Below are 50771 nucleotides of genomic sequence, written 5' to 3' on the forward strand. Positions count from 1 at the left end.
CACGCAAGTCGGCGACACCTTGATTGTCACTGACGGCAACGGTAATGAATTGTTTAACGGCCCAGTGACCTCGGACATGCTCACCAACGGCTTGGATGTCGAAGTCCCTGTGACCGCAGGCGCAACCGATGTTGATGTCACCGCCCAAGTGATTGATATCGCCGGTAACCCATCTGCAACGGCCACCGACAACCAGCCTGTTGACCGAATAGCACCTTCTGCACTATCAATTATTATTGTTGATGACGGTACACCTGGTGATGGTTGGTTAAACAATGGTGAAATTGCAGCCAACGGTAGCGGAATACAAATTAAAGCAGATGTTGAAAATACAGATTTAGTTGCAGGTGGTTTTGTTTCAATATCAATCACTGTAGATGGAAATGAAGTTTCATTTGATTTAAAACTCGAAAATGATCAATTGGTTAATCTTGACGGCTCAACGCCTAGCATTGCTTTTGATTATAACAATGGTGAGATCACATGGACTGAAGATGTTCCAGGAGCAGGTGATCAAATCACAGTTGAAATAACACAAACTGATGCAGCAGGTAACGAATCAACTACCGCTACAGATACAGCAACGATAAATAATGTTGATGCTAATGATGATATCCCTGGTTCGTCATATACTGTAACTACAGGTTCTAGCAGTAATTGGGCCATTCCACAGTCAAACGGTGAAGCTCTAATGACCATTTCCGCTCGTAACGGTGATGGATCTATTGGAGTAATCAGCTATGACTCAAGTAACAACCTTGGTGTAGCAGGTTCTCCACGCACATCAGGTCAAATTGCTGGGCAGATTGAGTATGATTCAGCTACTGGCACATCGGAGTCCGTTGTTATCGACTTTAATGGCTTAGTGAATCAAGCAACATTTAGTGTTTCTCACTTGTTTACCAATGAAAACAATGGTGAGCAAGGTGTATGGATGGCTTATTACAATGGTCATTTAGTCGCCAGTGAAATATTTACTACAAGTTCTGGAGATGAGGGAACTTTCACTATAAATACTGGTGACATTGTATTTGATCAGTTGGTTTTTCAAGCAACAGAAACAGTTAGTGAAGCAAATGGTGGACCGGCATTAGTTGACTCCTCTGATTACTTCCTAACAAGTGTGGCAGCATCTGGACCTGCAATTGTGGGGAGCTATGTTGTGTCTGAAGATAGTACTTTATCAATAACAGACACCAGTTCTGGTTTACTGAACAACGACAATGATTCACAAGGTCATACCTACTCTCTAACAGGAGTGAATGGAGCTAGCGTTACGGATGGACAAGTAGTTACACTACCAAGTGGTGCGCTATTAACTATATATAGTGATGGTACTTATTCTTATGACACCAATAATGCTTTTGAAACTTTAACTGCAGGCCAGCTATCAACAGATAGCTTTACCTATACAGTAACAGATGAATATGGTGCAACAGATACTGCAACAGTAACCATTAATATTGTAGGCGCTAACGATACTGCTATTATCACTGTCGGTAGTGGCGATACCGATGCTGGTACAGTCACTGAAAATGGCGCTACCGATACCGACAACACCACCGTTGAGATGGTCACGGGCAGCTTAACCGTGACGGACGTTGATGCCGGTCAGGCAGTGTTCCAGACACAAACAGATGTCGCTGATGCCAACTACGGTAGCTTCAGCATTGATGCCGATGGTAACTGGACTTACACTTTAAATAATAACCACATTGATGTGCAGTCGCTTGCTGAAGGGGAAACCCTTACCCGAGATATCACGGTAACTTCAGCCGATGGCACTGCGACCCATACGGTCACTATTACCATTGTAGGTACAAACTCTACTCCAGAAGCAGCTCCTGATGCGTTAATCACAGTTGAAGGCGAGACGCTCGTATTCACTACCAATGACTTAGTTAATAACGATAGTGATGCTGAAGGCAATAGCTTATCCGTATTCAAATTCGCACCAGGGAATTCAAATAACAATAGTATTGATGCTACTCAAGCAGGTGAAAGTTTCACAACAACTCTGGGCGGCACTATAACTATCAACGCAGACGGAACGTACAGTTACCAAGCTCCTGCAAACCTTGATCACAGTAGTAGCGATACACTAGTTGATAGTTTCTATTATCAAGCAACTGATGGAACAGGAAACTCTGAGTGGACGCTAGTGTCAATTGATGTCAATGATACCGCCCCAGTTGCTGTTGATGACAATGATAGCATTGGCTTTGGTGGTTTAGCATATGGCAATGTGATAACGGCAGAGGGTACCGATGGTTCTGGAGTCGATACACTAGGGGCCGACTCTACAACGCTGATTAGTGTTACTTATGACAATGTTGTTTATGACAGCTTTGACAGTGATGGTAACCTCACTATAGACACGGGTAAGGGACAATTAGTTATTAATCAAGATGGTAGCTATAGCTATCTATCAACACAAACTGATACCACCGTCAATAGTTACACATATGATGACTTAAAGAATAATACTGACATAGATTTATATGGAGTCAGCGCATCCACAACTTTCGACCCAAACAACTTAGGTACACCAGGCAACAATGTTGGCTCTAACAATGGTAATAGCCGTATTGGAGTTGATAATGCTCGAATCGATAACGGAGAAGCGCTTGTAATTGATTTAGGATCATCAGCTACAATTAATAATGTGACTTTGAATCTAAGCGACGTAGGTGATGTAGGCAATCAAGAACAGGTTAGTTGGACTACTTATGATGCTAGTGGAAATGTTGTATCTACTGGAACATCAAACAGTAATTCATTAGTTATTGATTCTAGCAGTCCTTTTCAATATATCGTGTTATCTGCTGGTCCTAGTACTAGTTATTCTCTTAATTCGTTAACAGCAACATCTATAGGAAACGGAACACCAATAACTGAAGAATTCACTTATCTACTTGAAGATTCTGACGGTGATCAATCTACGGCTGTTCTAAGTATGTCTCAAGACTCAACACCTATTGCTGCAGATAATACTGCAGAAGTATCAGAGTCCGGCTTAGCAGGCGGTACCCTAGAGGGTACAAGCTCTAATATTGCTACGGGCAATCTATTAGACAATGACTCTGGCATTAGCAGTACTACAGTCATAAGCAGCTTAGATGGTCAATCACCTGTTAATGGTATTATTACCATTACAACCGCTAACGGTATTCTAACCGTATATACCGAGGATACAGCTGACTTCAGAGCGGGCGATTATCAATATGAACTCACAAATTCTAATACCACTAGCGCTGATGTGTTAGAAGAATATAGCTACACCATTGAGAATGACTCTGGATATAATAGCGATGCGACATTAACGATATCCATTCATGATGATGTACCAGTCGTTCAAAATATTGAACAAAACCTACAAACTAGTGCAGATCCAATCACGACTAACCTAACACTGATTTTAGATGTATCAGGTAGTATGGATAACAGCGCAGGTAATGGAAAAACTTACCTCGAAACCGCTATTGAATCTCTAACCGCATTAATTAATGAAGTGGATGATGCCGGTAATGTTAACGTTCAAATTGTTACCTACTCTAGCAGTGTTACAAATTCTACTTGGTTAATTGACGACATTGACGCAGCGATAAATTATCTTAATGCACTCCAAGCAAATGGAGGCACGTACTATGACATAGCCTTAGAGACTGTCATGGCGGATATAAACCTACCCGACGCAGATCAAAGCTTTGTGTATTTTATTTCTGATGGTGTTCCAACAAATGGCCATGATGTTGATGCAACGCTTCAAACTCAGTGGCAAGACTACCTAGATACTTACTATGACATTGCATTTGGTATTGGTATTGGTAATGCTAGCTTAGATCAGATATTACCTATCTCATATCCTGAAGTGAATGGTAATGAAGAATATGCGATTAAGGTGAATGATGCCGATGATTTAACCAACACTATTCTCGATTATTTTGAGTCTAATGCTGTTAGTGGTGGGCTAGGTATTCTAGGAACCAGTTCAACGGGTGTACTAGTTGGTGCCGATGGCGGAAGTGTAGATCAACTCGTGATAGATGGTGTTACTTACAGCTATGATGCAAATAATCCTATACAAATTATCACCACTGCGTTAGGTGCAACATTTACCGTTGACTTTGTCTCTGGTGAATATAATTACTTTATCGATTCAAGTGAAAATGTGCTCAATGAGCAAGAGACATTTGAAGTAACCATTATTGATAATGATGGTGATACAGGTACATTTGAGCTGGTGATTAATGTTGATTATCACGCGTCATTAGATGCCAACGTCAATAATGTGATTACCAATCAAACAGCAGGAAATAACCTCACTATTTCGACTGAATACCTTACTCATGGTGATGCAACGACTAGTGATGCTGAAATCACTAATGTCAGTGATGTCAGCGGCAATAATGCATCGCTAAATAATGGCAATGTTACGGTTACCGCTGCAAATGATGGCGATAGTTTCAATTATACTTTGACCGGTAATGGCACTGAAGACAGCGCTAATGTCACGATTGATTATCAAGACTCAACAAAATTAACCGGAACCCACGAAAACGACATTATTATTGCTAACTCAACCGCTACTAGTGCAGTAATGTTAAGCATAAATGCCACAGTCGCTTCAGGAAATACTTACAATAGCCAAAATCAATTCGGTTTTGAAGCTGCACTATTAACTGCTGGCTTATCGATCACTCAGATACAAATTAACCTTAATGCTGGAAGTGATTCAAACGCTATCTTCGATATCAGTGATTCCAATCTTGTAAAAGGCTCTAATTCACAAGGTATAGAAGATAGTAACGATGACATTTTTGCCAATATGACGGCAGACAGTGGCACATTTACAGCGACATTTACCGAAGGTGACTTTACAAATGGCGACCAATTCTGGTTCTCAATTGATACAGATAGCCTAGGGGCTGATACTGGTAGTGATTTAGCTTCAGCAGGTGCAACTTTCACTATTACCTTAAGTGATGGTAGTACTCAGACAGGAACTTATATCTCAGATGGAGCGGGTGGTTCAACTGGCGGTATTTACTTTGCCGATGCTATTCTTGATGGTGGTGCTGGTGATGATGTGCTAATTGGTGGCGATGGTAACGACCTGCTAATCGGTGGATTAGGCGACGACTTACTCAGCGGCGGTTTGGGAGATGATATATTAAGTGGTGGTGAAGGTAACAATACCTTTGTATGGAATGCCAATGAAAACGGCACTGATACCATGATTGATTTTGACGTCAGTAAAGACAGTCTTGATTTAAGTGACCTATTGGTTAATGAAAACTCGACTAACTTAGACAGTATGCTTAATTTCAGTGAAACTGACGGTACCACTACTATTAATATTGATGCAGATCATGATGGAGTATTTGAGCAACATATCATATTAGATGGTGTAGATTTAACTGATGTATATGGCAGCACTGATAATGGTGTTATTATCAATGGGTTGTTAGATGACGGTGCACTTATTGTTGATTCATCAACAGAAACCACAGCACCATCAACAGGAACCACAGATCCTGATCTATATGACCAGTACAGTGGAAATATTATTCCTTAATAGCAACATATTGTATGCGCCACATAGTATTATGTGGCGCATACAACGTTACTTCTAACAATAATAAATTAAGGACTCTGATTAGGTGCCTATAACTGCGTCTAACACAAACGAGCAGTGGACGATTTCTGCCTCACAACGTGTAACGGTTGATCCGCTACTCGACTGCTTAGTACTGCTAACAGAACACTTTGGCAGCCCTTGCTCTATTGATTCTTTGGCGGCAGGTTTGCCACTGTCAGGTTCAGTTATCTCTCCAGAATTAGTGCCACAAGCCGCTGCTAGAGCAGGCTTGTCTGCAAAGCTATCACGTAAAGACTTAAATCAAATTTCAGACATACTTTTACCGTGCATTTTATTATTAAAAGATAAAAAGGCCTGTGTATTAAGAGAACTTGATTTAGACAATGATAAAGCGGTTATTCAATTACCCGAAACCAATGGCAAAGATACATTTACAATTGAAGAGTTAGAATCTTTATATGTTGGCTATCTATTTTTAGTAAAACAAGATTATCGTGGTGATAAAAGTTTCGATGTTCATCTGCATGACAACAGTACTCACTGGTTAATTCAAAGCATTAAAGATTCTGCCCCCATATACCGTGATGCACTTATTGCATCGGTATTAGTTAATTTATTTGCATTAGTTTCACCACTGTTCATTATGAACGTTTATGACAAAGTGGTGCCCAATTTAGCGTTTGAGTCGCTTTGGGTATTAGCTATTGGTGCAAGCATAGCCTATTTGTTTGATTTTATTATGCGTCAACTGCGGAGTTACTTAATCGATATTGCCGGTAAAAAAGTCGATATTATTGTCTCATCTAAATTATTTGCTAAAGCGATAGGAATTCCGCTATCAAAACGTTCCCCAAGTGTTGGCGGAATGGCTAGACAGCTAGGTGAGTTTGACAGTATCAGAGAGTTTTTGACCTCTGCAACCATAACCGCATTAGTCGATTTACCTTTTGCTTTGCTATTTGTCATCATTATTTATATTGTTGCTGGCGATTTAGCACTTATTCCTGTTTTTGGCAGTATCGTCATTATCGCTGTGACCCTCTATCTGCAACCTAAATTAAAGCAAGCCATTGAAGAAAGTAATCGTTATTCGAGCTTAAAACACGGTCATTTAATTGAAAGTTTAACCGCACTCGAATCAATAAAAGCCAATGGAGCGGAAGGCCTCGTACAAAAAAGTTGGCAACAAATGATTGGCCATACAGCGAACTGGCAGCTAAAGAGTAAAAAACTCTCTAATCATGTTGCCCACGTTGCCAATTTTATGGTGCAAGTTACAGTGGTACTTGTGGTTATTCTCGGCGTTTATCGTCTGGCTGATAATGAAATATCAATGGGCGGAATTATTGCTGCAGTAATGTTATCGAGCAGAGCAATAGCACCAATGGCACAGCTGGCAGGGCTTATCTCTCGTGGTAATCATACCATTAGCTCATTACGTCAACTTGATACCATCATGGAAGAAGAGGATGAGTTCGAGGACAAAGGCCATGTGGTCAGTAAAGAGCGCATTATGGGAAAAATCGAAGCTGACAACATCAGTTTCAGTTTCCCTGGTACAGAAAAGCCGAGCTTGCACCCATTATCACTGCGTATTAAACCCGGTGAACGCATTGCAATTATCGGGCGTAATGGTTCTGGCAAAAGTACCTTAGCAAAATTACTACTTGGATTGTACAAGCCTACCCAGGGTAGCCTGCGATACGACGGTTTGGATTCAGGACAAATTCATCCAAGCGATCTGAGACGGAATTTTGGCTACCTACCTCAAGATGTCACCCTATTTCACGGTACGATCCGCGACAATATTTTATTTGGTTCACGTCAAGTCACTGAACACCAATTAATGAGAGCGATTCAGTTATCTGGAGTGAATATGTTCACTAACTTAGAATCTGAAGGACTGGATCAGCAAGTTGGAGAGGGAGGATTATCCTTAAGCCGTGGCCAACGCCAAACTGTTGCTTTAGCCAGAGCAACACTTAACGACCCACCGATATTGCTAATGGATGAACCCACGGCCAGTTTAGATGCGCGCGCCGAGAAGCAGTTTATTAGATCGATGCAACTCGTTAGCCGTGACAGAACATTACTACTCATTACGCACAAAATGCATCTACTCAATTTAGTTGATCGTATTATTGTATTAGATAAAGGTCATATCATGGCCGATGGTCCTAAAGATGAAGTGCTTGCCAAGCTCAACTCTGGTGCAATTACTGGAGGTCAGAACTCATGAGTAAACATCTGACAGCTGAAGATTTGGAAATGGTCGATGATGTTTACGGTGCTATGATGACCGATGCCCCAACAGGACATCGACTCATTATATGGTCACTCGCTGCCATGATGTTGTGCTTTGTCATTTGGGCTTACTTTTCTGAATTAGATCAGGTCACCACAGGTGAAGGCAAAGTCATTCCATCATCACAATTACAAGTGATTCAAAGCTTGGACGGCGGGATCTTACAAGAGATATTTGTTCAAGAAGGCCTAATGGTCACCAAAGGGCAACCACTAGCGCGTATCGATGACACACGTTTTAGATCTGACTTTGGCCAACAAGAGCAAGAAGTCTACGGCTTACAAACTAACATTATCCGTATGCGTGCAGAGCTCGACAGCATCGTCATTTCAGACATGTCAACGGACTGGCGCGAGCAAGTTAAAATCACTAAGCAAGCTCTAACCTTTCCGGGCGCAACAATTGCAGCGGAACCTGAGTTAGTAAAACGACAACAAGAAGAGTACTCGCTGCGTTTAGATAACCTCAGCAACCAGCTAGAAATTTTAGTTCGTCAAATTCAGCAACGACAACAAGAAATTGAAGAACTAGCCTCAAAGATTAATACACTCACAACCAGTTACCAGTTAGTGACTCGCGAACTCGAATTAACCAAGCCACTAGCTCGTAAAGGTATTGTGCCAGAAGTCGAGCTTTTAAAACTTGAACGAACAGTAAACGATATCCAAGGTGAACTGCAATCTCTGCGGTTGTTACGCCCAAAAGTAAAAGCCTCAATGGATGAAGCCATCTTAAAGCGTCGTGATGCTGTATTTGTGTACACAACTGATTTACGTGCACAATTAAACGAGTTACAAACTAAATTATCTCGTATGAATCAGGCACAAATTGGCGCTTTTGACAAAGTCAGTCGAGCGGTGATTACGTCACCTGTCATTGGCACGATTAAGAAAATTTACTTTAATACTTTAGGTGGAGTTGTCCAGCCAGGCGAGCAAATCATTGAGATTGTGCCGTCAGAAGATAAACTATTGATAGAAACTAAAATTACCCCTAAAGATATTGCATTTTTACATCCAGGACTTCCTGCTATAGTTAAAGTCACAGCATATGACTTTACTCGCTATGGCGGCCTTAAAGGTACCGTTGAACATATTAGTGCCGATACTTCACAAGATGAAGAAGGCAACAGTTTTTACATAATTAAAGTAAGAACTGAGCAATCGAGTTTATTAAAAGACGATGGCACAGAGATGCCAATAATCCCAGGAATGCTCACTTCGGTGGACGTTATCACAGGGAAAAAATCAATACTTGAGTACATTTTAAATCCAATTTTAAGAGCAAAAGACACAGCTCTTAGAGAGCGCTAAGAAGAACCAGGAGGGTTTTAAATGAGCACTTTTAAACATCAGCGAACTAAAGTCAGTGCAGCTGCACTTGCTTTGTCTATGCTGATTGCACCAACAGCATCAAGCCAATCGCTTGAGCAAGCTGTTGCGCATACACTAGACACAAATCCAGATTTACGCATTGCTTTTAACCAATTTAAAGCACGCGAAGAACAGGTAAACCAAGCATCTGCAGGCTACTTGCCTACGGTTGATTTATCAGCAGGCTACGGTTGGGAGCAAACCGACAGCCCTTCAACACGCCGCAAAGCTGGTCAAGGCGATGTTGATGACGATGGAGTCATTGACTTAAACCGTGGCGAAGCAGGCTTTAGCATTAAGCAAATGTTATTTGATGGCTTTTATACTAGCAGCGAGGTTGACCGTTATTCATATGAAGCCAGTGCTGATCAATGGGCATTATTTGCCGCAGCTGAAGACATGGCATTAACGGTTACGGAGGTATACCTAGACTACATACGCACTCAGCAAGTGCTAACGCTGTCAGAAAAAAATCTAGAAAGTCATCAAGCCATTTACGATCAAATCAAACAACGTACAGATTCTGGTTTAGGCTCAGTGGCTGACTTATCACAAATCTCTGGTCGATTAGCCCGTGCACATGCAAATGTCATCTCAGCCAAAAATAATTTACAAGATGCCAAGGCAGCCTTTGTGCGTATTGTTGAATCTGAACCAGAAAATCTAGTATTACCGGTACCAGATGCAGATATGCTACCTGCAGACTTAAACAAAGGTTTGATGAAAGCTAAAAACGATCATCCCATCCTTAGGTCTGCTGAAGGCGACATCAATGCCGCTAAATATGAACGAAATTCAGCTCAGGCAAATTATTTTCCGCAGCTCAGTTTAGAACTAGATGGTAACTGGAATAATGATGTTGATGGCGAAGATGGTTACAGCTCCCTTAGCAGCCAAAACGTCAATGGTCACAGTAACGACTTAGTCGCTATGGTTCGGGTTAAATACAACTTGTTCTCAGGCGGTAAAGATATCGCTCGCGATAGAGAAACGGCCTATAGAATCAACGAAGCGAAAGAAATTCAACAACGTGCATACCGCCAAGTTGTTGAAGGAATGTCGCTGGCTTGGAATGCCTACGAAATGCTTGCGCCACAAAAGCAATTTATTCGTGAGCACGTCATTGCAGCGAAAGAAACCCAGATTGCTTATATACAACAATTTAATCTAGGTCAGCGTACATTGCTTGATTTACTCAATACTGAAAACGAGTTATTTGAAGCACGTAAAGATTATCTACAAACTGAATATGATGAAATTGCCGCCCGTTATCGAGTATTAAATGCAGCAGGTAGCTTATTAGATTCTCTAAGAGTCACCCGCCCAGAAGAATGGCGCGGCGAGTATGCCTATGATGGAGGCGTTAAATAATGAAATATTTAGTGATCCTAGTGGCGATGTTCACCACAACAGCATGCTCAATGAATGACATCGTTGAGCTCGACAAGCCAACAAAACAAAACTTTGACCTTACCGACATGGATAGCGATGGTGTTATCACCGCACGTGAACGCTGTGCAGGTACCATCCTAGGCGCAAGCATAGACAACTATGGTTGTGGCAAAGTGATTGATATTAACCACAGTGAAGAACTCAATATTTTATTTGCTAATAATTCTGATGTTATCGAACCTCAGTATTATGAAGAAGTAGAAAAAATTGCCAATCTGATGAAAAAACACCCAAACACTAACGTGGTTATTGAAGGTCACTGCAGTGTTAGAGGCAGTTATGAGCTCAACTTAGCACTCTCTCAAAAACGTGCTAAAGCGGTCACAAAGCTGTTAGAAAGCAGTTTTGATATCGATGCTAACCGAATGTCAGCTGTAGGTTACAGTTTTGATAGACCTATCGATACTAGTGGCACACCAGAAGCTGAAGAACGTAATCGCCGCGTAATTGCATCTGTAGCAGGTGAAAATACAATGTCAGACATGAAGTGGAATATCTATACTGTTGACGATTTAGAAGAATAATCGTTAACGAGGATATGAGTCATTGAGTCGTAAAGACGCACATGCCATCGCGACATTTTCTAAAAGGGTCTGCCACAGTATTATTGTGACATCGGCCCTTTTAGTTTCGTTGCTATTTGCAGCACCGACTCAAGAGCTAAATCAACACCATATAGTGTCAGCATTAACCAAACGCTACGGCGATAGAGCAGCGCTACGTGCAAATGCTTGGTTTAAGATACTCAATGACTCTCAACAATTGAACGATATCGATAAATTAGAGAAAGTGAATCACTTCTTTAATCTTTTTAGATTTGTTGATGACAGTATTCTTTGGGGGGACTCAAATTATTGGGCATCACCAATGGAATTTATTGGAGTGAACGGCGGTGATTGCGAAGACTTTTCAATCGCAAAATACTTCACGTTACTGCAGCTTGGTGTCGCAGAAGACAAACTGCGGATCACCATGGTAAAAGCCACCACGCTCAATCAATACCACATGGTATTAGCATATTACGAACAACCAAACTCAATACCTTTGGTGCTCGATAATTTAGACAAAACCATAAAACCAGCAACACAAAGAAGAGACCTTCTGCCGGTATACAGTTTTAATGGTAAACAATTATGGTTAAACAAAGAAAAAGGTCGGGGTGTCTTAGCAGGTTCATCTTCACGCCTTGAGAAATGGACAGACCTTAAACTTAGATTAGGTGTAGATCGTTTACGCTTACCCAAACTCAACATGGAGTAGTGACAACATGACCCTGTTCAGGCAGATCTATGCGTTACTTTTTGCGCTTTTCTTATTAACCATAGCAAGCGTGGCCTACGTACAATTTTCAGAAACCCAAGGTTTTCTGACCAAACAAATGGAATCTGATCTTAATAATGCCAGTAACTCATTAGGATTAATGTTAACACCGGTACTTGAAGCGGGTGACACAGCTGGCGCAGAAACCCTAGTCAATGTCATTTTTGAAGGTGGATACTATCAACAAATTAAATTGACTTGGCTGGTAGACGGTAAACAACAAGTTTGGAATAACGCAATTAGAGTCAATAAAGTACCGCAATGGTTTATTGATCTTAATCTATTTACAAGTATCAATAAACAAACCACGATTACCTCCGGCTGGTTACAACTAGCCACCTTAGAGATCACCGCCCACCCAGGCTTTGGTTATCAAGAATTGTGGCGCATTATCAGCGATATTATTATTTTATTTTCTATCTTATTTTTAATCGCTATCGCGTTCGCCCGAGTCGGCTTAAGCTGGATATTAAAGCCACTCAATACCCTTTCAGTGCACGCAAAACAAATCGCCGAGCGTCAATTTGGCCCAGATATGCCAGCCCCTAAAACCAAAGAGCTAAAAGAGTTGGTCGACGCATTCAACAGTATGTCCGCCCAATTAAAGCAAGTATTTAGCTCGCTCGACGAAGAAGTATCAGCCTTACGCAAAAAAAATCTAGTCGACCAAGTTTCAGGTCTACCCAACAGACAATATATCGTCAGCCGAATTAATGGGTGGTTAAGCGAGCCCAGCACAGGGGCATTATATCTAGTCAAAATGGATTGGTTAGAAGACGTGCACAGCAAGTATGGCTTCCAGGTGCGTGACGAAACCATTCGCATTCTGTCGGAAAAACTACAACAACATCAAGATGAAATAGCCCATTCGGTTATCGCGCGTATTGCAGCATACGAATTTGCATTTTTAGTCGAAGACTGCGAACACGATCAATTAACTAAATACTTACAAAGCCTCATCCGCACCATCAATAAAGAAATATCAAAAGCAGGAAGCAAACCTAACGAGCAATTTAATATTGGGGTTGCTGAACGCTTAGGTCAAATGACAGTGTCTGACATGATGGCTCAGGCGGATAATGCGCTACAGCAGTCAATTAAAGAAGCTAAAGTATTTCACTGGTTTGAAAATACTCAGAAACAACTTTTCACTCGAGAAGAGTGGCGCAATAATTTAGGTAGTGCTATTCAAAATAAGAAATTCGAATTTCGTTGGCAGCCTATTCAACTAAGTGCTAAAAATGAAGTCTGCCAACGTGAGCTTTACTGCCAGTTAAATATTGAAGATACCACCCTTCATGCGGGGCAATTTATGCCTTACGTGGAACTGTTATCACTGGGAACCCTACTCGACAGGTGCCTCATCGAAACGGTTAACCAGCACAAATTACTCGAGCGCAACTATGAACGAGTCGCAATAAACTTAACCAATCAAAGTATCAGTGATACTGAGTTCCATGTTTGGCTTAAACAATTTTTACGTGCAAACAAATACCCAGACCGTATTTGTTTCGAAATACCAGAAGCCAGTGTATACAGTGATTTAGAAGCCTGTGAGAGCTTGTGTAAAGTAATCCGCGATTGTGGTGCACATTTTGGTATAGATCATTTTGGACGTCAATTTGGCTCTATGGCTTACTTACAAAGCTTAAGACCACACTACGTCAAACTAGACCAATCTTTTGCTTATATTGAAGACAATCAACATAACAGTGAGTTGTGCCGAGCCTTAGTGAACGTAGCTAAAGGCTTAGACATCCAGGTGATTGTGACGGGTATTCAAGAGAAACAACAACTAAGCCGCTTTACTGAACTCAGAGTTGATGCCTACCAAGGATTTATCTCACCGCCAGTCAATGTAAAGTTATAACGACTTAGCGACATACCCAAGATGCAAACCACTCTACGGAGTGGTTTTTTATTGGGTCACAATACTCTTACGGCTTGAGGACTTAGAAACCTAGCAGACTAATCAGGGATAGGTATAAGGGAAGCGTAACTTATTTCACTACTAGTGACATTTAACCCAAAAAATGAAAACAAAAAAGCCACTCAAATGAGTGGCTTTTTTGTTAAATTGGTCGGTGATAGAGGATTCGAACCTCTGACCCTCTCGTCCCAAACGAGATGCGCTACCGGGCTGCGCTAATCACCGAAATTTATTTCAAACTTTTACTAGAAACCAGTCAAAACACTTAACTCATTTCAAAATGTGGTCGGTGATAGAGGATTCGAACCTCTGACCCTCTCGTCCCAAACGAGATGCGCTACCGGGCTGCGCTAATCACCGAAAATAAAACATTGAATTGAATGGGGTGACTGATGGGGCTCGAACCCACGACAACCGGAATCACAATCCGGGACTCTACCAACTGAGCTACAATCACCATTGACTTTCAATTCTACTAACCAATACAACAGAACCACTACTTACCGAATGGTGCGCCCAGAAGGATTCGAACCTTCGGCCTTACCCTCCGGAGGGGTACGCTCTATCCAGCTGAGCTATGGGCGCTCGCCTTGGTTAGCGACGCATATAGTAGGGATAAAACACCCTCACGTCTAGCCCTGATTTGCTTTTTTTAACTGACTGATTAAGTTTTGACTCATTTTAGAAAGTAAAATGCGCAATCCAGTCAATTATTAACTTTATACTTACATTTATTTCGCTTGGATCACATTTATATTTATGGTAATTATAATGATTGTTCAAAAAATATTTATCGCATAATTAATAGGATAGTCTCTGCCGGGGATATGAATAAGAAAAATAGCCACTCAACAACATCTCCAAGAGTCGAGCACTTGCAAAAAAGGGTGTCTCGCTTAAAGCGTTTGGCTAAAAAATATAAACGTTCCGAAATTATTCAAAATGCCCTGCTGGGTATTTCTAATATTGCCACCCAGGTAAAATCGCTTGAAGACTTTTATCAGCGGGTGCACTTACATCTTCAACAACTGATCCCTGCTGAAAACTTCTTTATAGCCGCAAAAGATCTTAAGACCGGCTTAACCAGCCTGCCTTTTTTTGCTGATTTGCAAGACTCCCACCCCACAGATTTGTATCCCGACCAGGAGATTTCGTCATTACTCAATAGTGGCCTAACCGGATACGTATTGCGAAATGGCGAGCCATTACTTTGCGATGAGCAAAAGTTTAACGAACTCATCGCCAGCGGCGATATTAAAAGTTTAGGGTCACCTAGTCATCAATGGCTCGGTGTGCCGATTAAGAATCAAGATATGGTCAGTGGCGTATTAGTGGTTCAAAGTTATAACGAGGCCAATACATACGGTGAGCTAGAGCTCGAGCTAATGGGCTTTATTTGCCACCATATCTCTGGCGTGATGGAACGACTAGAACATCATGAGCAATTAGAACAAGCCATTACTGAGCGAACCAAAGAGCTTAGTCAGGCTTATGACAAAGTCACTATTGAAGTTCAAGAGCGAGTTAAAGCAGAAAAACTACAAAAAACCTTATTCGAAATTGCCGATTTATCAGCATCCAATGTATTACAGCAAGACTTTTATCTGCGTATTCACACTATTCTCAGTCAGTTAATCCCGGCGCATAATTGTTTTATCTCATTGATAGACGATCACAATATGTTGTCATTTCCATTTTATGTATCGCAAATGACGGCCCAATATCCCTCGTCGCGCCCAATGCAAGATGGCTTAACCGAATACATATTACAGCATAAGTTGCCTCGGTTATTATCTGCAAAAGACATTGCCCAAATGGTGGCCAATGGTGAAATCTACTCTAAGTCGCCAGAATTAAATAAAACTGAACGTATGCATCAATGGATTGGCATACCGTTAATCATTAATGGCGATGTGGCAGGTGCATTAACCATTTACAGCCTTGATGATGAACACATATATCAATCAAAAGATTTAGAGCTCCTGACTTTTGTTTCACAACATATTGCCAATGCCATCGAACGCAAACAAGCTGTTGAATCATTAAAAAGCAGTCACGAGCTATTGGAAGAAAAAGTCATCGAACGAACTCGAGCATTAGCCGAGCTCAATAACAACTTACAGCAAGAAATTAACCAGCGCCGTAAAATTGAAGACCAGCTGGTACATGATGCACAGCACGATGGACTCACGGGTTTACCCAATCGCAGCTATTTAATGGAACGTCTATCACAAGCTCTTAAACATTTACGCCGTCATGGTTTAGACCAGTTTGCTCTATTATTTATCGATTTAGATCGTTTTAAGATTATTAACGACTCTTTTGGGCATTTAGAAGGCGATCGCTTCTTAATAGAAACTGCACAACGAATTAAATCGTGCGTACGTGACAACGACACCCTAGCAAGAATGGGCGGTGATGAGTTTGTGATATTACTCGACTCTATTAGCGCAACAGATGACGCTATTGAAGTTTGCGAACGCATCTTACAAGCGTTATCTATGCCTTATGAGCTGGGTAAACAAGAGTTTATAGCTGGCGCCAGTATCGGTGTCGCGTTTAGTGGCCGTGCTAAGTTAGTCACTAGCGAGTCTTTGTTGCGCGATGCTGATGCCGCCATGTACCAGGCTAAAGCCAATGGTAAAGGTTGTTATGTGGTATTTGACGACAAACTCAGCACCCAATCGAAACAACAGCATGAATTAGAAGCTGACTTTAAGCAGGCACTAGATAAACAAGAATTTGATATTCACTACGTTGAAGTGGTTGATTTTACCAGCGGTGAAATTATCGCAATTGAGCCCCAAATCGAGTGGCATCATGCTGAACACGGGCTTATCGAGCACCCTAAGCTCAAGCATCTTGCGATGCAATATCAACTGACACTTAATTTAGACGGATATATATTTGCCCACATAAGCAAGCAGTATCAACGACTTAAACAGCAATATCACCAAAATGTTATTTTGCATTTGTCGATTAGCAGTCAACACATCAAAAATAAATTTGTATTGCGTAACTTAAAAAACTCAATCAAAGCCAGCAATATTCAACCGAATAAGCTAATGCTGTTCTTCAACGAGAAAGCCCTAGTGCAAGACACTGAAAACCACATCAATGGTTTCGACATTATTAGTCAATTAGGGGTTCAAATTGGTATTGATGGCTACGGTACAGGTTACAGTTCATTAAGTTGCTTAAGCTTTTTACCCATATCAGCATTAAAGCTAGATAACGACATCAGTAAACACTTGCTCAATGATAAGCAACTACAACTGGTTAAAGCCTATCAACTTACTGCAGAAACCCTTCACTTTGACATGTATGCCACCACGGTTGATACACAGCAACAAGTACGGCAATTTTTAGAGCTTGGTTATATTCGTGGTCAAGGTCGTGCTATCAGCAAGTTATTTAACGGAAAAAAAAAGCCAACTAAGTCCTGCGCCTAAATCATAACTAAATCAATATATCAGACAAACCTACTTTTTAAACATGTCACGTAAATTGGCAATATGACTCTTACCGGTTTCAACACGTTGCTGTTCAGTTTGTACCGGCTTACGGTTTTCCCAAATCAAATCATCTTGTGGTAATTCAAGTAAAAAACGGCTTGGTTCGCAGCGTATAGTTTCACCAAATTGACGCCGCTCACGGCAAATCACAAACCACAATTCACGTTGCGCTCGGGTAATCCCTACATAAGCTAAACGCCTTTCTTCATCGACATTATCTTCATCAATGCTCGATTGATGTGGCAAAATACGTTCTTCTACTCCCACCATAAACACAAACGGATACTCAAGCCCTTTAGATGCGTGCAAGGTCATTAACTGCACCTGGTCGCCGCCTTCATCTTCGCTATTACGTTCCATCATGTCGCGCAGGGTTAATCGGGTCACAACTTCGGGTAATGTCATGGCTTCATCAAGCTCATCGCCTTCAAGCATTTCGGTGACCCAGCGATACAGCTCAGAGATATTCTTCATGCGCATTTCTGCCGCTTTTGCACTGGTGCTGGTTTCGTATAAATAATCTTCATAATTAATCTTACGAATAAGCTGCTTAATGGCTTCAACGGGTTCACCTCGAGTAGCGACCTCACCAGTATCAACAATAAACTTACCAAATTGATAAAGAGAGCTTACCGCTGCAGGCGCTAAATGATGATTAAGCTCCACATCAAAAATCGCTTCAAACAATGAGATATGTTTTTGGTTGGCAAAGTTACCTAATCGCTCCAGTGTGGCGGGACCAATACCGCGTTTAGGTAAATTAACCACGCGCAAAAAAGCATTATCGTCGTCTGGATTCACCACCAAGCGCAGATAAGCCATAATATCTTTGATTTCTGCGCGTGCAAAAAATGATGTTCCACCACTTAATTTATAAGGTATACGGTTGGTCATAAGCGCGCGTTCTAATAAGCGCGACTGATGATTACCTCGATACAAAAGCGCATAATCACCAAACTGAGTACGGCCAACAAATTTATGGCGGATAATTTCAGCGACAACACGTTCAGCCTCTTGCTCCTCGTTAGCGGCAATGAGTACCCTCAGAGGTTCACCATAAGCCAGTTCACTAAACAGCGCCTTGTCGTATACATGCGGGTTGTTGGCAATCAAGATGTTTGCCGCGCGCAAAATACGTTGACTAGAACGGTAATTCTGTTCCAGTTTAATCAGTTTCAATTTAGGAAAGTCAGTGCCCAATAACACTAAATTTTGCGGTTTGGCACCACGCCACGAATAAATTGACTGATCGTCATCGCCCACTACAGTAAACCGTGCACGCTCACCCACTAATAATTTTACTAATTCGTATTGGCTGGTGTTGGTGTCTTGATATTCGTCCACCAGCAAATATTGAATGCGAGTTTGCCAACGGGTGCGCACTTCTTCGTTCATGCGCAGCAATAAGGTCGGTATTAAAATAAGGTCGTCAAAATCAAGTGCGTTATAGGCTTTCATGTGCTGCGCATAACGCTGATATAGCATGGCAAACAATTGCCCTTGCTCATCTTTTGCTAAACTGCGCGCTTGTTGCGGAATCACCAGGCCGCCTTTCCAATTTGAGATGGCCGAGGCTAGGGCTTTAATGAGATCTTTGTCTTCGTCTAACTCATCTTGAGTCAGCTCTTTTAATAACGCAAAGGTGTCTTGGTCATCAAATAATGAAAAGCCCGCTTTAAGGCCAAGCACTTTATGCTCGCGTTTGATGATCTCTAGCCCTAATGTGTGAAAAGTTGAAATCCACAATCCTCGCGCTTCTTTGCGCCCCATAGACTGTGCCACACGCTCTTTCATCTCACGGGCGGCTTTGTTGGTAAACGTTACCGCAGCAATGTTACGTGCTTTATAACCACATTTTTCGACAAGGTAAGCAATTTTATTAATGATTACACGTGTTTTACCGCTGCCAGCACCCGCAAGTACGAGGCACGGACCCGAGACATAATGTACGGCTTCATTTTGCCCTGGATTGAGTTTCATTAATAACACGACCTTACTAAACTAAACGAAGGCGGATCATAGCAGAATCACTGAAGACAGTTAACGAAAAGCACACTTTGGTTTTGGAAAAACGCTCACCTCGGTTACAATTAGGCCAATATATCAGTAGGGGATCATGATGATTAATCCAAAGAAAATTGAAGAACTGGCGAAACAACTAAGTGACAACTTACCAAGCGGTGTAAAGCAATTTGCGGGTGAGTTTGAAGAGCGCAGTAAACAAGTATTACAAAGCCAACTGATGAAACTGGACGTGGTATCGCGCGAAGAATTTGAAGTGCAGCAACATGTGTTGCTTAAAACCCGTGAAAAGCTTGAAGCATTGCAAGCGCAAGTTAACGAAATTGAAAAAAAGCTCGCTGAATAATCGTGTTCAACAAAGCCATTATTCAATAAAAAATGACGCTCATTAGCGTCATTTTTTGTATCAATAAACCGCTATGATTATAACGAGTTAGCTAAGCGACTCTTGTAAAGCCCGTAAGCACAAGGCAACGTTTTCACGCCGGGCACCAAAGCCCATTAAGCCAATACGCCACGCTTTACCTGCTAATGCTCCTAAGCCAGCACCAATCTCAAGGTTGTACTCTTCTAACAGGTGTTTACGTACTGTGGCATCATCAACACCTTCTGGAATATACACAGCATTTAATTGTGGCAACCTTGACGCTTCGTCTACCACAAACGTAAGCCCTAATTGGGTTAAACCATCACGCAATAACAGGTGCATTTTACGGTGTCTTGCCCAGGCATTTTCTAGCCCTTCATTGGCCAGTAAACGCAATGATTCATGCAGTGCATAAAGTGCATTAACCGGGGCAGTATGGTGATAACTGCGCTTAGCACCGCTGTCATTGCCCCAATATCCCATCACCAAAGTTTGGTCTAAAAACCAGCTTTGTACTGGCGTAGTTCGCGTTTTAATCTTAGCCACAGCTTTAGGCGAAAAAGATACAGGTGATAAACCCGGCACACATGACAGACATTTTTGGCTACCAGAATAAATAGCATCAATGCCCCACTCATCGACCAGTAATTCAACACCACCTAATGATGTCACCGCATCAACAATGCTAATACAGTCGTGTAATTGCGCTAACGTGCATAAGGTTTTGGCATCAGATAACGCACCTGTTGAGGTTTCTGCATGCACAAAGGCTAAAAACTTGGCATCTGGGTTTGCCACCAGTGCAGCTTCAACTTTATCAGGGCATACAGGCTCGCCCCATTCATTATCAACCACAACGGCAACACCGCCTACACGCTCAACATTTTGGCGCATACGTTCACCAAACACGCCATTGCGGCACACGATGACCTTTTCACCCGGTTCAACCAAGTTAACAAAGCAGGTTTCCATACCGGCGCTGCCAGGGGCCGATACCGCTAAAGTCATTTCGTTTTTAGTTTGAAAGGCATACTGAATAAGGCTCTTTAACTCATCCATCATACCGACAAACAGCGGATCTAAGTGGCCAATAGTTGGTCTCGACTGTGCAGCAAGCACTTCAGGATACACATCAGATGGGCCGGGACCCATTAGAGTTCGGCGCGGTGGCATAAAAGCTGGAATAATTGGCACGGGTAACATCAATGTCTCCTTAAAATGAGGTCGTATATGCATGTGTAAAGCTACACGCATATGGAAAAATTTACCCTACATATAAGCAACCCGTCACAATCATATGATGTACTAATGACATCAGACTTTGACGGTGTGGGTTATCACCTACGAATATATTTTCGTTTTTGGTGCACAGACAATATCACATTGGGATGGTAAATCACCCCAATGTGATCATTATTTAAAGTTCAATAATATATTGGCCACTTTAAAGCATTATTGGCATCGAACTTGTTGTTCTTACTCCGCTTTAGGGCTGTTCAAAAATAACTGGTAAGCTGGGCTGTTCGTTTCTTCTTGATAGACAAATCCTAAATCCGTTAAAAATTGCGCAAAAGCATCGTCATCATTTGCGGGCACTTCGAACCCGGCTAATACACGGCCAAATGCGGCGCCATGATTACGATAATGGAACAAACTAATATTCCATTTACTTTGCAAAGTGGTTAAAAACTTCAGCAAAGCGCCCGGATGCTCAGGAAACTCAAAGCTAAATAAGCGTTCTTCTAACGGCTCAAGAGGATGGCCACCGACCATATAGCGAACATGCAACTTAGCGGTTTCATCTTGAGATAAATCTTGAACTTCAAACCCTTCTAACTCAAGGTTAGCGATAATCTCTACTAATTCAGCTTGTCCACCCGTTAAGCGGATCCCGGCAAACACCACCGCTACTTCACGGCTGCTAAAACGGTAATTAAATTCGGTCATTGGGCGTTTTTCAAGTAGCTCACAAAAGCGTAAAAAGCTGCCTGGTTTTTCAGGGACTTTAACCGCTAACACCGCTTCTTTTTGCTCGCCAAGTTCACAGCGCTCTGACACATAGCGAAGGCTATGAAAGTTAACATTAGCTCCACTTAATATGGCTGCAGCTTTTTTAGGCGCGTCGCTACTGTCGCCCTGCAATGCCATATACTTTTTAAGACCTGCAATTGATAATGCGCCGGCGGGCTCCGCAATGGCGCGAGTGTCTTCAAAAATATCTTTTACTGCAGCGCAAATTTCATCAGAGGTCACTGTGACCACATGGTCAACGTATTCACGTGCTAGCCTGAAAGGCTCAGTGCCGATACGCTTTACCGCTACGCCGTCGGCAAATAAACCGACTTGAGGCAAGGTGACTGGCTCATCCGCTTCTAGCGCCGCTTTTAAGCACGCGGCGTCTTCTGGCTCAACACCAATAATTTTAACTTGTGGCATAACGGCTTTGTAATACGCAGCAATACCCGCAATTAACCCTCCACCGCCTACAGGCACAAATACCACTTCAATATCACGCTGTTGCTGCACCATTTCTTGTGCAATCGTGCCTTGTCCGGCAATCACGGCCTCATCATCAAATGGCGCAATATAAACACGCCCTTCGGTTGCCGATAAATTTTTAGCGTAATCATTTGCTTGGTCAAAGGCTTGGCCATGCAGCACTACATTGCCACCAAGTCGGCGCACCGCATCAATTTTAATGTCTGGCGTGGTACTTGGCATCACAATCACGGCATCAATACCGCGGCTTGCCGCTGACATCGCTACACCCTGAGCATGGTTACCCGCCGAGGCACACACCACGCCTTTATCGCATTCTTCTTGCGTGAGTGCAGCAATACGGTTGTAAGCACCGCGCAGTTTAAATGAATGCACAGGCTGCATGTCTTCACGCTTTAAATACACCTGACAACCAAAGCGAGCTGATAGTTTATTCATGCTCGACAGCGGCGTCACTTTAGCGACATCGTATACAGACGACAGCAAAATTTTCTGTAAATAATAATGCGCTAGGTCTAATTGAGTTTGAGACGCCAAAGCCAACATATTACCCCTCCAGTTTGGTGCGATCGCGTACGGCACCTTTATCAGCACTGGTTGCTAATAACGCATAGGCTTTTAACGCTAATGACACATAACGTTCACGCGCGACAGGCTTCCAACCTAATGGACCTTTAGCGTCCATTGCGTCACGGCGACGTGCTAATTCATCGTCACTCACATTCAATTGAATGCTACGCTTTGGAATGTCGATCGCAATTTGATCGCCGTTTTCAATAAGTGCAATAGTGCCACCCGATGCAGCTTCTGGTGAAATATGGCCAATTGATAAACCCGATGTACCACCAGAAAAACGGCCATCTGTAATCAGAGCACATTGAGTACCTAAGCCGCGCGACTTAAGGTACGTAGTTGGGTATAACATCTCTTGCATACCTGGGCCGCCTTTAGGGCCTTCGTAACGAATTACCACCACGTCACCTGCAACAACTTCACCACCCAGAATACCAGCTACGGCATCATCTTGGCTTTCATACACGCGGGCACTACCGACAAACATTAAGTTTGATTCGTCAACGCCCGCGGTTTTGACAATACAACCATCAGTTGCCACGTTACCCGCAAGTACCGCTAGGCCGCCTTCTTGACTGAACGCAAATTCACGTGCGCGGATACAACCATTTTCACGATCATCATCGACGCTGTCCCAACGGCAATCTTGACTAAAGGCTTTTTGAGTTGGAATGCCGGCAGGCCCAGCACTAAAGAAACGAACCACTTCTGGGTCATTGGTTTGTTTTAGGTCGTACTTAGCTAATACAGATTTCAAGTCGCCGCCGTTATCTGCTGCCACGTGTGGTACGTCGTTATGCAACAAACCCGCTCTGTCTAGTTCGCCTAAGATCCCCATTACGCCACCAGCACGGTGCACATCTTCCATATGGTATTTAGGGGTAGATGGTGCAACTTTACAAAGGTGTGGCACAAGGCGCGACATGCGATCAATATCAGCCATATCAAAGGCTAATTCAGCTTCTTGGGCTGCGGCCAATAAATGCAATACCGTGTTAGACGAGCCGCCCATGGCGATGTCTAATGCGGTGGCGTTTTCAAATGCTTTAAATGATGCAATATTGCGTGGCAATGCGTTTTCGTCATCGTACTTATAATAGCGTTCAGCAAGCTTCATTACGCGGCGGCCTGCTTCTAAAAACAATTCGCGGCGATCAGCGTGAGTCGCCAACATTGAACCATTACCTGGTAATGACAACCCTAAGGCTTCTGTTAAGCAGTTCATTGAGTTAGCAGTAAACATGCCTGAGCAAGAGCCACACGTTGGGCACGCGCTACGTTCAATTTGTTTACTGTCTGCATCACTGACATTCGTATCCGCGCCAGCGACCATAGCATCCACTAAATCAAGCTTAATGAGCTGGTCAGACAGTTTGGTTTTACCCGCTTCCATTGGTCCACCAGACACAAAAATGACCGGAATATTTAATCGCAGTGCGGCCATTAACATGCCTGGGGTAATTTTGTCGCAATTTGAGATACACACTAGCGCATCTGCACAATGCGCATTAACCATGTATTCGACACTGTCAGCAATGAGCTCACGAGATGGTAAGCTATACAACATACCGCCATGCCCCATGGCGATGCCGTCGTCTACTGCAATGGTGTTAAATTCTTTGGCAATACCGCCGACCTCTTCAATCGCGCTAGCAACAAGTGCGCCCATGTCTTTTAAATGCACATGCCCTGGTACAAATTGAGTGAATGAATTGGCAATCGCAATAATTGGCTTACCAAAATCGGTTTCTTTTACCCCAGTCGCACGCCATAGTGCGCGGGCACCTGCCATGTTGCGGCCTTCGGTACTGGTTGCTGAACGTAATTTTGGCATTGCAAATATCCTTGTGTAATGTGGTGCGGGTTACCTGTGTTATCACAAATAACCCATTAAAATGGGTAATAATGTATGTTTAACTGTTTGCAGCTTGCCCAAGAGATACTGCAGGCATCACTTTGCATTGGGTGACATCAATTAATTTAGTCAGCTGGTTACTTAACAGTTCGATTGCGCGCTCAGCCTCAACCCATAGTTCTACAGCCATACTAGCATCGTCATTGATGCGCATCTGCATTTGGGTGACTTTAAATCCACGATGGCGAGTGACACGCAATACACGTTCTAGCACTTCTGGACGTTGTTGAACGGTTATTTCAAGATTATGCATCATGTTTGCTTCTCCATTTGATCCATCATGTCGCTGTTGCTGGCTCCGGGTGGGACTAATGGCCATACATTAAAGGCATCATCAATCGCTACGTGCAGCATGTAAGGGCCACTGCTGTTAAGCATTTCATCTAGTGCTTGTTCTACTTGATCTGCGTGATTAATCGTCCGGCCAGGAATATCAAAAGCCGATGCCATTAATACAAAGTTAGGATTGTCAGATAAATCGGTCTCGCTATAGCGCTCTTCAAAAAACAGCTGCTGCCACTGCTTGACCATGCCTAATTTTTGATTGTCTATCAGTAAAATTTTAACCGGCAGCTTACGACGTTTAATGGTAGTCAATTCTTGGACATTCATCATAAATGAGCCATCACCGGATACTGTGACCACGGTAGCATCTGGGCGAGCCACCTGAGCACCAATTGCCGCTGGCAAACCAAAACCCATAGTACCAAGGCCAGCGCTCGACAAATGATCTTCTGGGCGACGAAACCACATATGTTGCGCAACCCACATTTGGTGCTGGCCAACATCGCACGCCACCACGCTGTCTTCAGGTAATTTATTGGCTAAACGACGTAACATGGCAGGCGCGTATATCAGCTCTCCTGGGTGTTGATAATTCCATTGATGCTGACGCTCTAATGCATCAACTTCTGTTTGCCATTGGCTTATGGCCATTTTACCGCGAACAGCTGTTGTTAATGCCGGTAAAACTTGACGTAAATCTGCGGCAATAGCCACTTCGGCTAGGCGTAATTTACCCAATTCAGCCGCATCGATATCTAAATGAAGCACTTTGGCATTACTGGCAAAGCTGGCTAACCGTCCGGTGACTCGGTCATCAAAACGAGCACCGACGACGATTAATAAATCACACTCTTGCACGGCTAAGTTTGCACCTTTCCCCCCATGCATACCCAGCATGCCTAAATACCCTTTGGTACCATGGGCAACACTACCCAAACCTTTAAGCGTGGCAACCGACGGAATACCAGTGACATCAATAAACTCACGTAAATGAGATACCGCACCCGCCATACCGACACCACCGCCAACATATAACATAGGCTTAGTGGCTTGAGTCAGTAGCTCGATGGCAGCGTCAAGCTCAGTTTGTGTCGCGAGAGGCTCATCGGCAACACTTTGTAATGGGGTTTTGTACTCAAGTTCAGCAATTTGAATGTCTTTTGGGATATCAACCAATACAGGGCCGGGTCTTCCCTCTGCAGCAACTTCAAAGGCGCGATACAAGGTTGGGATTAACTCATTGATATCGGTAACCATAAAGCTGTGTTTGGTACAGGACAGTGACATACCAAGCACATCGATTTCTTGAAAGGCATCGGTGCCTATCACCGCAGTAGAAACCTGGCCGGTGATGGCCACTAGAGGTACAGAATCAAGCAAGGCATCGGCCAACGAGGTGACCAAATTGGTTGCCCCTGGGCCTGAGGTTGCAAAACAAACACCAGTTTTCCCGCTGGCACGGGCATAACCTACGGCTGCAAATGCGGCGCCTTGTTCGTGGCGGCTGAGTAGATGCTCAACAGGGCTACCATAGAGCGCATCGTAAATGGGCATAATGGCCCCGCCAGGATAACCAAACACTGTGGTAACACCATGTGCTGCTAGTACTTTGATGACTGCATCTGCGCCGCGCATTTTCTGTCCTGCTTCCATATTTTTATCTCTACTTCGTCAATGTTTTGCTTGCTCTACTGATGTGATATCTGGGTATTGATTTTTTCTTAAGCCTAGAAACTAAAAACCCCCGGTCCTTTCGGAGCGGGGGTTTTTGCAATCTTTGTGACTCTTAGGTCAGTCTAGTTGTCAAACGCCACCCCCGCTGTGACTTAATAATCACTACGGTAATAATCACGAGAATGAGCATGGCTGCGCGGTTTAACATGTTTTTAGACTGTATCCTAAGTTTTTAAAATTTTTTCGTTCGCTTATGTTCAATAAACGTTACGGTATTACTAACAAGTACCATAAAAGTTTTATCGAGCACAACTAAAAAATCGCCTTTGTAAAAAAATTCAGCTTCCCTGCCGAGACAATGCAAACAACAACAAAAACTTAACTTATGAGTTCGCTGAAAATAATATTGAACTCAATCTAACAATTTGTTTTTCCACGACCCAATATGGTGTATTGGGTCGCTTCATTGATGCCTGTCCGACTACACATTTTTTACAACCAATCTCTGAACAGGTACTACATCAGTTTTTAACGCTTAGCCCGCTTCAACAATACGCTTCATGTCTGTCATGTAACCGCGTAACTCAGCACCGATAAACTCAACGTCTGTATGACGAATTTGCTCATTGACTTCAATTAAACGTTGGTTATCAACACCGTTTGACGCTTCAACAAGACCAGCGCCTAAAAACTCTGAAGACATAGCGTTCACGTAATCACGTAGCATGGGTACTGCAGCGTGGTTGAATAAGTAGCAGCCGTATTCAGCTGTGTCCGAAATAACCACGTTCATTTCATATAAACGCTTACGAGCAATCGTGTTAGCAATTAATGGCGTTTCATGTAGCGACTCGTAATAAGCCGACTCTTCAACAATACCTGCTGCAACCATAGTATCGAATGCTAGTTCAACGCCGGCTTTGATCATCGCAACCAAGAAGATGCCTTTGTCGAAATACGTTTGCTCATCGATATGTTCAGACGTTGTAGGTGCATTTTCAAACGCGGTTTCATTGGTTTCTGCTCTCCAACGTAACAAGTTAGCGTCATCGTTAGCCCAATCTTCCATCATAGTGCGAGAAAACTCACCGCTGATGATGTCATCCATGTGCTTTTCAAATAGCGGCTTAAGGATTTCTTTTAGCTCTTCAGCCATATCAAACGCTTTGATTTTTGCAGGGTTTGATAAACGGTCCATCATGTTAGTGATGCCGCCGTGCTTAAGTGCTTCGGTAACAGTTTCCCAACCTTGTTGGATAAGTTTACCGGCATAAGCAGGCTCAACACCGTCAGCAACCATTTTCTCATAACCTAAAATGGCACCGGTTTGTAACATACCGCATAAAATTGTTTGCTCGCCCATCAAATCTGACTTAACTTCAGCAACAAAAGATGACATCAATACACCGGCACGGTCACCACCGGTTGCACTTGCATAGGCTTTAGCAATTGCTAAGCCATCACCGTTTGGATCGTTTTCTGGGTGAACAGCAATCAGTGTTGGTACACCAAATCCACGCTTATATTCTTCACGAACCTCTGTCGCTGGACACTTAGGTGCAACCATGATTACAGTAATGTCTGAACGCACTTGCATGCCTTCTTCAACAATGTTGAAACCGTGCGAATACGCTAGCGTAGAACCTTGCTTCATTAATGGCATTACAGCGTTAACAACATTGGTGTGTTGCTTGTCTGGCGTAAGGTTAAGCACTAAATCTGCGGCTGGTACAAGCTCTTCAAAGGTACCCACTTTAAAGCCGTTATCAGTGGCTTTTTGCCAAGATGCGCGCTTTTCAGCTATCGCTGCTGGGCGTAACGCAAAAGAAATGTTTAGGCCAGAATCACGCATGTTCAAACCTTGGTTAAGGCCTTGCGCACCACAACCTAAAATAACAATGTTCCAATCTTTGATGTATTCGCAACCGTCACTGAATTCAGTGCGGTCCATGAAGCGGCATTGTGCTAATTGAGCTAATTGTTGACGTAAATTCAGAGAGTTAAAATAGTTAGCCATCTGATACCACCTTAAAAATATAAAATTTGGGACGCAATTTATGTTTGACACACACTCAAACTTTGCGATTGAGTTGACTATAGCCTATCCATCTTATTGCTTAAAATGATATATTTGGCATGTGACGTTGCATAAAACGCAATGTCGCTGTTTTAATGAATTAAATCCTCTTTATGGAAACGCTAATTATGGATATTCGCTCTCTAAAATTGTATTTGCACTTATGCGACAGCCTACATTTTGCTAAAACAGCTGAGCAATCCCATGTCAGCCCATCAACATTAAGCCGGGCATTACAACGTTTAGAGGATGAGGTCGGCTGTAAGTTATTTGAACGCGACAACCGCAGTGTTACCATTACCCATGCCGGATTAGAGTTTAAGCGCTTTGCCGAACAAACCCTGGCAGACTGGAGCCAGCTGCGCAGTCGTATTGACCCTAGCCAGCAATATTTACGCGGTAATCTGAATTTATATTGCTCGGTCACCGCGGCATACAGTCATTTGCCAGCATTGCTCGACCGCTTTAGACGCGACCACCCGCATGTTGATATTCATTTAACCACTGGCGATCCTGCTAACGCCGTGAGCCAAATCCAAAAAAATCGTACCGATATCGCCATTATTGCTTTACCCGAGGTGTTCCCAAACACCCTGCACTTTACACCCATAGACAAAGTGCCTATTTCGGTCATCGCCCCATTAATGCAATGCCAAGTACAACAATGGGTAAGTCAAAGTCATATTGATTGGGAGAAATTGCCCTACATAGTCCCCGACCATGGCCCGGGTCGAAAACGTATCGACCAATGGTTTAAACAAATGGGTATTAAGCCCAATATATACGCTCAAGTGTCTGGCCAAGAAGCTATCGTGTCGATGGTGGCGCTAGGCTGTGGTGTGGGCATAAGTCCAGATGCGGTGATCCATAACAGTCCTGTACGCGAGCGGATCCAGACATTGGTTTCACCGGTTGACATCCCGGCCTTTGAATTAGGCTGCTGTTGCAAAGAAAAACGCGCTAACGATCCAATCATTAGCGCGTTTCTAGAGATTATTTAGCGAAGTAAAAAAGCAGTTAACTCAGAAACACAGCGGCTTAACGCTAATCTCTATTTAAGTTCTTAAGCGCCTTAAGGCAATGGCGGTAAATCAGTATCAATACGCGTTACAAGTAATTGGTCGACTTTATAAGAGTCAATGTCGACCACTTCAAATTTAAACCCTGCATAGTTTACAAAATCGGTACGCTTAGGAATTTTACGCAGCATATACATCATAAAACCGGCAATGGTTTCGTAGTTTTGATTTTGTGGAAACGCTTCAATTTGAAATGCCCGCATCACATCGGTAATGGGTGTTACCCCGTCAACTAACCAAGAGTTACCATCTCGGGCCACAATTTGCTCTTCACTTTCATGCAGAGACCAGGCACCCATTTCTGCACTTTGCAAATCATTAGTGGTTACAATGCCCACCACTAAGGCGTATTCATTCATCACAACAGCAAAGTCAGCACGATTATTTTTAAAATACTCCATCGACTCCGACAAGGTTAACGTATCTGGAATAATTAAGCAGTTATGTACCAAGGTGCTGCCTTTAAGGGTAAGGTGCTCACCATTAATCACTCGGATCAGCAACTCTTTAGCATCAACAAAGCCTTTGATCATATCCAACTGACCATCACACACCAAAAACTTATTATGGGGATTATTGGCAATCTTTTGTTTAATATCTTCTTCGGTGTCTTGCAGTAAAAATACACTAGGCTTTCACGTGCGGTCATGGCCGATGTCACAGACACCGACTGCATTTCAAACACGTTTTCCATCATCTGTTGCTCACCTTTGTCCATCACACCCGCCTCTGTTCCGGCGGTCATCATGGCGTAAATATCATCGTGCGTAACTTGATCATTTCGCGCCGTTGGCACCTGCAATAATTTAAAAATCGCATTAGCCAAACCATTAAAAATCCACACAAAGGGTTTTAATACGGTAATACAAAACGCAATGGGCATCACAAAGGTAACCGCCACTTGCTCAGGGAGCACCATCGCAATGCGTTTTGGCATTAAGTCAGCAAACAAAATAAATAACGATGTGACCGTAACGAATGAAAACACAAAGCTCAGTTGTAAGCCCCATTCACTGCCTAATAACGGTAATAGTATGTCTTCAAAGTAAGGCCGAAAGGCCGACTCACCGATAATACCACCCATAATGGCCACCGCATTTAAACCAATTTGCACCACGGTAAAAAAGCTGCCCGGATGAGCTTGTAGCTTTAATACCTTAGTGGCGCGTAAATCACCTTCATCAGCCATTGTTTGCAGGCGGATTTTACGTGATGCCGCCAGGGCAATTTCTGACATCGAAAAAAAACAGCTAATGCCAATAAGGCACAAAATTATTAAAAAACTATCAGTAATAGTCATACATTCTCTTCACCTAAGGCTAAAAGCACTCAGGAATAATGGCTAGCGTTTATCGCTAGTAAAGCAGTTAACTTTGTTTCGCAACAAAGAACAGTAATTCGGTTTAAGGCGATGGTTAACATGATTGCGCTACATTGCAGGTCATTGCTATAAAAATCATACAACGCTGGGGACGCCGTAAAAACTCAATACAATCATCACAGGCTAATCACGCCAAGGAAAAATAGCGTGTTTATGTGAAAAGCTAACGACTATTCGAGTGTTTATGTGACCGCCACTTATATGTTGGTGGTTTATACACACCACCTGCGCTGCAGCCACTTCAAATAGCGGGAAGTTAACCAAGGATTAGTTAACAATATTGTATATATTTTGTCTTATTATACCGACGCTAAAACCATAAAATCAGCAAAAAAAGTTACCACTGCTAGACTGTATGCATCCCTTCATTTGTATATTATTCAAACAAAAGGATTTTGTTAATGGCGATAGCCTGTGTGTTTACTCGAGCAAGTTGTGGTGTAGAAGCCCCTAAAGTGACTGTTGAAGTGCATTTAAGTAATGGTTTACCCGCATTTAATTTAGTGGGGTTACCCGAAGCCTCAGTCAAAGAAGCCAAAGAGCGGGTAAGAAGTGCCTTGATCAATGCCGGTTTCGAATTCCCGCAGCGGCGCATTACCGTTAACCTCGCACCTGCAGACTTACCCAAACAAGGTGGTCGTTACGACTTGCCCATCGCCATTGGTATTTTAGCCGCATCCAATCAAGTACCAACCAAAGCCTTACACCAATGTGAATTTGTGGGTGAGTTAGCCTTATCGGGACAAATCAGGCCTTGCACCGGTTTACTACCAGCCATTATTGCGGCGCGTAACGATCAGCACCATTTTTTTATGCCTATCGATAACCGCCATGAAGCAGAGCTTGTGGGTTATCACCACAGTTACTTTGTGGCGCACTTACAAAATCTGGCCGCATTTTTACATGGTCAAGCGCAACTGCCATTACTCGACACCCAACCAGAATGGATAGACGAATCGCCAGTCGCTGACAACTTATTATGCATGAGTGATGTGATTGGCCAATATCAAGCAAAACAGGGATTAGAAATTGCCGCGGCAGGTAATCACAACCTACTTTTTCTTGGACCGCCAGGTACCGGAAAAAGCATGTTAGCTAACCGAATTATCCCGCTGCTGCCTGCGTTGTCGTACGATGAAGCCATTGAAGTAGCCGCCATTCACTCGGTGGCAGGCTTGCACATTAAGCCACAAGATTTTTTAAATCGTCCCTTTCGTTCGCCACACCATACTTGTTCATCTATTGCCTTAATTGGCGGTGGCAGCCACCCAAAACCTGGGGAGATATCATTGGCTCATCGGGGGATATTATTTTTAGATGAAATCGCTGAGTTTCCTCGTAAAGTACTCGACTGCTTAAGAGAACCGTTAGAAACTGGCCAGGTAGAAATATCTCGAGCAGCCGCAAAGCTCACTTTTTCAAGCCGTTTTCAACTGATTGCAGCTATGAACCCAAGTCCTTGTGGTGATACTGAGCGTGCCCGTTCAACCCCTGATCAAATTCAGCGTTATTTATCGCGATTGTCAGGGCCATTTTTAGACCGATTCGATTTAACGGTTGATGTGCCAAAATTACCCTCAGGTACCCTAACCCAAAAACATCAACCCGGAGAAACCAGCGTCGATATCGCCAAGCGCGTAAAACAAGCAAGAGAGTACCAATTAGCCCGTGCGGGAGTACTCAATAGCGAATTAACCCCAAAACAATTAAAACAAGACAGTAATATTAGTCAGCAAGACTTAGAGTTTTTAGAACAAAGTGTGGTGAGTTTAGGTTTATCGGTACGCAGTTTTCACCGTATTCAGCGGGTTGCACGCACCATTGCAGACCTACAACAATCTGTCACTACCGAGCGTGGACACATTGCCCAAGCGCTTGGTTATCGGGCAATGGATCGCCTGCTTGCCAAACTCAATCAGCAATAAAGTCAATTTTTAACGGTTGTATTTATTGAGCAATACCTCGACTACGAGTAACATAGCTCTCCGTTTAATAGGAGAGAAAAATGTCGCTGTTTTCGAAAATCAAAGGCTGTATAGCATTCGTATGCTATTTACTGAATACCGTTTTTTGGACTATTCCCATTTTGGTGTTTAGTGTCTTTAAGTTGATCCCAATTAGCATTTTTCAAAAAAGCTGTAGCTACATTCTTGATAACTGTGCAACAGCATGGATCAGCGTCAACAACATAGTCGAAGCTATTTTTCACCCAATGCGCATTCACGTTTCTGGCGATCAACAGTTTTCAGAACAAGAATGGTACATGGTTATTGCGAATCACCAATCTTGGGTCGACATTCTGATTTTACAGCGAGTGTTTAATCGTAAAATTCCTTTTTTAAAGTTTTTCCTTAAACAAGAATTGATTTATGTGCCTATTTTGGGCTTGGCTTGGTGGGCATTAGACTTTCCATTTATGCGCCGTTATAGCTCATCACAACTGCGTAAAAACCCCAAGCTCAAAGGTAAAGACATTGAGATTACCCGTAAAGCCTGCGAAAAATTTAAGACCAAACCCGTCAGCATAATGAACTTTGTTGAAGGCACCCGTTTCACTCAAGCAAAACATGACAAACAACAATCAAGCTTTAAGCACCTTTTAAAACCGAAAGCGGGCGGCATGGCATTTGCGCTATCAGCAATGGGCGAACACATCAATAAATTAGTCGACGTGACGATTTATTATCCCGACCAAGTCCCAAGTTACTGGCAGTATATTTGTGGTGCGCTCAACGAAGTCCACGTACATATTAGTGTGAGTGATATTCCGCAAAGTATGCGCGGCGATTACCTTAAAGATCGTGAATTCAAAATTGATTTCCAAGAGCAACTCAATCAAATCTGGGTCAATAAAGACCAGCAACTGCAAAGACTTACTGACGAATCAAAGCAAAAGGCATAACTATACATGTTAACGTTTTTACCTGGTCCCATTCTGTATATTTTCAGCCTAACGCTGTTAATTATCAACACCAGCTTATGGGGTTCACTGTTAACTGTGGGCGGTATCGTGAAGTTATTACTGCCTTTCAAGACTGTACGCAGCGTGCTAACCAAAATAATGAACCGTTTTATGTGGGCTTGGGCGACATGTAACGGCGGGATTTTGTTCCTGATATCCAATATAGAATGGGATATTTCAGGCCTTGAAAAACTCGATCCCAATGGTTGGTATTTAATTATCAGTAACCATGTCAGTGGATTTGATATCGCGGCACAAACCTATGTGTTGCGTAACCACATCCCTATGTTGAAATTTTTTCTCAAAAAAGAACTCTTGTATGTGCCAATTATGGGCTTAGGTTGCTGGGCGCTGGACATGCCATTTATGGACAGAACCAGCCCGGCAAAACTTAAAAAGAATCCAAAGCTAAGAGGCAAAGATCTTGAAACCACTCGTAAGGCATGCGAGCGCTTTAAAGATTCACCTACCTCTATTATTAATTATGTTGAAGGTAGCCGCTTTACCGAAGAAAAACGCCTACGTCAAAACTCTCCTTACCGACATTTATTGCGCCCTAAAGCCAGCGGTATCGCATTTACCCTATCCGCCATGGGTGAGCAATTTACTAATCTACTCAACATCACGTTGGTCTATCCTGAAACGTCTGAGCGTGTGTTAGGTAATGTAATGCATGGTAAAATCAATAAAGTTGTTATACGAGTAGACGTACTACCGGTTCCCCATGTTGATGCCAATACCTACTTTAATGAACCAGAGACACGGGTAGAATTTCAGCGTTGGCTAAATAAATTGTGGTTAGACAAAGACCAACTTATTGACGATGTCATTCAACAACATCAACAGCAGAAATAGTATCCCCATCATAAATACACAAAATCACGTTATATGCATATTTAGATTGCGTATTGCATATAAAGCTGTCAGTTTTTATGCATAAATATTAGCCTTATTGAACGCAATTACTGAGTAAATTGTGAGTAATTGAATTTAGGGGCTTTAATCAACAGTTTTCCTGTTAAAATAACGTTAATATGTATGGCCTCTTTTGAATAAAATAGATAAAGGTGAGATTTGAATTTTCGTGTATTTAAGCATTTAACACAGTGGTTAATGTTACTGGCATTGATGTTTTCAATGTCGGTTTCAGCACAAAAAGTAAATGCTAACGATAGCCTCGCCGAAGTAAAGTTTGAACACTTTAATACTGAAGGTGGCCTCAACCAAAACTCGATAACCCGCCTATTTATGGATAGCGCTGGCATGCTATGGATTGGCACTCAAGATGGTCTCCATAGTTATAATGGCGTCGACTTCAATCTGTACTTAAAAAAGTCAAATAACAGCAACAGTATATCGGGCAACTTTATTACCGACATTTTGCAATCTCCCGACGGCGATTTATGGGTCGGCACCTATAACGACGGCCTCAACAAACTCAATCTCACCACCGGACAGTTTACCCAATATAAGCAAGAACAAGGCTTAGCTGACCTGCAAATCACTAAGTTATCCGTGATTGGCGATACCTTATGGATAGGAACGCATGCAGGGCTTTACTTATTACCGCTAAAAACCGGAAAAATCACCCCGGTAAATTTAGGGGCAAATATCATTGCTAATATCACCAGCCTTGCCAATGTTGATAATAAATACATCGTTGTGGGCACTGAAACACACGGTACATTCGCTATCGACAGCAACACCATTATCCGGCTCGACATTCCCACCAACATGAGCGTTAACCAAATAAAATCCAGTTCGCTTTACTCAGTATGGCTGGCGATAGACAATCAAATTTGGCGCTATAATCTCGACACCCATGAAAGAGAGCTAATATGGTCACGAGGCAATAACTATACTGAAAATCGTCGCATTAGCGACTTTACCGTAGTCAATGCCAACCAGATTTTTGCCATTGGGCAAAATACTGGCTTATTCAAACTCGATAATATTGATGGTCAGTGGGTGAGCTCTGTATACAAACACAACCCACAGACACTGAGCAGCATTAGTGCCAATACCCTGCAAACATTGATGCTCGATGCCAGTGGCACCTTATGGATTGGTACCGGTTATTCAGGCATCGATAAGCTGAATATTAACCAACAATTTTTTAGCCACTATTACGACTATCAAACCGGCTCGCCCGGAATGGCGAACATGATCCGCACGGTATTTCGTGATGATCAGCAGCGCCTGTGGATTGGTACAGATGGTGCTGGTATAAAATATTTACAGCCGCACGATGCTCATTACTATTACATCAACGCACTCTTTGCCAATAAGCTCTCGCTCCCTATTGAAAACCTTGCATTAACCGTGCACGACATAGCGCAAGACAAACAAGGTTTATTGTGGTTTGCCACCAACCTCGGGTTGTTTACCCTAGATAGCAATAACAATTTAGAACAAGTACAACCGGCCAACGAGAAATTTCGAGCCGACACGCAAATTCGCAGTTTAGTGTTCGACAACAAAGATCGTTTATGGATAGCCACATCGCAAGGCTTGTACTTCATTTCAGAACACACTGACCGCATGATGGCTTATAACTTTGGATTTCAATCTGAGTATTCGCCATATAAACATCAAATTATTACCCTGAATTTTAGTCAAGATTATCTCTGGCTAGGTACCATGGGCGGCGTTGTTCGGCTTGATCCAGAAAAACAACAACTGAACTTTTTATCCCATGACCCAGACAATGCCTATAGCTTAAGCGATAACCGAGTCAGAGACTTTTTATTAACTGAAAATGGCGACTTTTGGGTGGCCACTCATGGTGGCATCGACAAGCTCACCGTTGAATATGGCAGTTTCAAATTTGAACGCATGGATGTCAATGCCGACAATAGCAGTAATACGATTTATGCTATTTTAGAAGATAACCAACACGACTTATGGTTAAGCACTAATTCGGGAATATCACGCTTTAACCCCAGCCAAAAAAGCTTTATGGCCTACAACGTGTTTGAAGGGCTACAAGCCAACGAGTTTAATGGTGCAGCAAAATTTAAAGAAAAAGACGGCTCACTATGGTTTGGTGGGATTAAAGGCTTAAACTATTTTGACCCCGCAAAAGTACCGAGTAAGCGCCCGGAAAACAAACTCGCACTCACTAAGTACACCATTGGCGAAACCTCATACCCCATTCTCGACCTGAGTCATGCACCTAAAATTGACATGCCCTACGAGAAACAAGTCATCACCTTTGAAATAGGATCGCTCAACTTTAATTACCCAGGTTTAAATCGATTCAGCTATAAATTAGACGGTGTAGATAATGAGTGGCATAACCTAACTCAAGGGAACCACATTACTTACACAAACTTATCCCCAGGTGAATACACCTTAATGATTCGTCATGCACTGGGCACCAATCAGTACAGTCAATACACACTCATTGTTAAAGTGTCGGTAGTACCGCCCATTTATATGACCGTTTGGGCTTACGTATTATACGGCACTGTAGGATTATTAATTGTGTTGTGGCTGTTACTATCACGACAAAAGAAACTCGCGACTCAGCGCGAGTTTGACTCTAGTATTCGCGCCTCAGAAGAGCGTCTTAAGCTTGCATTATGGGCCTCTGGTGATGGCATGTGGGACTGGAATATTAAAGACGACAAAGTGTTTCGAACCAATATGGTTGAACCGACCAACGACTCTTTAAAAGACCAATTATTAACGAATAGTGTTCACCCAGAAGACAAACCCAAAGTTGAAAAACTGCTTAACGACCACCTTAACGGTGACTCTGAGTTTTTTGAAGCCGAATACCGCGTTGAAACCAAACCCGGACAATGGTCTTGGTTATTAGACCGTGGCCAAGTGGTTGAGCGCGACAGTAATAATACACCGTTACGAATGGCCGGCACCCACAAAGACATCACCAGCCGTAAACTTACAGAAAACGAACTCAAACTATCATCGCAAGTGCTATTTAGCATGAACGAAGCGGTAGTGGTAGGCGAACTAGACTACCAAGTCCGCTCGGTTAACCCAGCATTTAGTCGTATTACCGGCTTTAAACATCGTGATGTGGTTGGCAAACACTTTTTGTTTTTAACCATGGGCAAACAATCGCGCGAGTTTTATCATTCGGTAGAAACTCAGCTGCTTAGGCATAAGCACTGGGCGGGTGAAATCAACATTAGAACACGTGATCGCCGAGGCATTTTAGCTTGGCTCGAAATCAATCAAGTTATCGACAACAAAGGCGAAACCAGCCACTTTGTCGCAGTGTTTACTGATATTACGGCACGTAAAAAAGCAGAAGAAGATTTACGGGTATTAGCTAACTTTGATCCCTTAACCGGTCTACCAAACCGCACCCTATTTCAAGACAGACTCAACCATGCATTAACCAAAGCTATCCGAGCAGAAAGTATGGTCGCGTTATTGTTTTTAGACTTAGACCGCTTTAAACATATTAATGACTCTATGGGGCATCACATAGGCGATTTACTGCTTAAAGCCGTTGCAAGCCGTCTACAAAATTCAGTACGCGATGGGGATACCGTCGCCCGTTTAGGTGGAGACGAATTTACCATTATTTTAGAAGGGGTGGCTAAAACAAAAGCCGCGACCATTATTGCCGAAAAAGTCTTAAAAGCGTTCCAAACGCCGTTCTTGCTCGACGACAAAGTATTAACCATTTCACCGTCGATAGGCATCAGTTTATACCCAGACGATGCTGACGATACGACCTCGTTAATTAAATATGCCGATACTGCCATGTATCATGCCAAATCACTTGGGCGCAACAACTACCAGTTTTACACTGAAAAACTCAATCAATACGCCACTCGCCATGTTCAGCTTGAGGCCGGGTTGAAAAAAGCCCTGCAAGACAATGAGTTTCACTTGGTGTATCAGCCTAAATTCAATGTTGAAACACAACAAATCGTCGGCCTAGAAGCGCTGCTTCGCTGGGAAAGCCAAGAACTTGGCATTATTTCCCCGGTAGAATTTATTCCCCTTGCGGAAGAAACCGGGATGATTAATCAAATTGGTAATTGGGCCATTAACCAAGCGTGTTGCCAACTTGCTTTATGGCACGGCCAAGGATTTGAACATATTGCAGTGGCAGTAAACCTCTCTGCCAGACAGCTCAAAGCAGACATTATTTCCACCATCGAAGTGGCTCTTGCCGTGTCAGGTCTGCCAGCTCACGCACTTGAACTTGAGCTAACGGAATCAATGATTATGGGCAACCCGCAAGATTCTGTCGCAGTACTTTCTCAGCTCAAAGCCTTAGGGTTAACCATTGCCATTGATGACTTTGGTACCGGTTATTCAAGTTTAAGTTATTTAAAACGATTCCCAATAGATACCTTAAAAATTGATCAAGAGTTTGTGCGCGATATTACCGAAGACCCCGATGATGCAGCTATCACCAGCGCAATTATCACCCTAGCCCACAGTTTAGAGCTCAATGTGGTTGCCGAAGGGGTTGAAACTCAAGAGCAGCTTAATTTCTTGCGCGACGGTGGATGCGATCAAGTACAAGGATTTTTACTCAGCAAACCGCTCACCGCCATTAATTGTTTAGCGTTACTCAATCAAGAAAAAAACAGTTAACTATTGTGGCTTAATAAAGCTGCACACTCATCTGTCAGACAAAATAAAAGCTCCCTAGGGAGCTTTTACTTTGTTTAATCAACTTGTTTAGCCTTAAGGCGCAACACGTTCAACCTGTTTAACCCAGCCCTGCGGCGCAGCCACATGGCCTTTTTGTAATTCGGTAAACAGCTTATAGATGCGCTGAATATGAGGGCCAACTTTACCGTCACCCACAGTGATAACACGGCCATCTTCAAAGATATACGAGCTAACAGGCGATACCACTGCAGCTGTACCAAACCCACCAGCTTCAATAATCTCACCAGACTCAATGTCAGCTATAAACTTATCTAACATCACCGTTTCTTGCCTCACTTCACAACCCAACATCTCAGCTAGTTCCATAATCGATTGCGAGGTGATCGACTTTAAAATCGTGTCAGTGAATGTCGGAATGATCACTGTGCCATCTTTTAAAATATGGAAGTGGTTCATTGCACCCGCTTCTTCAATTTGGGTGTTAGTTGAATCTAAATACAATACTTGTGATGCACCATGCTCTGCTGCAGCTTTACCCGCACGAAGAGAAGCGGCATAGTTGCCAGATGCTTTCGATGCTCCTGTTCCACCAGACACTGCACGATGAAATTGAGTACTAATTAATAATCTAATACCATTATTAACCCCTGAGGCATAATAAGCGCCTGACGGACTTAACATGACACAAAAAGTGTATTGTTGACTAGGGCTTACCGATAAACGGTCTTCAGTGGCAAAAATAAACGGGCGGATATATAAACACGCGCCTTCTTGCTGCGGAAACCACAAACGATCCACATCAATAAGTGCATTAATGCCTTTTAATTGCATCGCTTCATCAATATTGGGAATACACACAATATCGGCAGAACGGTTCATGCGCTCGGCATTTTTATTTAAACGGAAAGTGTAAATCTCACCGTCTTCATGCATAAACGCTTTAGCACCTTCAAAAATCGATTGTCCATAATGCAATGACATTGCACCAGGCGCCATTTCAAATGGACCATAAGGCACGATACGCGGATCGCACCACTGACCATCACGGTAATCCATTAAAAACATATGGTCAGTTCGAAGCTTACCGAAACCCACGTCGCCTTCTGGCATAAATGGTTCTGTACGGCGCTCTGACGCAGATTTTAAATTATATTTTATGTCCATTGCATACCACCTTAAAAACTGAGCTTGCAGACTATTTAGGCTAGAGAATAATGTCAAGTCGCAGCCGTAGATCCTAAATCAAAATACGTCAATTGAACGTAACAAGCATCAATATATTTATTCATATTGCAACAAACAAACTGTCAGTGCATCACTCTATTTAACTCGGCTACTGCGTTTAATTTGCCAGTGCAGCAATCACCGATATTTCGACCAAATATTCTGGCTCAGCAATGGCGGCTTGCACGCAGGCTCTTGCCGGAGCATGTCCCTGTGGTAACCATTGGTCCCATACTTGGTTCATAGCATCGTAATCGCCCATGTCTTTAAGGTAAATAGTCGTCGACAAAATATGCTCACGGTTCGAGCCCGCTTGAGCTAATAAGGCATCAACTTCGTTTAACATGGTGCTGGTTTGCGTTTCAATATTGCTAAACTTGTCTTTAGCAACCTGGCCGCAGAGGTAAACCGTATTATTGTGGATAACAATACTGCTCATTCGGGTGCCAACATCGAGTCGGGTGATCGTCATAAAAAAGGCTTTTGTTGAGTAGGTTAGCCAATGAAAATAGCGCGATCTCAGATAAAGCACAATAACCAACGATTTATTGAGTATATTTTAGCCACTTAGCATTAAAGGCTATTCCTATAGCCCTTGTCACTGCTAGAATCGGGGTTCCATCCAGAAACGTATAGGACTCCCCATGAGCCTTGAATTATTGTCCCAACTGGAAACCAAAATCCAGGCGACTCTTGAAAATATTGAGCTACTAAAAATGGAGCTTGAAGAAGAGAAGCAAAAGAATGAAGAATTAGCAAAACAGCAGCAAGAACTGACACAAAAAAACCAACAATTGCAGCAAGACCTCAACTCATGGAGCGATAAGGTCAATGGCCTTGTTGGTTTATTGAATAGCGAAATGTAAGTTAATTTTTACGTTGATTGTCGTGGCGCAGATTGCGCCTCAATCAGCGCATTGAGTTCGCTGACAGCCTGCTTTACTTTTGGCAGGCTTTTTTGACTTTGTAAAAAACGTCCTTTATCAAATTCAAGTAAACCTAAATCTTTTACCCAAATAGCGCCACTTAGAAAGATCCTAACATGCTTAACAATTAACTTGGGCGCATATACAGGGAACGTTCTCATATGGTTTCCTCCTAGAGCGAATACGTGCAACCACGCAAAACGTGCAATACCATAAACAATATTGACTATAGTAATGTGGTAGCCAAAAAATTATTCATCTTGCTTCACGTTTCATATTGAACAAGGTTTTTCTCATCTCAAAATTTGACCTCACGCAGGAATAAGAGTTTCCCTCTTTACAAAATTTACCTTGGTCTATTCACATAACGTGACCTGGATAGTTTTTACGACAATATAATGTCGCTTGCCAATATTTTGACGCCATGTTAATATTCTTTCCGTTACTCAGGGTAAAAAGAGTCATTTGACTCATCACCGTATCGTCTTTTATAGACATACGGTTTTTTTTTTGCCTGCAAATCCATTCTCATAGCAATAAAACCCTGTCACTAGACAACAAAAAAGGAGCCTAAGCTCCTTTTTTGTTGTTATCCGTTTGCGCGAATTAAGCGCTAAACCGGCAGTAACAACGTTACTTTTTGTTCATTGTTGTTAAGTAAAATGCAATGTCTAGTAACTCGTCATAAGACTTAATCGAGCTAGTTTCAACACGGTATTTACCGTTAACCACTAATGAAGGCACGCCTGAAATTTTAGCGTTGTCAGTGTCACGTTTCATTTTAGACATTTGTGCATTGACCATAAATGAACTTGCTGCCGAGTCATAGTCTTTAGCATCTACGCCATTGGCAATAAAGAGTGCTCTAACATCATCAGCACGGGTAAACTGCTGGCGCTTGTCATGGATAGCACTAAACAATGCTGCTTCGATTTTCTTTTCAACGTTAAGTTGTTTTGCTACCGCAAATGCACGTGACATTTCTACGCCCATTTCACGACCAATAAAATCGACATGCGACTGGCTGAAGCTAACGCCTTCTGGAATATTGGCTTCGATTTTTGGTACAACAGTTTTAGCGAAGTTGTAGCAATGCGGACAATAGAAAGAGAAAAACTCCATAATTTCAGGCTTAGCAGAACCAGGGCCATCATTAATTACAGTGTAATGAACACCTTCTTTGTAATCTGCAGCCATCGCCGCCATAGGCGCGAGTAGTAATGCTACGGCCATCAATAATGCTTTTTTCATCTTACTTCCTTTCAATAGGCAAACTAATTATAAAAACGCTGTATCTATCATAGTCTAGCGTCAGCCTGAAACTCAATCGCAAGTTAATTGTATTTGTAACTAAATACATCCCGATAGTGATTATGAAAAAATGTTAATACCCATCACGTTAATAATCAAAAACGTGCAGGGTAGCTCAAACTTTTCAACTTCAATTTAGGCGTGGCGCTATACCATCACTTTTAGGCTTGGTTAAAGCTGGTTAAACTCAATGGCGCTTCATTCAACGCAGCCAGCTGCTCTTTAAACGCTAAGGTTTGTTGCTCCCAATATTTGATATCAGCAAACCAGGGAAAGTTCATTGGAAATGCAGGATCTTGCCAACGTTTGGCCAACCATGCATTGTAATGGATCATTCTAAACGCTCTTAGTGGCTCGATTAATGCTAATTGTCTAGTGTCAAAATCACAAAACTCTTGATAGGCATCAATTAAAATATCGAGCTGCAATAATTGCTGCGCCCTATCGCCAGTCAGCATCATCCAAATGTCTTGCACTGCTGGGCCTTGCCTTGCATCATCTAAATCAACAAACCCAGGGCCATCATCTGGAGTCCACAAAATATTACCTGGATGCAAATCGCCGTGCAGACGAATCGTATCAAAGCTGTGTTGCTGCCATATTTGCTTGGCTTTTATTAGCACTTGCTCAACCACAGTAAAAAAGGCACTGCGCATACCTTCGGCGACGATGCCACTGTCTTGTAAGTAACGATAAGCGTCATCACCTAAAATCTCAGGCGTTAACGGCTCGCGATACACAAAAGGTTGTTTGCTAGCATATTGATGTATACGGCCAATAAAGCGCCCTACTGACTCTAACTGCTCTAGGTTATCGACTTCAAAAGCACGGCCGCCTATCGATGGAAATAACGCAAATCGGTAGCCTTTAAATTCGAACAAGGTTTTAGTGTCAATGATTACGGGCACAGCGATAGGAATGTCTTCAGCGGCTAACGCCAAAGCATAGTCATGCTCTTCTTGTATTTGCGCTTCACTCCAACGCTGTGGTCGATAAAACTTAACCACATAACGTAAACCTTGGTCGCAGCGGAACTGATAAACCCGGTTTTCATAACTGTTTAAGGCTAATAAGCCGGTCTCAGGAAATATGCCAATGCTTTCAATGGCATCTAATATCAAATCAGGCGTTAGGGCCTGAAAATGAAACTCTGCGCTGCTATTATCCATGTAAGTCTTCTTCTGTTATGTGAATATAGGATTTAAGCAAGCCAGATAAAAAATGCAATACATCGACATCTTTTGCACTGTCCACTGACAACCAACAAATATCACCATAAAACTCATAATGCAGCCACACAGGGCTACCTTCAAAGTTCAGCAACCATTGATGGCGGTCCGCGCCCCATTGGCGTTCACGGATCTCACAATCCAATGCTGCCGCTAAAGGTTCGGCAAACTGTTCAAATTGCTCAAAATCAACTTCAGCTTGAATAACAATGCTCTTCGCTTCAGGATCAAATTTAGCAGATAATAATTTCATAACATCACTCAATAAAAAATGGCGTTTAAACAGGGTTAACTACTGCAAGACATAACCAGCCCCTGGCCCCAGTCGGGTGGCCGCTTGGCATAATGGTCCATATCGGGTTGCTCATCATAGGGACGAGTTAATAACTGTTGTAATTGTAAAAGCTTGCTGTTGTCAGCTTTTTCTTCAATATCGATGATGGCTTCTTGGGCAAGGTAATTACGTAAAATATACTTTGGATTGTGCAGATTCCGCTGCTGTTGCCATGCAGCTACATCGGCCACATCACCCACTCTGGCTTGATAAGCTTGATACCAGCGATCAAATTCGCTCACATTCAACATGTCGTCACGCAGTGGACTATACTGGCTGCTAATGTCTACCTGGCCCATTTTACGCAAGCTATTGCTGTAATCGAGCTGGTTGTTGTCGAGCATGACGGTAAATTGGCTAATTAGCGCCAAATCTTGCTTTTCTTGCTCTGCGCTATCTAAACAGCTGTCGGTACTCAAACCTAATTTCGCTCGCATTAAGCTAACATAATGGCTCACCAAACTTGGTTGGTAGGTGTTGAGTGCGGCAATTAAATCGTCTGACGGAATAATTGGAGTGAGCGCTTGCGCGAGGCGTTTTAGATTCCATAGCCCGATGCCGGGTTGCTGACCAAAAGCATAACGGCCGTCATGATCAGAGTGATTACAGATAAAGTCTTCTTTAAAAGTATCTAAAAATGCAAACGGCCCAAAATCAAAGGTATCGCCTAAAATCGACATGTTATCGGTATTCATCACGCCATGGGCAAAACCTACGGCTTGCCAGTGAGCAATCATTTTAGCTGTAGACTGCACCACTTCAACAAACCATTGTTTGTAACCTGCTGCGTCGGCGGTTAAATGTGGAAAATGCTGAGCAAGGGTAAAATTGAGCAATTGGATTAGCTTGTCTGGCGCGCCTTTTTCGCTATAACAAAAATACTCAAAATGGCCAAAGCGAATATGACTTTTCGCTAAACGTACTGTTATTGCAGCGGTTTCCTGGCTTTCACGCCACACGGGCAAGTCTGACCCTATTACCGCTAAAGCACGGCTTGTCGGTACAGATAGTGCCGCCAACGCCTCTGACACTAAAAACTCTCGCACCGCAGAGCGCATTACCGCCCGGCCATCACCATGGCGAGAGTAAGGTGTTGGGCCGCCACCTTTTAAGGCCACATCCCACGCACCATTAGGGCCGATAGCTTCACCCAATATAATTGAGCGACCATCCCCCAATCTTGGGGTATACCCACCAAACTGATGACCACTGTAAACTTGAGCATAATAGCTTGCACCTGGTGCTGCCGCATTGGCAGACAACTGCATCAATAACGCATCGTTTGGCTTTTCTAAACCAATCAGTTTAGCGGCATCATCACTCCAGCCGAGCCAATGTGGGTTGCTAATCCCTTGCGGGTAAACTTGCGTATAAAAACTGTCTAATTGCTCAAAAAAATCTTGTTTAAAGCGCATCTAACTCAGCTCCAACAACCTGGTGTTGACAATGTAATTGTTCATTATCATCTACCTGACATTGTTGAGCACACACAAAGGCTTGCGCTGCAGGCATTGATGAACCTTGCAAACGTAACATACCAGCACCTTTGGCCTGGCATTGGTCGAGCGTATCGTAATAACCTAAAATAAACTCAGTCTGCACCATGTTAGCTGAGGCGATCGCCTTTTCGGCATTCGCTGGATTACCAGCAACGTAAAACAGCGTCCACTCAGGGGTACGCGTGCATCCCATAACAACAGAAAACCCAAGTGCAGCAAGCAATAATTTGCTTATCGTAGAAGTCATCAATGCCACCAAAATCCTTGATTAATCACCAACATCTATCAGCTTAGTCACAGATGCCAAATACAAAAAAGCGGACCGAGGCCCGCTTTCCTTTAATGGATATCATACCCGATATCCTTCACGCTGTATTAACTGAGTTAGCTTGCTTTGGCTTTCGCTTTTTCAATTCTGCTAATACGGCCTTCAAACCCAGTGACGGTACCATCTGTTAATTGATACTCAAGAGCCAGCTGACAAACACTAATGGCTTGGTCAAACTCGCCTGTATCGTTAAGTAGAGTGGATAACTGCATAAACGCTGGCGCTTTAATCTCATCACTGCCGCTTGCGTCATGCTGTTGATAGACCACACGGAATAAGTCTAAATAAAGCGCCTTAAGTGCAGCGCCATATTGGCAATAATCGGCTTGTTTACGCATTTTATAACAGTGACTGACCACATCTGCTACAGCATCATGCTGAGCTTGTGGTTCGCCAGCATTATTTGCAGCCTCAACTAATTGCTTAAAACTGTCGCTGGCCCACTCACCTTTTACAGGTGCTAAACTGATGGGCTTTTTGTCACTCTCGCTTGCTGCTACAGCATGTGGCTCTGCAGGAGTGTCAGTGGCAGATATTACCTCTGGCTTAGGTTCAGACTCTGGTTCTACTTCAGTTTCAGATTCGACTTCTGGTTCTGGTTCTGGTTCTGGTTCTGCAGCAATAATCTCTTCAGGCTTTGGCTCAAGCTCTGGCTCTGCATCTACCGTTGTAACGGCATCTGGGGTCGCATTAGGCTCTGACGACGCGGCGTCCGTTAGCTCAACGACTTGGTCTGCTTCAGTTGCAGTTGATTCGCTGCGATTGTCCACAGGCGATTGAGTTTGTTCTGGGTTGGGTGCTTTTTTGTCGAGTTCTTGTTTTGCAACAGCCTGAGTACGTCGATATAAGTACAAGGCTATTACAACCAATACGACAAATAAAATGACCTTCGTTAGCATTAGGCGTCCACCTTACTGATTATGCGTCTTAACGCATAGATTCGTTATTACTCACGTATCAATTAACAGTGAGTCATTTACGTCATTAATAATAGTGCGCTGTTTTTTTAAGCACTAGTCATTATTATTTCAACGTGCGCTATAAAATCAAGTATTTATCCACTTAAAACTGTAACAAGCTATCGAATAAGGCACTATTGCGGTGGATTTAAGTGATTTTTGCGATCAATGGCACATTCACCCCTAGTTTTGTGTTTGAATTCATAGTTAGCGAATGCGAATTTGTCAGCCGTTATTTTGCCACATAAACTCATAATACCAGACTAAATCACTAAGGTATTAATCATGAGCGAAACTGAGTTACTTACAGGTCAGTTACTGTTTGAATTTCGTACCATCAAAGCCATGGTCAATATTTACTGCAAAGCGCACCATCCGATGAAACCGTCGCATGATGTATGCGAGCAATGTCGCGAATTTTTAAGCTACGCCAACACCCGCCTCGACCGCTGCCCGTATGGCCAAGATAAGCCAACCTGCAATAAATGCCCGGTACATTGCTACAAGCCTCATATGAAGCAAAAAGCCCGTGAGATTATGCTATTTGCAGGGCCGAGAATGTTATTGCCCCATCCAATTATGGCTATTAAGCATTTACTGGCTGAGCGCAAACCCGCCCCAGGCTTACCACCAGAAGGTGTGTCGAATCGTCATGAGCGCAAGCGACAAATGTCGTAGACATGTTATTGGGCATAAATACCTGACATCGCGTGATCACTCGTGCGGCTATCTGTTCAATCATGGCCCAGGTTGTTTACACCTTTTACCCTAAGTTAACCTCAACTTAAGTATAAACGTTAATTAACTCGCACCTATCTATCGGTATTGGTAATCTAGATGGATATAAAATGACAATGATGTCAATGAGGTGATTTATGCAACGTTCAACCAGCCTATTTTTTGCAAGCTTAGTTATGTTGTTTAGTGTCGCGTTTTCTGCGCCAACTTTTGCTAACGATAATGCTTATAGCGAAGCCGTCACAAACTTCAAGAAAGCCAGTGAGACCCGAGACTTTTTTAATTCTGCTTATGGTTATGCCATATTTCCCACTGTTGCCAAAGGCGGTATCGGGATTGGCGCGGCTTATGGCAATGGCCGTGTCTACCAGGGCGGCACACATATGGGTGATTCAAGCTTAACCCAGTTGTCGATAGGATTTCAGCTCGGCGGTCAGGCTTACAGTGAGATTATCTTTTTTAAAGACGCAAAAGCCTATAATGAGTTCACCAGCGGCAGTTTTGAGTTTAGCGCCCAAGCGTCAGCCGTGGCGATTAACTTAGGCGCCAATGCTCAAGTCGGCACCACGGGTAATTCTGCAGGCGCTGGCCAAGCAGGCAGTAATCATAATGCTGCAGCAGCTTACATTAATGGCATGGCAATTTTCACCGCAGCCAAAGGCGGATTGATGTTTGAAGCAGCCCTAGCCGGACAGTCGTTTACGTTTGATGCTAAGTAATTAAAATGCGTTTAAATGAGTTCGAGTTTTACTCGTAGCTTATATACTCAATCAACTTGAAGATACATGTTTCAGAGAATCTTCAGGTTGTTTGGGTATAGATCATTCAGGCTGCCATTGGCAGCCTGAATTGTTTTGGGTGAGTTGATTCATATTGCTAATTTGTTTGTAAAAAAAACAGTTTACATACTAGATCACTCTAACCTGATTGGTATTAGGTTACTTGTTTAAAACCCCAAATTCATTGATACTTATTGCCTGCCGCAGGCTCCGTGCAGATGATTAAGCGAGACGCCGCAAGCACATCCATGTGGGCTTAACCAAAACATCCCTGTTTTGGACACTCGCTGACTCATCTACACCTGTCATTATCTCTCTTCGATTTAAACTCTTGCGTGTCTAGAGGTAAAATCTCATAAAGATTTAAACAACATGATTCAAAATAAGAAGCGCCTCTAATACTAGAGGCGTACACCTAGTAAAGTATTGACTATTCAACCTTGTAGGGCTGGATGGACATATTAATTCCACTAAGCATTCGAAACTCGTCTTAAACGTCAGTCAGACTTTCAGTCAACGAGTTCAACACCTAAACTTTCTAATAGGCTCAGTGCTTCGCTCCTTGAAAATCGTGCCTTTTTCACATTATTTTCAAACACGTCAATAACGTATTCTTCTGAGTCACTGAAATCGACCCCTTGTAAATTTGTTCTCATAAACAAACTATGCCTAAAGTTACAATAAGTCATTGATGAATTTGTAAAGTCACCCTCGCGAAAGTCAACATCATGTAACTTACATTCATCCAAGACTAACTCGTGCAATTTAAGCCCAAAAAATGATGAGTCATTCAAAATACAACGCGTAAAGTTAAGTTCAAAATCTAAGTGGTATATAGCCCACTCAGCTTTCGCCCAATCAACACCGATTAATTTGCTATCTTGAAACCTAACTTCAAACAGCTTTGAATTAGAAAGGTCAACCAAGCTGAAATTACATCGTTCAAATATACAATTAAGGAATTTACAATTTTTGAACTGAGTTTCGGAGAAATCACAGTCTACAAACTGACAGTCCTCAAATTCGATATGATTAAAGTGTTTATGCGGGCCAAGATGTTTTTCAAACAAAATATCTAGATAACTCTCACCATCAACTAACACTTTCATGATTTCCCATCCACCAACACTTTTCTAGACAGTACATCAGGTAGATCGAGTAAACAAGATAGTCAATGTGATGGAATGCCCCCCCATCTGAAGCGCTAGTATTTTTATTCTTTACTCGTAAAAAGGTGGCCGAAGCAGGCTACAAACGCGGTAAAAATCTCGATAATTTTCCGTCGCAATTTTTTCGCTCATCAGAACATGTTGCCGGAACGGCAGGGGCCAGTTCTTTTATAAAAAGTAAAGAGGGGATTGCTGTTGATCCCCTTTTGGCCCGAGCAGGGTGGAACCTTGCGATCTTAAGCGTTAGTGGCTGCAGTCCATAAGTAAAACGACAAAAACAAACACCTGGATCCCGGCTCAAAAGCATTGCCGGGATAATGAGATGGACCCACCCTTC

34 protein-coding genes, 4 tRNA genes and 1 pseudogene are annotated in these 50771 nt (G+C 42.8%); 17 read left to right on the top strand and 22 right to left on the bottom strand.

All coding sequences use genetic code 11. The features are described 5' to 3' along the window. The 7 genes from IEY42_RS15145 to IEY42_RS15175 all read left to right on the top strand — a co-directional run. The coding region (locus IEY42_RS15145) for a cadherin-like domain-containing protein (RefSeq protein WP_188926032.1) at positions 1-5578 on the top strand (5578 nt) is incomplete at its 5' end. Positions 5579-5663: 85 nt separating this feature from the next. Continuing rightward, on the top strand, positions 5664-7841 hold the full coding sequence (locus IEY42_RS15150; protein ID WP_188926033.1) for a type I secretion system permease/ATPase: 2178 nt from the start codon (positions 5664-5666) through the stop codon (positions 7839-7841). Then, positions 7838-9220 (top strand): HlyD family type I secretion periplasmic adaptor subunit, encoded by a 1383-nt coding sequence (locus IEY42_RS15155; RefSeq protein WP_188926034.1) that lies wholly within the window; start codon positions 7838-7840, stop codon positions 9218-9220. Before IEY42_RS15150 ends, IEY42_RS15155 begins: the two co-directional genes overlap by 4 nt. A gap of 78 nt (positions 9221-9298) precedes the next feature. Beyond that, positions 9299-10651, top strand: a complete 1353-nt coding sequence (locus IEY42_RS15160) for a TolC family outer membrane protein (protein ID WP_373292864.1) — start codon at positions 9299-9301, stop codon at positions 10649-10651. After that, positions 10651-11256, top strand: coding sequence for an OmpA family protein (locus IEY42_RS15165; RefSeq protein ID WP_188926036.1), 606 nt, complete (start codon positions 10651-10653; stop codon positions 11254-11256). Before IEY42_RS15160 ends, IEY42_RS15165 begins: the two co-directional genes overlap by 1 nt. A gap of 46 nt (positions 11257-11302) precedes the next feature. Next, entirely contained in the window at positions 11303-11992 is a 690-nt protein-coding gene (locus IEY42_RS15170; protein ID WP_229780098.1) for a transglutaminase-like cysteine peptidase, read from the top strand. A 7-nt stretch (positions 11993-11999) separates the two neighbouring features. Continuing rightward, positions 12000-13922 (top strand): bifunctional diguanylate cyclase/phosphodiesterase, encoded by a 1923-nt coding sequence (locus IEY42_RS15175; protein ID WP_188926037.1) that lies wholly within the window; start codon positions 12000-12002, stop codon positions 13920-13922. Between the two features lie 208 nt (positions 13923-14130). Here IEY42_RS15175 and IEY42_RS15180 read toward each other — a convergent pair. From IEY42_RS15180 to IEY42_RS15195, 4 genes are all read right to left on the bottom strand, one after another. Further along, positions 14131-14207: transfer RNA gene (locus tag IEY42_RS15180), tRNA-Pro, on the bottom strand. Positions 14208-14265: 58 nt separating this feature from the next. Further along, positions 14266-14342: transfer RNA gene (locus IEY42_RS15185), tRNA-Pro, on the bottom strand. Positions 14343-14363: 21 nt separating this feature from the next. Further along, positions 14364-14439 (bottom strand) — tRNA-His (locus IEY42_RS15190). Between the two features lie 51 nt (positions 14440-14490). Next, positions 14491-14567, bottom strand: a tRNA-Arg gene (locus IEY42_RS15195). 242 nt (positions 14568-14809) lie between these two features. On the opposite strand from IEY42_RS15195, the gene IEY42_RS15200 reads away from it, so the two are divergent. Then, positions 14810-17434 carry a sensor domain-containing diguanylate cyclase gene (locus IEY42_RS15200; RefSeq protein WP_188926038.1) on the top strand — a complete coding sequence of 875 codons (2625 nt, stop codon included), beginning with the start codon at positions 14810-14812 and terminating at the stop codon, positions 17432-17434. A gap of 30 nt (positions 17435-17464) precedes the next feature. Here the strand turns inward: IEY42_RS15200 and rep are convergent, their stop codons facing one another. Beyond that, entirely contained in the window at positions 17465-19477 is a 2013-nt protein-coding gene (gene rep / locus IEY42_RS15205) for a DNA helicase Rep (RefSeq protein ID WP_188926039.1), read from the bottom strand. 139 nt (positions 19478-19616) lie between these two features. Between rep and ubiK the strand changes: the two genes are divergently transcribed. Further along, a complete protein-coding gene (gene ubiK, locus IEY42_RS15210; protein ID WP_188922230.1) occupies positions 19617-19865 on the top strand; it encodes a ubiquinone biosynthesis accessory factor UbiK in 249 nt (82 codons plus the stop codon). An 87-nt stretch (positions 19866-19952) separates the two neighbouring features. Here the strand turns inward: ubiK and IEY42_RS15215 are convergent, their stop codons facing one another. From IEY42_RS15215 to ilvC, 6 genes are all read right to left on the bottom strand, one after another. Further along, a complete protein-coding gene (locus IEY42_RS15215; protein WP_188926040.1) occupies positions 19953-21089 on the bottom strand; it encodes a pyridoxal-phosphate-dependent aminotransferase family protein in 1137 nt (378 codons plus the stop codon). 273 nt (positions 21090-21362) lie between these two features. Next, on the bottom strand, positions 21363-22931 hold the full coding sequence (ilvA, locus tag IEY42_RS15220) for a threonine ammonia-lyase, biosynthetic (protein ID WP_188926041.1): 1569 nt from the start codon (positions 22929-22931) through the stop codon (positions 21363-21365). A gap of 1 nt (position 22932) precedes the next feature. Continuing rightward, the gene (gene ilvD / locus IEY42_RS15225; RefSeq protein ID WP_188926042.1) at positions 22933-24792 is read right to left on the bottom strand and encodes a dihydroxy-acid dehydratase; all 1860 of its coding nucleotides are present in this window, start codon (positions 24790-24792) and stop codon (positions 22933-22935) included. 79 nt (positions 24793-24871) lie between these two features. Further along, a complete protein-coding gene (gene ilvM / locus IEY42_RS15230; RefSeq protein ID WP_188922183.1) occupies positions 24872-25129 on the bottom strand; it encodes an acetolactate synthase 2 small subunit in 258 nt (85 codons plus the stop codon). Continuing rightward, positions 25126-26811 carry an acetolactate synthase 2 catalytic subunit gene (ilvG, locus tag IEY42_RS15235; RefSeq protein ID WP_188926043.1) on the bottom strand — a complete coding sequence of 562 codons (1686 nt, stop codon included), beginning with the start codon at positions 26809-26811 and terminating at the stop codon, positions 25126-25128. Before ilvG ends, ilvM begins: the two co-directional genes overlap by 4 nt. Positions 26812-27367: 556 nt before the next feature. Continuing rightward, positions 27368-28849: a ketol-acid reductoisomerase gene (gene ilvC, locus IEY42_RS15240; protein ID WP_188926044.1), complete on the bottom strand. Its 1482-nt coding sequence runs from the start codon at positions 28847-28849 to the stop codon at positions 27368-27370. A 188-nt stretch (positions 28850-29037) separates the two neighbouring features. On the opposite strand from ilvC, the gene ilvY reads away from it, so the two are divergent. Beyond that, positions 29038-29910: an HTH-type transcriptional activator IlvY gene (ilvY, locus tag IEY42_RS15245; RefSeq protein ID WP_188926045.1), complete on the top strand. Its 873-nt coding sequence runs from the start codon at positions 29038-29040 to the stop codon at positions 29908-29910. Positions 29911-29981: 71 nt separating this feature from the next. Here ilvY and paeA read toward each other — a convergent pair. After that, a pseudogene (paeA, locus tag IEY42_RS15250) lies at positions 29982-31288 on the bottom strand (polyamine export protein PaeA). Between the two features lie 482 nt (positions 31289-31770). On the opposite strand from paeA, the gene IEY42_RS15255 reads away from it, so the two are divergent. The 4 genes from IEY42_RS15255 to IEY42_RS15270 all read left to right on the top strand — a co-directional run bounded on the left by IEY42_RS15255 (position 31771) and on the right by IEY42_RS15270 (position 39917). Further along, positions 31771-33294: a YifB family Mg chelatase-like AAA ATPase gene (locus IEY42_RS15255; RefSeq protein ID WP_188926046.1), complete on the top strand. Its 1524-nt coding sequence runs from the start codon at positions 31771-31773 to the stop codon at positions 33292-33294. 80 nt (positions 33295-33374) lie between these two features. Then, positions 33375-34271, top strand: coding sequence for a 1-acylglycerol-3-phosphate O-acyltransferase, YihG family (yihG, locus tag IEY42_RS15260; RefSeq protein WP_188926047.1), 897 nt, complete (start codon positions 33375-33377; stop codon positions 34269-34271). Positions 34272-34277: 6 nt separating this feature from the next. Next, entirely contained in the window at positions 34278-35186 is a 909-nt protein-coding gene (gene yihG, locus IEY42_RS15265) for a 1-acylglycerol-3-phosphate O-acyltransferase, YihG family (RefSeq protein ID WP_188926048.1), read from the top strand. Positions 35187-35444: 258 nt separating this feature from the next. Further along, positions 35445-39917 carry an EAL domain-containing protein gene (locus IEY42_RS15270; protein WP_420877748.1) on the top strand — a complete coding sequence of 1491 codons (4473 nt, stop codon included), beginning with the start codon at positions 35445-35447 and terminating at the stop codon, positions 39915-39917. Between the two features lie 93 nt (positions 39918-40010). Here IEY42_RS15270 and IEY42_RS15275 read toward each other — a convergent pair whose 3' ends face one another. Together IEY42_RS15275 and IEY42_RS15280 are read right to left on the bottom strand one after the other, a co-directional pair. Beyond that, positions 40011-41102 carry a branched-chain amino acid aminotransferase gene (locus tag IEY42_RS15275; protein ID WP_188926049.1) on the bottom strand — a complete coding sequence of 364 codons (1092 nt, stop codon included), beginning with the start codon at positions 41100-41102 and terminating at the stop codon, positions 40011-40013. Between the two features lie 178 nt (positions 41103-41280). Further along, positions 41281-41634, bottom strand: a complete 354-nt coding sequence (locus tag IEY42_RS15280; protein WP_188926050.1) for a RidA family protein — start codon at positions 41632-41634, stop codon at positions 41281-41283. 172 nt (positions 41635-41806) lie between these two features. Between IEY42_RS15280 and IEY42_RS15285 the strand changes: the two genes are divergently transcribed. Continuing rightward, a complete protein-coding gene (locus IEY42_RS15285; RefSeq protein WP_188922203.1) occupies positions 41807-42028 on the top strand; it encodes a cell division protein ZapB in 222 nt (73 codons plus the stop codon). Between the two features lie 8 nt (positions 42029-42036). Here the strand turns inward: IEY42_RS15285 and IEY42_RS15290 are convergent, their stop codons facing one another. From IEY42_RS15290 to IEY42_RS15320, 7 genes are all read right to left on the bottom strand, one after another. Then, a complete protein-coding gene (locus IEY42_RS15290) occupies positions 42037-42249 on the bottom strand; it encodes a DUF1107 domain-containing protein (protein WP_188922205.1) in 213 nt (70 codons plus the stop codon). A gap of 472 nt (positions 42250-42721) precedes the next feature. After that, positions 42722-43339 carry a thiol:disulfide interchange protein DsbA/DsbL gene (locus IEY42_RS15295; RefSeq protein WP_188926051.1) on the bottom strand — a complete coding sequence of 206 codons (618 nt, stop codon included), beginning with the start codon at positions 43337-43339 and terminating at the stop codon, positions 42722-42724. Positions 43340-43560: 221 nt separating this feature from the next. Continuing rightward, complete coding sequence (locus tag IEY42_RS15300; RefSeq protein ID WP_188926052.1) at positions 43561-44568, bottom strand: serine/threonine protein kinase; 1008 nt, start codon at positions 44566-44568, stop codon at positions 43561-43563. Beyond that, positions 44561-44881 carry a DUF3630 family protein gene (locus IEY42_RS15305; RefSeq protein WP_188922218.1) on the bottom strand — a complete coding sequence of 107 codons (321 nt, stop codon included), beginning with the start codon at positions 44879-44881 and terminating at the stop codon, positions 44561-44563. Before IEY42_RS15305 ends, IEY42_RS15300 begins: the two co-directional genes overlap by 8 nt. Before the next feature lie 35 nt (positions 44882-44916). Further along, the gene (locus IEY42_RS15310) at positions 44917-46377 is read right to left on the bottom strand and encodes a protein adenylyltransferase SelO (RefSeq protein ID WP_188926053.1); all 1461 of its coding nucleotides are present in this window, start codon (positions 46375-46377) and stop codon (positions 44917-44919) included. After that, entirely contained in the window at positions 46367-46708 is a 342-nt protein-coding gene (locus IEY42_RS15315) for a hypothetical protein (protein WP_188926054.1), read from the bottom strand. The genes IEY42_RS15310 and IEY42_RS15315 overlap by 11 nt, the downstream gene beginning before the upstream one ends. A 137-nt stretch (positions 46709-46845) precedes the next feature. Further along, positions 46846-47688: a hypothetical protein gene (locus IEY42_RS15320; RefSeq protein ID WP_188926055.1), complete on the bottom strand. Its 843-nt coding sequence runs from the start codon at positions 47686-47688 to the stop codon at positions 46846-46848. A gap of 345 nt (positions 47689-48033) precedes the next feature. On the opposite strand from IEY42_RS15320, the gene IEY42_RS15325 reads away from it, so the two are divergent. After that, entirely contained in the window at positions 48034-48426 is a 393-nt protein-coding gene (locus IEY42_RS15325; protein WP_188926056.1) for a nitrous oxide-stimulated promoter family protein, read from the top strand. Positions 48427-48623: 197 nt separating this feature from the next. Further along, a complete protein-coding gene (locus tag IEY42_RS15330) occupies positions 48624-49205 on the top strand; it encodes a YSC84-related protein (protein WP_188926057.1) in 582 nt (193 codons plus the stop codon). A 569-nt stretch (positions 49206-49774) separates the two neighbouring features. Here IEY42_RS15330 and IEY42_RS15335 read toward each other — a convergent pair. Further along, positions 49775-50374 (bottom strand): pentapeptide repeat-containing protein, encoded by a 600-nt coding sequence (locus tag IEY42_RS15335; protein WP_188926058.1) that lies wholly within the window; start codon positions 50372-50374, stop codon positions 49775-49777. Between the last annotated feature and the right edge of the window lie 397 nt (positions 50375-50771).

The organism is Shewanella algicola (genome assembly GCF_014648035.1).
In the GTDB taxonomy this organism is placed as follows: Bacteria; Pseudomonadota; Gammaproteobacteria; order Enterobacterales; family Shewanellaceae; genus Shewanella; species Shewanella algicola.

Bases quoted from the DNA above. Each gene is read 5' to 3' on its own strand.
- IEY42_RS15155 (WP_188926034.1), top strand. From the start codon at position 7,838: ATGAGTAAACATCTGACAGCTGAAGATTTGGAAATGGTCGATGATGTT.
- yihG (WP_188926048.1), top strand. From the start codon at position 34,278: ATGTTAACGTTTTTACCTGGTCCCATTCTGTATATTTTCAGCCTAACG.
- IEY42_RS15320 (WP_188926055.1), bottom strand. From the start codon at position 47,688: ATGCTAACGAAGGTCATTTTATTTGTCGTATTGGTTGTAATAGCCTTG.
- IEY42_RS15285 (WP_188922203.1), top strand. From the start codon at position 41,807: ATGAGCCTTGAATTATTGTCCCAACTGGAAACCAAAATCCAGGCGACT.
- ilvA (WP_188926041.1), bottom strand. From the start codon at position 22,931: ATGTTGGCTTTGGCGTCTCAAACTCAATTAGACCTAGCGCATTATTAT.
- ilvM (WP_188922183.1), bottom strand. From the start codon at position 25,129: ATGATGCATAATCTTGAAATAACCGTTCAACAACGTCCAGAAGTGCTA.
- IEY42_RS15325 (WP_188926056.1), top strand. From the start codon at position 48,034: ATGAGCGAAACTGAGTTACTTACAGGTCAGTTACTGTTTGAATTTCGT.
- IEY42_RS15315 (WP_188926054.1), bottom strand. From the start codon at position 46,708: ATGACTTCTACGATAAGCAAATTATTGCTTGCTGCACTTGGGTTTTCT.
- IEY42_RS15335 (WP_188926058.1), bottom strand. From the start codon at position 50,374: ATGAAAGTGTTAGTTGATGGTGAGAGTTATCTAGATATTTTGTTTGAA.
- IEY42_RS15290 (WP_188922205.1), bottom strand. From the start codon at position 42,249: ATGAGAACGTTCCCTGTATATGCGCCCAAGTTAATTGTTAAGCATGTT.
- IEY42_RS15295 (WP_188926051.1), bottom strand. From the start codon at position 43,339: ATGAAAAAAGCATTATTGATGGCCGTAGCATTACTACTCGCGCCTATG.
- IEY42_RS15255 (WP_188926046.1), top strand. From the start codon at position 31,771: ATGGCGATAGCCTGTGTGTTTACTCGAGCAAGTTGTGGTGTAGAAGCC.
- IEY42_RS15160 (WP_373292864.1), top strand. From the start codon at position 9,299: ATGCTGATTGCACCAACAGCATCAAGCCAATCGCTTGAGCAAGCTGTT.
- IEY42_RS15215 (WP_188926040.1), bottom strand. From the start codon at position 21,089: ATGTTACCCGTGCCAATTATTCCAGCTTTTATGCCACCGCGCCGAACT.
- IEY42_RS15275 (WP_188926049.1), bottom strand. From the start codon at position 41,102: ATGGACATAAAATATAATTTAAAATCTGCGTCAGAGCGCCGTACAGAA.
- IEY42_RS15280 (WP_188926050.1), bottom strand. From the start codon at position 41,634: ATGACGATCACCCGACTCGATGTTGGCACCCGAATGAGCAGTATTGTT.
- ilvY (WP_188926045.1), top strand. From the start codon at position 29,038: ATGGATATTCGCTCTCTAAAATTGTATTTGCACTTATGCGACAGCCTA.
- ilvD (WP_188926042.1), bottom strand. From the start codon at position 24,792: ATGCCAAAATTACGTTCAGCAACCAGTACCGAAGGCCGCAACATGGCA.
- ilvG (WP_188926043.1), bottom strand. From the start codon at position 26,811: ATGGAAGCAGGACAGAAAATGCGCGGCGCAGATGCAGTCATCAAAGTA.
- IEY42_RS15175 (WP_188926037.1), top strand. From the start codon at position 12,000: ATGACCCTGTTCAGGCAGATCTATGCGTTACTTTTTGCGCTTTTCTTA.
- IEY42_RS15330 (WP_188926057.1), top strand. From the start codon at position 48,624: ATGCAACGTTCAACCAGCCTATTTTTTGCAAGCTTAGTTATGTTGTTT.
- ilvC (WP_188926044.1), bottom strand. From the start codon at position 28,849: ATGGCTAACTATTTTAACTCTCTGAATTTACGTCAACAATTAGCTCAA.
- rep (WP_188926039.1), bottom strand. From the start codon at position 19,477: ATGAAACTCAATCCAGGGCAAAATGAAGCCGTACATTATGTCTCGGGT.
- ubiK (WP_188922230.1), top strand. From the start codon at position 19,617: ATGATTAATCCAAAGAAAATTGAAGAACTGGCGAAACAACTAAGTGAC.
- IEY42_RS15200 (WP_188926038.1), top strand. From the start codon at position 14,810: ATGAATAAGAAAAATAGCCACTCAACAACATCTCCAAGAGTCGAGCAC.
- IEY42_RS15305 (WP_188922218.1), bottom strand. From the start codon at position 44,881: ATGAAATTATTATCTGCTAAATTTGATCCTGAAGCGAAGAGCATTGTT.
- IEY42_RS15310 (WP_188926053.1), bottom strand. From the start codon at position 46,377: ATGCGCTTTAAACAAGATTTTTTTGAGCAATTAGACAGTTTTTATACG.
- IEY42_RS15270 (WP_420877748.1), top strand. From the start codon at position 35,445: ATGTTACTGGCATTGATGTTTTCAATGTCGGTTTCAGCACAAAAAGTA.
- yihG (WP_188926047.1), top strand. From the start codon at position 33,375: ATGTCGCTGTTTTCGAAAATCAAAGGCTGTATAGCATTCGTATGCTAT.
- IEY42_RS15165 (WP_188926036.1), top strand. From the start codon at position 10,651: ATGAAATATTTAGTGATCCTAGTGGCGATGTTCACCACAACAGCATGC.
- IEY42_RS15300 (WP_188926052.1), bottom strand. From the start codon at position 44,568: ATGGATAATAGCAGCGCAGAGTTTCATTTTCAGGCCCTAACGCCTGAT.